We start from the raw sequence: 56,482 nt of genomic DNA on the forward strand, positions 1-56,482 counted from the left end.
GCGCTGAGGGGCCTTACGCCCGTGCAGCTCCTGCGCTGAGGTGCCTCAGGCCGTGCAGTTCCTGCGCGCTGAGGGGCCTTACGCCCGTGCAGCTCCTGCGCTGAGGTGCCTCAGGCCGTGCAGTTCCTGCGCGCTGAGGGGCCTTACGCCCGTGCAGCTCCCGCTCTCAGGGGTCTCACGCCGTGGAGCTCCCGCACTGAGGGGGCTCCTCAGGTTCGTGGGATCACGCGCCGAGCGCCGCCGCCTCGGCCGCCAGCCGGGCCACCCGGTCCCAGTCCTTCGCCGCCACCGCGTCGCCCGGCACCATCCAGCTGCCGCCCACGCAGCCGACGTTGGGCAGCGCGAGGTACGACGGCGCGGAGGCGAGCGAGATGCCGCCGGTCGGGCAGAACCGGGCCTGGGGGAGCGGCGCGGACAGAGCCTTGAGGTAGGCCGTGCCGCCCGCCGCCTCGGCCGGGAAGAACTTCATCTCCCGCACCCCGCGCTCCAGCAGGGCCACCACCTCGGAGGTGGTCGAGACGCCCGGCAGGAACGGCACCCCGGACGCCTTCATCGCCTCCAGCAGCGCGTCCGTCCACCCCGGGCTGACCAGGAACCGGGCCCCGGCGTCGACGGTGTCCCGTACGTGCTCCGGCGAGATCACCGTGCCCGCCCCGACCACCGCGCCCGGGACCTCGGCGGCCATGGCCCGGATCGACTCCAGCGCGGCGGGTGTCCGCAGCGTCACCTCGATCGCCGGGAGCCCACCCGCCACCAGAGCCCGCGCCAACGGCACCGCGTCAGCCGCGTCGTGCAGGACGACGACGGGGACGACGGGCGCGAGATCCAGTACGGAGGCGTCGGACGGGGCGGCGGGCGTGGCAGAGGAGGTCATGGGGTCATCCTGCCGCGCCCAAGGCAATATCTGCAACGAGCGTTGCGCAGGGCGCAACAACAGTCCATCGAGGAGTGCCGCTGAGCCGCCCGCGAGGGCACGAGGGCATCCCCTCGGTGCCGGTCAGTGGATGTCCGTCACCACCACGTCCAGCGACCACGGCCGCCCGGCCCGCGCGGGGGCCTCGGCCTCCACCACGTACCCGAGGTCCCGCAACACGTCCACCAACTGCGCCGGGCCCTTCGGCCGCGCACCCGCCACCAGCAGATCGCGCACCAGTCGGCCCTTGGTCGCCTTGTTGAAGTGGCTCACCACGGACCGCTTCTCCACCCCGCCCACCAGCTGGGAGTGCAGCACCCGCACGCTCGCCGTACGCGACGCCACCTCACCCGCCGGCTTCCACGCCGCCGCGTACGCCGAGGAGCGCAGGTCCAGGACGAGCCCGTTCCCGGCGGCCTCGGGCAGCACGGTCTCCATCGGGGTACGCCAGTACGCGCCGAGCGCGCCGAGACCGGGCAGCTTCACCCCCATCGAGCAGCGGTACGGCGGAATCCGGTCGCCGATCCGGACCGCGCCCCACAGCCCGGAGAAGACCAGCAGCGACTTCGCCGCCCGCCGCCGTGCGTCCGCCTCCAGCGAGGCCAGATCGAGGGCGTCGTACAGCACGCCGGTGTACAGCTCCCCGGCCGGACGGGTCCCGGCGGTGCGCAGCCCGGTGTTCTTGCCGACCTCGCCCCGCAGCCCCACGCTCAGCCCCAGCACCTCACGGGCCTTCTCCTCGTCCGCCTGGCACAGCTCGACCAGCTCGTCCAGCACCGCGGCACGGGCCGGGGCGAGCCCCGGCAGCGACAGCGACTCCGGCTTCAGCGAAGCCCCGCGCCCCGAGGCGGCCTTTCCTTCGGAGGGCGGCAACAGCACGAGCACGGCGGTTCTCCTTCGTACGTACGGCGCAAGCGCGGACCCGGTCGACGTGCGGGCTCTCCGGGTCCTCGGCAAGGGTACGGGGACGGGGCGCCGCCTCCCGTACGGCGACGGCCGCGCCCTCCCGTACGGCGACGGCCGCGCCGCCTGTGCGCGCGGGGCCGGCGAGCGCCCCGGATGCCGCCTGCCCCCGCCCGGCCTACGCTCGGGCCATGCCCCGCCGCCACCTGCGTATGACCGGTGCAGCCGACTGCTCGCTCGGGGCCGCCCTGCGGGCGCTGCGCACCGAGCTCGACCTGCCCGGAGCCTTCCCGCCCGAGGTGCTCGCGAAGGCGGCCGAGGCGGCGCGGGCCCCGGACCTGTCGGCCCACGAGGACGCCACGGACCTGCCGTTCCTCACCATCGACCCGCCCGCCTCCACCGACCTCGACCAGGCGATGCACCTGGAGCGCCGCCCCCACGGCTTCCGGGTGCACTACGCCATCGCGGACGTCGCCGCGTTTCTCCGGCCGGGCGGCGCGCTCGACGCCGAGGCCCACCGCCGGGTCACCACCCTCTACTTCCCCGACGGCCGGATCCCCCTCCACCCACCGGTCCTCTCCGAGGGCGCCGCCAGCCTCCTCCCCGGCGAGACCCGCCCGGCCGCGCTGTGGCGGATCGACCTGGACGGCGACGGGCGGGCCGTCCACGCCGACGTGACCCGCGCCCTGGTCCGCAGCCGCGCGAAGCTCGACTACGCGGGCGTCCAACGCCAGATCGACGCGGGCACGGCCGAGGAGCCCCTCGCCCTGCTGCGGGACATCGGGCGGCTGCGCGAGGAACAGGAACGGGCCCGGGGCGGCATCTCGCTGAACGTCCCCGAACAGGAGATCGTCCAACGGGACGGCTCCTACGGCCTGGCCTACCGCGCCACGCTCCCCGCCGAGGGCTGGAACGCCCAGATCTCCCTGCTCACCGGCGCGGCCGCCGCCCGCCTCATGGCCGACACGGGCGCCGGCATCCTGCGCACCCTGCCGATCGCCCCGGACGGAGCTGTCGCCCGGCTGCGGCGCTCCGCCCACGCCCTGGGCGTCGACTGGCCGCACCACGTCCCCTACGCCGAGGTCGTCCGCTCCCTCGACCCGACGAGGAGCGACCACGCGGCGTTCCTCCAGGAGTGCACCACCCTGCTGCGCGGCGCGGGCTACACGGCGTTCGACGGCGGGGAACTCCCCGACCCCGCCGTGCACGCGGCGGTCGCCGACCTCTACACGCACTGCACCGCGCCGCTGCGCCGCCTCGTCGACCGGTACGCGTCCGAACTCTGCCTCGCCGCGACCGCCGGGACGGAACCCCCCGAGTGGGTACGGGAGGCACTCCCCGCCCTCCCGAAGGAGATGGTCGAGGGGACGCGGCGCGCGGGCGCCGTGGAGCGGGCCTGCGTCGACCTGGTCGAGGCGGCGCTGCTGGAGGGGCGCGTGGGCGAGCTCTTCGACGCGTACGTCGTCGACGTCCAGGACCGCGACCCCGCCGCCGGCACGGTCCACCTCCGGGACCCGGCGATCGTCGGCCGGATCGAGGGCGGCACGGCCCCGCTCCCGCTGGGGGAGCGGCTGCGGGTCCGGCTCACCCAGGCGGGTCCGGCGTCGAGGACAGTGCTGTTCGCTCCGGCGTGAGGGCAGCCTGTGCTGTTCGCTCCGGCGTGAGCGGGCAGGACACTGCCCGGCCCTTCGCGTCCTTCACGCCCTTCACGCCCTTCGCGCCCGTGAGCGCCGCGACCGCCGCCCGTGGGTCGTCGGCGTGGAAGCGGAGCGTCCGGGCGCTCCCGCGCCGGCCGAACGGCCGCACGAACTCCACCGGCTCCGTCAGCTCCACCGTCACCGTCGTCTGGCTCCCCACCGCCAGATCGAGCGTCCCGTCCGCGTCCACCCGGACCAGACCCCCGTCCGGGAAGCGCCGGTCCACCCGGGCGGCGGCGATCACGGCGGCGGGCGCCCGCAGGTCGAACAGGGCGCCGTAGCGCAGCCGCAGCGAACCGTCGGCCTCCACGAGATGCGGCCGGGTCACACAGGCCGCCTGAAGAGCGACGATGATGACGATCCCGTACACGTCCACCACGAGCAGGATCGCGTGGACGAGCGGCCAGGGGATCACCAGGGCCAGCACCACGGTCTCCACGACGGAGACGAAGACAAACGTCCACATGATCCCGGTCTGCGGTTCGGTGTACGAGAACGGCCGGGCCCCCGCCGGAATCCGGTGGCGGCGGCGCAGGACCCACAGCCCGAGACTGTGCAACGCCCGGAGTTCGTGCACCACCAGCCGCCGCACGGCCACCGGCACCACGGCCCGCATCGCGGACAGCCCGGCCTCCCGGCGCCTGTCCCCGGCCCGCCGCCGCGCCGTGTACAGCGGCCACATCACGTACGCCTCCAGCGCGAGGACGCCCACCACCAGCGCCTCGGCCACCAGCAGAACGGCACCGGGTATCCGGACCCCGGCCACCAGACAGACCGCCAGCGCGACCTCCCCGGGCAGCACCGCCCACATTCCGACCCGCGCCACCCGCAGGCCCACCGCCCTCCCGGTACTCATGCGTTCCTCCCCCGCACCCGCTCGGCCAGCGCCTCCATCACCCGGCGCACCACCGCGCGCTGCGCGGGCGGGTAGTCGTCGAGCAGCACCCGCCCCATCCCCGTCGTCGACGGCTCGCCGTCGGGGATCACCGCCAGGACCTCGTCCGGTACGGCGGCGACCAGCTCGGCCGCAAGCGGCGCGATGCGCGGGTCGTCCACCCCGGCCCCGGCCAGCTCGTCGAGCCGCTCGTACAGCGCGAGAACGCCCGGATCCTCGGCCAGCGGACGCAGCGCGGCGAACACCTCGGCCCCCGCGCCATCGCCCGCCGCGTCCAGCAACGACAGATGCTCGCGGTCCTTCGCCGCGGCCGGGGACGTGGTGGCGGGCGCGTGCTCCAACAGCGCGGCGAGGGCGGGGGAGAGCGGCCCGTCCGAGGTGAGCGGCGCCTCCAGGAGCGCGGCCAGCACCTGCCGCCGCTCGTGGATCTCCCGCTCCTGCCGCGCCAGATCGGCGTCCAGCTCCCCGAGCACCTCGGCCAGCTCCCGCCCCGCGTCGTCGGCGAGCACGTCCCGTACCTCGTCCAGGGAGAGCCCGATCTCCGTCAGCCGCCTGATCCTGGCCAGCAGCACGGCATCGCGGACGGTGTACGACCGATAGCCGTTGGCCTGCCGGGCGGGCTCGGGCAGGAGGCCGATGTGGTGGTAGTGCCGGACGGCCCGGGAAGTGACTCCCACGAGCGCGGCGATCTCTCCGATACGCATGCGGCCAGTAGAAACGTTGACGCCGCGACAAGGTCAAGCACCGCTCTCCTTGCCCCGCTTCCGTCCACGCCGTGTCGGCCTGTGCCACGATCGGGGGAAGAACTCCGATCTCATGGACGGCTGGTCCCCCCGATGCCCCAGTCTGGCGAGCGACCGAGGAAGGAGCGTGACATGACTGCCATGGCGCACGAGCCGCTCACGCAGGCAGAAGTCCTTCTGGAGGGCTTCCTGGCCCTGGACACGCCGGAAGGCTTCCGGGCGGAACTGATCGAGGGGGAGATTGTCGTGACGCCGCCGCCGGACGGGGACCACGAGGACTACATCGGCCTGATCGTCGACCAAGTGGCAAGGCGCGCCCGAACGCGCATGCAGTTCTCCGGAAACAAGGGGCTGAGACTTCGCAGCGGTGGTGGCTGTCCCAAGAACCACGCCATCCCCGACGGCACCTTCGCCCCTCTGGAACTCCGCCTTTTCCGCGGCGCCGAATCCTGGATGGCCCCCGAAGGCGTAGCCCTGGTGGTCGAGGTGACCTCCACCAAGCCGCAGGCCGACCGCGAGGCCAAGCGCCGCTGCTATGCCCGTGGCGGCATCCCGCTCTACCTGCTCATCGACCGGGACGACAGTTCGGTGACGCTGTTCAGCGATCCGGAGAACGACGACTACCGCCAGCTCCTCACCATCCCGTACGGGAAACCGTTGCCGCTGCCCGAGCCCTTCGCCTTCGATCTGGAGACCGGCGACTTCGGCTGAGGGAGACCGACAGGGCCCCCGGCCCGCAGGGCCCGGTAGGATGGCGATCACGGCAGACGAGCCGGGCGGACGGCCGCGTGAGGATCCTTCGGGGTTCTCCCGAGGAACGTCCGGGCTCCACAGGGCAGGGTGGTGGCTAACGGCCACCCGGGGTGACCCGCGGGACAGTGCCACAGAAAACAGACCGCCCGGGACCTCGGTCCCGGGTAAGGGTGAAACGGTGGTGTAAGAGACCACCAGCGCCTGAGGTGACTCAGGCGGCTAGGTAAACCCCACCCGGAGCAAGGTCAAGAGGGGGCGCCCCAGGAACGGGACGGCTCTGCGTGAACGTTCGAGGGCTGCTCGCCCGAGTTCACGGGTAGACCGCACGAGGCCGGCAGCAATGCCGGCCCTAGATGGATGGCCGTCTCCCCGGCCGCCGCGAGGCGACCGGGAGACAGAACCCGGCGTACAGCCCGACTCGTCTGCCGTCTCACCCGTCCCGGGCCGGCGCGCGCCCCAGCACGCTCACGGCGCGGCGCGGCGCGTTGTTCCGTCGCGCGTTTATTCCACCTGCGCGGAAGGCTCCCGGCGTGTTCTGATCACCGCTGATCGAGGGTCGGCCGAAACCGGCGGGCGCCGAGTCGACGGAAACGGGGAACAGGGCGATGAGCGTTGCGGAAAGCACCGGAGCCGCGCGGCCGGACCAGCAGGGCGTACGGCTGCGCCCGGCCACGCCGGAGGACGCCGAGGCCGTCACCCGGGTCTTCCTGGCCTCCCGGGCCGCCGCCATGCCGTATCTGCCCCGGGTCCACAGCGACGAGGACACCCTCGCGTGGATCACCCATGTCGTGCTGCCCACCAGCACCGCGGTGTGGGTGGCCGAGGGGGCGGGGGAGGGCGGGGAGCTGCTCGGGTTCGCCGTGCTCGCCGGGGGCGACGAGCTCGATCATCTCTATCTGCGGCCCGACGCGCTGCGGCGGGGGATCGGGAGCCGGCTGCTGGCGGAGGTGCGCGGCGCGGCGGAGGGGGCCCTGAAGCTGTACGTGTTCCAGCGCAACGCCGCCGCCCGCGCCTTCTACGAGCGGCACGGGTTCACCGCCGTCGCGTTCGACGACGGTGCCCGCAACGAGGAGAACGAGCCGGACGTGCTCTACCGCTGGGCCGCCGGGGATCGCTGAGCCGCCGGGGGCCGCTGAGCCCCGGGGATCGCTGAGCCCCGGGGGCCGCTGGGCCCGCGGGCGGCGGGTCAGATGACCGGAGGCCGGCCCAGCCGGGTCATCTGCCACACCGTGGACCAGCGCATCGGGCGCCGCTCGCCGCACGGGGTGCGGACGCCCTCGGCGAAGCCGCCCGCCCAGGCGCGCAGGCCCTTCGGGTCGCGGGTGCGGGCGAGGGTGAGCAGGGTCCAGGTGCCGAGGTAGGCGGGGACCAGGGGGAGGGGCAGGTTGCGGCGGGCCAGCCAGACGCGGTTGCGGGCCGTCATCCGGTAGTAGACCGCGTGCCGGGCCGGGGACGTCTTGGGGTGCTGGAGCAGCAGTTCGGGCTCGTACAGCACCTTCCAGCCCGCGTCGAGCGCGCGCCAGGCGAGGTCGGTCTCCTCGTGGGTGAAGAAGAACTCGGCGGGCCACGGCCCGGTCTGCTCCAGCATCTTCATGGAGAACGCGTGGCCGCCGCCGAGGAAGGCCGTGACCGGGCCGCCGCGCATCGGGTCGCCCGCCCGGAGCCGGGGCACGTGGCGCCGCTGGGTCTCGCCGTGCTCGTCGGCGATCCGGAAGCCGACGATGCCGAGCCGGTCGTCGGCCGCGAAGAGGTCCCGCACCCGGCGGAAGACGTCCTTCTCGACCAGCAGCCCGTCGTCGTCCAGCTCGATCACCACGTCCACGTCGCCGATCTCGGCGAGCCTGCGCAGACCGGCGTTCCGGCCGCCCGGGCAGCCGAGGTTCTCCGGCAGCTCGATCGTGGTCACCCCGCCGTCGAGGTTCTCCAGGCCGGGGAAGGCGGTGAAGTCCGGGAGCGCCGTCCCGTTGCCGATGATCACGAGCCGGGTGGGCCGGACGTCCTGCATGGCGACCGACGCCAGCAGCGCCTCGACCGCCTGCGGGCGGTCCCCCATGGTCACGATGGATACGCCGATGCGTGGTGCGGACAAGTTCGGTACTCCTGGGCTCGGCTGCCGTGCGGCTGCTGGTCGGCTGCGGTGCCCGCGATCGTAACGCCTCGGTGTTCAGTGTGCGGTTACCGCCCGGCCATCCACGGGCCCGTCGGTGTTCAGCAGGGCGTACACGGTCATGTCCCGCCGCCGGTCGCCCACCTGCTGCCAGCCGCGCAGCAGCCCCTCCCGCCGGAAACCGACGTCCTCGGCGATCCGGGCGGAGGCAGTGTTCCACGGCTCGATGAAGAGCTGGAGGCGCTGGACGCCGAGGTCGCGCACGGCCCACCCTGTCACCGTACGCAGGGCGGCGCGGGCGACGCCCTGGCCGCGGGCCGGTGCGGTGAGCCAGTAGCCGAGCGATCCACGGCCCTCGGGCAGGTCGCGGAGCCAGAGCCCGATCGCGCCGACCGGGCGCCGGTCCCGGGAGCGGACGATGGCGAACGGGTATCCGGCGCCGGTGGCCGCGCGCTCCCACTGCCTGCGGACGAACGCCTCGGCGGCCGCGTCCGAGTAGCGGGACGGGACCGTGGTGATGAGCGGGATGTACGGGTCGAGCGAGGCCTCCCGGACCAGCGGGAGGTCGCTCATCTCCCAGGGGCGCAGGACGAAGTCCGGTCCGGCGGACAGGCTCGGAACGGTCAGCGGCTCGGGCTCGGGCATGTCCGTATCCTCCCGCTGTCGACACTGTTCCGCCCCCGGGGGCCGGTGTCGGCTCCCGGGGGCGGGCAGGTGCGGTCCCTGGGCGCGGTCCCGCTCCGCTCACCCCGCCGCCGCTGCTGTCCGGTTCCTTTCGGTCAGGAAGTACCCGGCGAGCAGGGCGCCGGCCAGGACCAGTGCGGAGTTGACGAGGATGGCGATGGAGACGCCGGACAGTACGGCCTCCGACCCCGTCGCGGCCCCCGTCCGGGCGGTGACGATCGCGCTCATCACCGGGATGCCGAGGGTGATGCCGACCTGCTGGGTCATCGTCGCCAGCCCGGTGGCCCGGCCCTGCTCCTCGTCGGGCAGTCCGGAGGTGGCCGTGACCATGAACCCGACGATCATCAGCATGTTGCCCACACCGCCGACGAAGGTGGCCGCCAGCAGGAGCCAGATCCAGGAGCCGGACGTGCCGAGCGCGACGAGCGAGAGCGTGGCGACGGCCTGGACGGCCCCGCCCAGCACGATGGCGCGCCGGTTGCCGAACCGGCCCACCGCCCGTCCACCGAGCATCCCGCCGACGACCGTGCCGACGCCCAGCACGCCGAACGCCAGGCCGGTGGCCAGCGCGGAGTAACCGAGGACCTCCTGGAGGTACAGGGTGAGCAGGAACACCAGCGAGGTCTCGGTGACGAAGGCGATCAGCCCGGCGGCGTTGCCCCAGACGACGCTGCGCCGCTTCAGGATGTGCATCGGGACGAGCGGTGCGGCGGCCCGCCGCTCGATGCGGACGAACGCGATCAGGAGGGCGACGCCGGCGGCCAGGGAGGCCAGCGTGGTCGGGGTGGTCCAGCCGGTCTCACCGGCCTGGGTGAGCCCGAGGACGAGCAGCAGCAGCCCGCCGGTGACGGTGACCGCGCCGGGCACGTCCAGCCGGGGCCGTCGCTCCGGCCGGGAGTCGGTGATCACGGAGGGCGCCAGGATCACGACCAGGGCCGCGACCGGTACGTTGATGAAGAAGGCCCAGCGCCAGGAGAGCAGGTCGGTCAGGAGGCCGCCGAGGATCGCTCCGGCGGTGAACCCGGCAGACATCAGGGCGCCGTTGAGCCCCAGCGCCCGTTCGCGCAGCGGCCCCTCCTTGAACGCGGTGGTCAGCAGCGCGAGTCCGGCGGGCGTGACGGCCGCGGTGGCCAGGCCCTGGAGCACGCGGGCGGCGAGGAGGACCTCGGGCGAGGTGGCGAGGCCACCGAGCGCGGAGGAGAGCCCGAGAACGACCATGCCGCCGATGAACAGGTTCTTGCGGCCGACGAGGTCGGCGACGCGTCCGAAGAGCAGGGTGAAGCCGGCGGCGGCGAGCGCGAAGGACGTGGCGATCCACTGGAGGTGGGCGAGGGAGAAGCCGAGCCCCTCCCCGACGACGGGCAGCGCCACGTTCAGGATCGAGAAGTCCACCGCGATCATGAACTGGGAGCCGAGCAGCAGAGCCAGTACGAGCCTCTGGCGTCTCGTCATGCGTGGGCCGGCGGCGCGGGGGGCGATCGTCGGTCCGGTGGGTGTGGGAGAGGGTGCGGGTGCGGTACGGGACATGGCAGGGCGCCTTCCTGGGCGGCGAATAGCTTAACGGTCCTGTGGTTCCGTTAAGGTGGGTGTCACCGTAGCAGGAGGGGCGTTGCTAATGGAACTGGAGACCCGTTATGAATTCTGAAAGCGCTGAAGACTCTGAAAGCGCTGAGCACTCTGGAGGCGCTGAAAGCTCCGGAGGCGTCGACGTCGACGGAGGGGAGCCCGGCACCGTGCGTCCCGGCGGCCGCACCGCCCGGGTGCGGGACGCGGTGCTGCGTGCCGCCGGGGACGCGCTGGTCGAGCACGGCTTCGACGGGCTCGACCTGGCCGATGTCGCCCGGCGGGCGGGGGTCGGCAAGACGACCGTCTACCGGCGCTGGTCCGTGCCCGCCGGGCTGGTGGCCGATCTGCTCTCGGACATGGCGGAGCAGTCGCTGCCGCGCGCGGACACCGGGTCGCTGGCCGAGGACCTCCGGGCCAACGCCCGGCTCGTGGTCCGGGCGCTGACCGATTCCCGGCAGGGCGCCCTCTTCGCGGCCGTCATCGCCGCCGCCACCTGTGATCCGCGGACCGCCGAGGCCCTGCACCGCTTCTACGCGGTGCGGATCGGGGAGTGGTCCGGCTGTGTCGAGGCGGCGGTCGACCGCGGCGAACTGCCCGCCGGTACGGACCCGGGCGAGGTGATCGCCGCGGTGTCGGCGCCCCTGTACTACCGGCTGCTGGCCAGCGGCGCCCCGCTGGACGAGGCGGCCGCCGACCGGGCCGCCGCCGCCGCGGTCGCCGCCGCGCGGGAAGGGGTCTACGTGCGGTGAGGGGCCCGGGCGGCGACCGGCTTCGTGGTGCCCGACGGCACGTCGTTAAAGTGCTGGAATGATATTCGGTAAAGCCGGGTTCGGGGGAGCCGTCGCCGACTTCGAGGCGGCGGTGACCGGCCAGGACACCAAGCGCTCCGGCAAGGCGTTCGTCCGGTTGCAGGAGACCTTCGGGCAGGCCAGGGAGGCGGAGCTGCTGGACAGCGGGCCGCGGCTCGCCGCCGTGCTGGAGCAGGTGCCGCCCGGCCCCCGTGCCGTCGTCGCCGTGCTCGTCGGGGCCTGTGTAGAGCGCGGCGCGGACGCCGAGCGCTGCGCGCCGGGAGTCCTGGCCGGGCTGCGACGGGCGCTGGAGCAGGCTCTGGTGTTCTGCGAAGCGTGGGCCGGGACCGGGGGCGGCGCGTTCCCCGTTCCGGGCGGAGGCGAGCCGGGCCCCGCCGTGGTGGAGCGGGCCGGCGCCGACGCGGCCGCCGGCTGGTGGACCCTTCCCCAGTGGGAGATGGCCGCCGTCGCGCTGCTGAACCACCCCGGGGTGCGGCGGGCGGCCGGCTTCCGGGGCGAGGCGCTGCGGCTGCTCGGTGCGGTGGAGCGGGCCTCCGGCACGGAGTTGAAGTCCCTCGCCTACGCGCTCCTCGTGCTGGACGACGAACCGCTCGTCGCCCTCCACCGGTCGAGCGGCACCGGTTACCTCCTGCGGCTCTCCGGCATCGGGGACAACTTCCAGCTGCACACCCTGCTCGCCGACGCGCTCATAGGCGGCGGCCATGTGGAGGGCCACGCGCCGTCGGCGCAGGAGGCGGCCGTCTGCCGGGAGACGCCCGGCCAGGTGGACACCGTGGGCTCCTTCGACCTGGTGGCCCCGGACGGCGAACTCATCTGGAACGAGGGCGCCCCCGCCGACATCCCCGTCGTCGACGGCGTCCGGCTGCTGGTCCTGGACGAGCCGTCCTACCGGCGGACCTGGCCCGCGGGCCGCTTCTTCCCCGGCATGCGCGGCGACGCCCTGCTGGAGCGCGCGCTGGACCCGGAGGAGACGGAGCGCTGGTACGCCCACGTCTCCCCGGCCAAGGAGACCACCGGCTGAACCGCCGCCCCGGAAGGCGGTTCAGCCGATCCGGGCGCCCGTTCCGCTGACCCGGACCCTGGCGTCCCCCGCGCGCAGTTCGACGGTGAGGGTGCCGGGCCGGCCCATGTCGGCCCCCTGGTGCAGCGTCAGCACGGCCGCGTCCGGTACGAGCCCCAGCTCCCGTGCGTACGCGCCGAAGGCCGCAGCCGCCGCGCCCGTCGCCGGATCCTCGACGACCCCGCCCACCGGGAACGGGTCCCGGACGTGGAAGACCTCTGGCCCCTCGCGCCACACCAGTTGCAGCGTGGTCAGGTCGAGCCGGTGCATCAGCGCTTCGAGGCGCGCGAAGTCGTACTCCAGGTCGGCCAGCCGCTCCCGGGTGGCGGCGGCCAGCACCAGGTGCCGGGCCCCCGCGTAGGCGATCCGGGGCGGCAGGGCCGGGTCGAGGTCGTCGGCCGCCCAGTCCAGGGCGGTCAGTGCCTCCGCCAGGTCGGCCGGCGCGGTCTCCTCGACGCGGGGGGCCACGCTGGTGAGGGTGGCGCGGAGTTCGCCGCCCTCCCGTACCACGGTCACCGGCACCGGACCCGCGGCCGTGGCGAACTCCAGCTCGCCCGGCCCGTCCCGTTCGGCCAGGGCGAGCGCCGTGGCGACCGTGGCGTGACCGCAGAAGGGCACCTCGGCCTTCGGGCTGAAGTAGCGGATCGTGTACGCGCCTTCGCCGGTCCGCTCCGTCAGGAACGCCGACTCGCTGTAGCCCAGCTCCGCCGCGACGGCGAGCATCGCCTCCTCGTCCATTCCGGAGGCGTCCAGGACGACCCCGGCGGGATTCCCGCCCGCGGGGTCGGCGGAGAAGGCGGTGTAGCGCAGGACTTCGGGCGCACGATCAGGTGTCATGCAGGGGTCCAACCGCGCCGCCGCTCCCGGCATTCCCCGCCCGGTGCGGCGGTACGGCGTCCGGGAGGGCCGGTCGCGGCCCCCCGTTCCGCGACCGGCCCTCCCGGGGCGGGTCAGTGGCAGTTCTTGACGCCCTTGTTCGCCTTGGTGGACTTCTTCCAGGAGCAGGAGTCCTGGAGCTTCCCGTTCGGCTTGATCAGCCGCGCCTTGTCACCGGTGTTGTTCCAGACGTACGAGCCCCGGTTCCAGTGCACGGTGCCCGAGACGTTCTTGCCCTTGCCGGTGCGGAGCTTGACCGTCTTGCCCGCACCGATCGTGTAGCTGCCGAAGGTGTAGGTGTAGCCGGTGTTGTCCTTCACCTTGAAGCCCTTGAGCTGGACCTTCTTCTTGCCGTTGTTGTGGATGTTCACCCACTCGGCGTTCAGCGACTTCGTGGTCCGGTTGTCCTTGCCGGGGCCGTCGTACTGCACGGTCCCGAAGTGCAGCCCGCCCTGGTGGGGGGCGGCCGCGGCCGGTGCCGCCGTGGCGAGGAGCGAGCCGGCCAGTGCGGTGGCGGCGGCCAGGGCGATCGGCGCAGCGGTGCGTATGCGCATGCGGTGTTCCTTCTGTGTCGTTCTGGTGAAGGCGTAACAGCATGCGATCATACGGTCAGTACGCGCTTGCTCGGTCGGGCGCGGAGAAATCCGCAAATTCGGCCATTTAATGGCTAGTTCGAGCGAACCTGATCACATTCGGGCGCAACTTCAATCTCAACCTCGCCCGACGTACGGCATGTTCGTCGCCAGGACCGTGGCGAACTGGACGTTCGCCTCCAGCGGCAGCTCCGCCATGTGCGCCACCGTCCGCGCCACGTCGGACGCCGCCATCACCGGCTCCGCCGCCAGCGCCCCGTTGGCCTGGAGGATCCCGGTCGACATCCGCTCGGTCATCTCCGTCGCCGCGTTGCCGATGTCGATCTGCCCGCAGGCGATCCGGTAGGCCCGGCCGTCCAGCGACAGCGACTTCGTCAGTCCCGTCATCGCGTGCTTGGTCGCGGTGTACGCGATCGAGTGCGGGCGCGGCGCGTGGGCGGAGATCGAACCGTTGTTGATGATCCGACCGCCCTGCGGGTCCTGCTCCTTCATCAGCCGGTACGCCGCCTGCGCGCACAGGAACGCGCCCGTCAGGTTCACGTCGACGACCGCCCGCCAGTCCTCGACGGCCAGGTCCTCCAGCGGTACGCCGCCGGGGCCGAACGTGCCCGCGTTGTTGAACAGGAGGTCCAGCCGGCCGAACCGCTCCCGTACGGCGGTGAAGAGTGCGCCGACCTCGTCGGCGTCGGTCACGTCCGTGGTGACGCACAGTGCCTCGGTGTCCCCGGCGGCGGCGGCCGTCCCCGCCAGCGGCTCGGCCCGCCGGCCGGCGAGCGCGAGCGACCAGCCCGCGCTCGCGAGGGCGAGCGCGACGGCCCGCCCGATCCCTGATCCCGCACCCGTGACGACGGCGATTTTCCGGCCGGTCTGCTCAGTGTTCATGGCCCGGCAGCGTACGGGACGGGTCGGTGCACGGGGCACGCGGTGCTCATCGACCCGCCATGCGGATGTTGTGCACGCGACAACGGTGCGTCGTCGCGTGCGGCTGGCATGAACCCCGACAGCATCCGGGCTGAGGAGGGGCATATGACAGCCGCACAGACCATCATGACGCCCGATCAGGACACACGGGCGATCGAGCTCCGCACCGCCGCACGTCTGCTCGAACCGGGCGTGGGACGCAGACGCTTCCTTACCGTCACCGGAGCCGCCGCCGCGCTCGCCTTCGCCGTGAACCTGCCCGCCGCCGGCACGGCCAGCGCCGCCGAAGTCGACGCCCGCCGGATCACCGAGGACCCGTTCACCCTCGGCGTCGCCTCCGGCGACCCGCACCCCGCGTCCGTCCTCATCTGGACCCGGCTCGCGCCCCGCCCCTACGAGCCGGGCGGCGGACTCCCGCGCGGCCGGGTCGAGGTGCGCTGGGAGGTGGCCCGCGACGAGGGCTTCCGCCGTGTCGAGCGGCGCGGCTCGGCCACCGCCCACCCCGAGTTCGCCCACAGCGTCCGCGCCGAGGTCCAGGGCCTCGACTCCGGCCGGGTCTACTACTACCGCTTCCGCACCGGCAGTTGGACCAGCCCGGTCGGCCGCACCCGCACCGCCCCGGCCCCCGGGGCCCGCAACAGCTCCCTGGCCCTGGCCGCCGTCTCCTGCCAGGCGTACCACGACGGCTACTTCACCGCCTACCGCCACCTCGCCGCCGAGGACGTCGACGTCGTCTTCCACCTCGGCGACTACCTCTACGAGTACGCCGTCACCGCCACCGGCGGAGCCCGCGACTACACCGACCGCAGACTCCCCGCGCACTACAACCGCGAGACGGTCACCCTGGAGGACTACCGGCTGCGCTACGCCCTCTACAAGTCCGACCCGGACCTGCGCGCCGCCCACGCCGCCCACCCCTTCGTCGTCACCTGGGACGACCACGAGACCGAGAACAACTACGCGGGCGGCACCCCCGAGAACGACGTGCCTCCCGAGGAGTTCCTGCTGCGCCGGGCCGCCGCGTACCGCGCGTACTGGGAGAACCAGCCGCTGCGCACCCCGCAGCGCCCCACCGGGCCCGACATGCGGCTCTACCGCCGCCTGAAGTTCGGGCGGCTCGCCCAGTTCGACATCCTCGACACCCGCCAGTACCGCAGCGACCAGGCGTACGGCGACGGCTGGCGCACCCCGGGACCCGAGTCGGAGGACCCCGCGCGCACCATGACCGGGGCCGCCCAGGAGCGCTGGCTGACCGACGGCTGGCGGGCCTCGAACGCCACCTGGAACGTCGTCCCGCAGCAGGTCACCTTCGCGCAGCGGCGCGATGTGCCCACCGACGCCTTCAAGCTCTCCATGGACTCCTGGGACGGCTACCCGGCCTCCCGGCAGCGGGTGCTGGCCGGGGCCGAGGCCGCCGGGGTGGACAACCTCATGGTCCTCACCGGCGACGTCCACGTCTCCTACGCCTTCGACCTGAAGAAGGACTTCGACGACCCCGCCTCGCGGACCGTCGGCACGGAGATCGTCACCACGTCCATCAGCAGCGGCAAGAACGGCGCGGACCGGCCCGCCAACTGGGAGAACCAGACCCGCGCCAACCCGCACCTCAAGCACTACAACGGGCGGCGCGGCTACGCGCTCGTCACCCTCGGAACGAAGGAGGCCCGCGCCGACTTCCGTACGGTGGCGGCCGTCACGACCCCCGGCGCGCCCCTCACCACAGCGGCCTCCTTCGTCACCGAGGCCGGGAACCCGGGGCTCACCCCCGCGTAGGGCGTGTCCGGCGGATCTTGACCGGGTCCGCGACGCCTGGCACGGCACCTCGCGGCGTTGCCGAAACGTCCGAATCGCTCCGCGATGAGGACGTTCCAGCGCCTTGCGATGCACCGCACCAGACGCCGCGGCCTATCCGGCCCTGATCCGCCGGACACGCCCTAACGCCACACGCCCGCACCGGAAGCCTCACGCACGCTCCGGGCTCAGCGGTCCGCCGGGTAGCGGACGCCGATACGGTCCCGTACCGCGTCGAGCGTCCGCATCACCGCCAGCGAACCCTCCAGCGGGACGAGCGGGGACTCCAGCTCGCCCGCCCGCACCGCCCGCGCCACCTCGACGGCCTCGTACTGCATGCCCGAGAGCCCCTCGGGTCCCGGACCCGAGGTGATCGTCTGCGGCTCCGCGCCCGCCCGTCGCAGGACGAAGTGGTCCGGGTGGAAGAAGTCGCGCGGCAGATCGATCCGCCCGGCCGTGCCGATGACGGTGGCCGCCGTCGGATGGTGGCCGACGATCGAGCAGGACAGCAGCGCGGTCGCACCGGAGTCCCAGCCGAGCAGCATCCCCGTGTTCAGGTCGACGCCCTCCGGGGACAGCAGCGCGTCGGCCCGGACCCGGTCCGGCTCGCCCAGCAGCAGGTGGGCGAAGGAGACCGGGTAGACGCCGAGGTCCAGCAGTGCCCCGCCGCCCAGGTCCGGATCGCGCAGCCGGTGCCCGGGAGCGAAGTCGCCCGCGAAGCCGAAATCCGCCTGTACGGTACGGATCTCGCCGATCGCCCCGTCCCGGACCAGCTCGGTGAGGCGGCGGACCACCGGGTTGAGATAGGTCCACATGGCCTCCATCAGGAAGAGGCCGCGCTCCCGGGCCAGCGCCACCAGCTCCTCCGCCTCCCGGCTGTTGAGCGTGAACGCCTTCTCACACAGCACATGCTTTCCGGCCCGCAGCGCGAGCGAGGCCGCCGCGTGGTGCGCCGAGTGCGGGGTGGCCACGTACACCACGTCCACCTCGTCGTCGGCGACCAGCTCCGCCCAGCTGCCGTAGGCCCGCCCGATCCCGTGCCGCTCGGCGAACTCCCGCGCCGAGCCCTCCGTGCGCGAGGCCACCGCCACCACCTCGGCGTCGGGGAGCCCCTGTACGTCCGCCGTGAACCTCGCGGCTATGCCGCCCGTCGCCAGCACACCCCAACGCACCGTCCCGCCCATGCCCGCCACCCCAGCCCGCCCGAAAAAGGTATCGACCACTCCGGCCGAGCTGAGAGCATAGATGCGTATTCAACGATGTGGAGAAGAGAATGCCGGACAGCGGCGGCAGCCGGGCCCAGCGAGCACACATACCCACCACCGGGACCGGGACCCGGGCGGACGACCGGCAGATACCGCACGGCGACGCGGGGGCCCTCTCCGTCGACCCCGCCGCCCCGCAGGTCACCGCCCCGGCCGGCCTTCCCGGCCCGGCGGCGAAGACCGCCCGGCGCACCGGCCTCCTGGTCACCATGGTCCTCGGCGGACTCACCGCGCTGCCGCCGCTGTCGATGGACATGTACCTCCCCGCGCTCCCCGCCGTCACCGACTCCCTGAGCGCTCCCGCAGCCACCATCCAGCTCACGCTGACCGCGTGCCTGGCCGGAATGGCGCTCGGCCAGCTCGTCGTCGGCCCCATGAGCGACCGCTGGGGCCGCCGGAAGCCGCTGCTCCTCGGCATGGTCGTCTACGTCCTCGCCACCGCCATCTGCGCCCTGGCCCCCACCGCCGAACTCCTCATCGGCTTCCGCCTCCTCCAGGGGCTCGCGGGCGCGGCCGGCATCGTCATCGCCCGGGCCGTGGTGCGCGACCTCTACGACGGCGTGGAGATGGCCCGGTTCTTCTCCACCCTGATGCTGATCTCCGGCGTCGCCCCGGTCATCGCCCCGGTGATCGGCGGGCAGGTCCTGCGGATCACCGACTGGCGAGGCATCTTCGTCGTGCTGACCGTCGTCGGCATCGTGCTCACCCTGGTCGTCTGGAAGTGGCTGCACGAGACGCTGCCGCCCGCCGACCGCCACACCGGTGGGGTCGCCGAAGCCCTGCGCACCATGCGCGGGCTCCTCGCCGACCGGGTCTTCACCGGCTACATGGTCGCGGGCGGGCTCGCCTTCGCCGTCCTGTTCGCGTACATCGCCGCCTCCCCGTTCGTCGTGCAGGAGATCTACGGGGCCTCGCCCCAGACCTTCAGCCTGCTCTTCGGGATCAACTCGATCGGCCTGATCACCGTCGGGCAGATCAACGGCAAACTGCTCGTGGGCCGGGTCAGCCTCGACAAGGTGCTCGGCTTCGGCCTCGCGGTGATCGTGCTGGCCGCCGTCGCGCTGCTCCTCATGACGGCCGGCGTCTTCGGCGAGGTCGGCCTCGTGCCGGTCGCGGCAGGGCTCTTCGTGCTGATGTCGGCGATGGGCCTCGCGATGCCGAACACCAACGCCCAGGCCCTGATGCGCACCAAGCACGCGGCGGGCTCCGCCTCGGCGCTGCTCGGCACGTCCTCGTTCCTCATCGGCGCCGTCGCCTCCCCGCTGGTCGGCATCGCCGGCGAGGACACGGCCGTCCCGATGGCCGTGGTCCAGGTCGTGTGCGCGGTGGCGGCGGTGGCCTGCTTCCTGCTCCTGTGCCGCCCCTGGCAGCGAGCGGGCCGCGAGGCCGGCGGCCTCTGAGCCACCGCGGCCCGCCGCGGTCTCCGAGCCGCCACCGCCCGCCGCGGGACCGGTGTAGGTCGCGGAGGGCTCAGCCGGTCCGCGGGTAGCCGATCAGATGCGTACGTTCCTGCCGGTCGGTCCAGCGGAACACCCCGACCCCGGTCGTCTCCGTCCCCGGCAGCCGCGCGTTGCGCGACAGCCGCTCGGTGCTCCAGGTGGCGAAGTCCATCGCGACCGGGAGCCCGCCGCCCGACAGCGCCTCCGAGGCGTCGCGCGCGTTCTCGGCCCCGTACGCGATGCCGTCGTCCGTCACCGTGGCCAGGGTCAGATGGGCGGCGCCGCCCTCGTCCTCGAAGCAGCGGCCCTGCTTCGCCTCCAGATCGAAGGCCAGGTTCCCGGCGATCAGGTAATCGCCCGAGGGGGAGAGGACCGCCTGCGGGAAACGCCCCGGCTTTATGGCGGGCTTGTGGCACTCCACCGAGGTGAGGACCTCACCGGTCGCCGCGTCGTGCACCGCCCACAGCTCGTGGGTCGCCGCCCGCTTGGTCTTCTTCGCGGGCGCCCACTTCGCCAGCACCTGGTCCGGGGTCGTCGACGTCACCACACCGCTGCCCCTGTCGGCGCCCTTGGGCGCGACGTTCCGGCTGAACCAGCCGCCGCGCACCCAGAACTCCCGTGCTCCGCCCAGCAGCAGGCCCTCGGCGGTCTGCCCGTGCACCTCGGTGAGCTGCTTGCAGGCCGGGCAGCCCTTGGGGTACTTCAACTTGTCCGCGCCCAGCTCGGACACCTCGCCCGTGACCGGGTCCACCAGGGTGCTGTTCGCCTTCGCGTCGCTGATCACGATGGACGGCCCGGTCGTGTCGACGTCCGGGGCGCCGGACCACGGCACCTCGACGCGCTGCCGGTTCCCGTTCGTCACGTCGTACAGATCGAGCGCGATGAAGGTGTTCGACGGCGACAGCCCGTCGCCGACCTTCCCGTAGGACCAGGTCACGAAGAACTGCCGGTCGCCCTTGGCCACCGTGGCGAGCCTCGGATAGTGGAGCGGGTCCGGCTGCCGCCAGGCCTTGCCGCGCCAGCCCAGCTCGCCGGTGGCCGTGTCGACCGTACGCAGCCGGTAGCGGTTGTCCTTCGACCGCTCCAGATAGGCCAGCAGGCCCGTCGCGTGGGAGACGGCCACGTCGGGGGAGGAGCCGATGATCTCCCAGCCCCGGTCCGTCGTGTACTGCGGCGGAACGGTCAGCCGGGTCACCGGCCCGGCTGCCGGCACCACCGGTTTCGCCGTCCCGGTGGCCGCGCCGCTCTTCCGGTCGTCCTCGTCGGGGCTGCCGCCGCAGGTGGCCAGCAGCAGGAGCAGGGCGAGAAAGACCACCCCGCCGACGAGCGTCAACCGCACGATCTTCTGCCTCATGGCTCCCCTGCTGGACCATCTTGACCCGGTGCCGTCCACGCGCGGGCCAGCGTAGCAACAGGCCCACGGCGGTGTGGAGTTCGCCGGATACCCGTTCCGTACCGGTTACGTGAAGTCCTGGTGCGGACCCGTCGCGGTCCCATGCCGCCCGCGCACACATCCCTCCGTACCCCTCCGGGCCCCGGCGAAGCGGAATGCGTCCACCGGGTCGCCTCCGCCTACAATTCGGCGGTGAACGTCACCCTCCCCACCGCACAGTCCCTGCGCGCGGCGCTGGCCGGACTGCTCGACGGACTGCCGCCCAAGCAGGCCGCGCAGGCCGTCGACCGGCTGATCGCCAGCTACCGGGGGGAGACCCCGACGGACGCCCCGATCCTGCGGGACCGCTCCGACGTCGCCGCGTACGCCGCGTACCGGATGCCCGCCACCTACGAAGCCGTACGGTCCGCCCTCGACGCCCTGGCCGGGGCCGCCCCCGACTGGACGCCCGCCACCCACACCGACGTCGGGGGCGGCACGGGCGCGGCGAGCTGGGCGGTGGCCGGGGTCTGGGCGGGCCCGGCCACGACCGTCCTGGACTGGGCCGAACCGGCCCTCGCACTCGGCCGCGAACTCGCCGAGGCGTCCGGGGTCCCGGGGCTCCGCGACGCGCGCTGGGAGAAGGCGCGGATCGGAGCGGCGCTGGAGCTGGCCCCGGTGGACCTGGTGACCGTCAGCTATGTGCTCAAGGAGTTGACCGCCGGGGCCAGGACCGAACTGGTCGACGCGGCGGCGGCGGCCGGACAGGCGGTGGTGATCGTGGAGCCCGGCACCCCCGACGGCTACGCCCGGATCATCGAGGCCCGCGACCGGCTGATCGCCGCCGGGATGGGCGTCGCGGCCCCCTGCCCGCACAGCGACGCCTGCCCGATCACCCCCGGGGCCGACTGGTGCCACTTCTCGGCCCGGGTCAGCCGCTCCTCGCTGCACCGGCAGGTCAAGGGCGGCTCGCTGAGCCACGAGGACGAGAAGTTCAGTTACGTGGTCGCCACCCGCTTCCCCACCGACCCGGCGCCCGCCCGGGTCACCCGCAGGCCGCAGATCCGCAAGGGCCAGGTACTGCTGGAGCTGTGCACCCGCGACGACGGGCTGGCCCGCTCCACGGTCACCAAGCGCCACGGCGAGCTGTACCGGGCGGCCAGGGACGTCGCCTGGGGCGATCCCTGGCCGCCGGAGAGCACGGAGTGACGGTCAGCGGCTGATCAGGCCCGCAGCTCCTGCGTGCAGCACTTCACGCTGCCGCCGCCCTTGAGCAGCTCGCCCAGGTCCATCGGGACCGGCTCGAACCCCCGGTCCCGCAGCGGGTCCAGGAGCCCTGTCGCCCCCTGCGGCAGCAGGACGTGGCGCCCGTCGCTGACCGAGTTGAGGCCGAACGCCGCCGCGTCCGCCTCCCGCGCGAGCAGCGCGTCCGGGAACAGCCGGCGCAGCACCGCCCGGCTGCCGGGGGAGAACGCGTCCGGGTAGTACATGATCTCGTCGGCCGCCGCGTCCAGCACGCACAGCGCGGTGTCCAGGTGGTAGTAGCGGGGATCCACCAGATCGAGCCCGATGACCGGCAGCCCGAAGAACTCCTGGGCCTCCATGTGCGAGAGCGGACTGGACCGGAAGCCGCGCCCGGCCAGCAGGTAGGACGCGGTGACGGCGAAGTCCCCCTCGCCCTCGTTGACGTGCTCCGGCTCATGGACCTCGGTGAAGCCGTGCTCCCGGAACCAGTCCCGGTGGGCTCCGGCCTCCGCGTACCGCTCCCGGTACGCGAACAGCGCGCCGAGCACCCGGCCGCCGATCACCGTGGCGCCGTTGGCGGCGAAGACCATGTCGGGCAGGTCGGGACGGGGGGCGATCAGCTCGACGGTGTGGCCGAGGGCGCGGTAGCGGTCGCGCAGGTCCTCCCACTGGGTCCGGGCCAGCGGCAGGTCGACGGGTTTGGACGGGTCCATCCACGGGTTGATGGAGTAGGTGACCCGGAAGTGCGCCGGGGCGCACATCAGGTAGCGACGAGGGGTGGCGTCACGGTTCAACTCTGGCTCCTCGCGAACGGCGGCCGGGGCCGCGGAACGGTGGGATGCGCACGGTCTGTGCGTGAGCCCATGGTGCGCCGTGCGCGCCGGATCCGCAGTCGATCGATCGGGTGGTTCACCGGACCCCCCGATCGCGGCCACCGCCGGGATGCCCCGCGCTGCCCGGTTGCCTCGCGCCGCCCGGATCTCCGGCGTCGCCCCGCTGCCCATCACACGCACGCCCCGTGGCCCCCGCAAGACGATACGTATCGGTTCGGCCGGCGTTAGATTGGGCGCATGACACCCACCAAGGCACCCGACTCCAGCCGCCGCAGCGACCGCTCCCGCCGCGCGATCCACGACGCCGCCCTCGCCCTCGTCGGAGAGGTGGGGTACCAGCGCACGACGATCGAGGGTATCGCCGCCCGTGCCGGGGTCGGCAAGCAGACCATCTACCGCTGGTGGCCCTCCAAGGCCGCCGTGCTGATGGAAGCCTTCCTCGACCTGGCGGGCCGGGCCGCCGAGGAGGCCGGACCGCAGTCCGGCGACGCCGCGCAGGGCATCCCCGACACCGGCGATCTGACCGCCGACCTCAAGCTCGTCCTGCGGGCCACCGTCGACGAGCTGAACGACCCGGCGCTGGCGGTCCCCACCCGCGCGCTGACCGCCGAGGGCATCGTCGACGCGAAACTGGGCGCCGAATTCGTCACGAAGTTGCTCGAACCGCAGCTCGCGCTGTACGTCACGCGCCTGCGGGCCGCCCAGGAGGCCGGGGACCTGCGCGCCGACGCCGACCCCCGGATCGCCCTGGAGCTGCTCATCGGCCCGCTGATGCACCGCTGGCTGCTGCGGACCCTGCCGCTCACGCACACGTACGCCGACGCGATCGTCGACTACGCCCTCGGCGGGCTCACCCCGCGCCCTTGACACCCCGAGGACCCGGCGGGGGCCCCAGGATCCACCGGCAAGGGTGCGAGACGTCCGGTATGGGGTGACATCGGGCGTGATGGTGCTCACTCGGTGCGGTGGTACCCGGCCCCGCTGATGAACTCTGGCCACCCGAACCGCAGGATGGTGCGACGATGGAGAGGCAACGCTGAGGTGAACTGCTGAGGTGAGGGGATAGATGGGCGCCGATTCCGGCCGTTTCCGCGGCACAGAGAGCAGGTTCTCCCAGTGGCTGCGGCGACGTCCCAAATCACCGGGGGCCGAGGCCGACGAGTCGGCCAGGGTCGCGCTGCTCCTGGCGGTCGCCGACGCGGGTATGCCCATCGCCCCCGCCGCCCACCCCCTCGGATACCGGTGTTCGTGCGAACGCATCGGCTGTCCCACCCCCGCCCGGCATCCCATCTCCTTCGCCTGGCAGACCCAGTCGACCACCGACCGCGCCCAGATCGAGCGCTGGGCCGGCAGCCAGCCGCTGGCCAACTTCATCACCGCGACCGGCATGATCCACGACGTGCTGGACGTGCCGCTCACCGCGGGTCGCGGCGCCCTGGAGCGCCTTCTCGACGCCGGCATCGACGTCGGCCCGGTCGCCCAGTCCGGCGAGGACCGGATGCTCTTTTTCACCGCCACCCGCGGTACCCCCGAGGACGAGGACGAGTGGTGGCCCTGCGAGCTGGACTGTCACCCCGAGACCATGGACGCCCACCCGGGCCTGCGCTGGCACTGCCGGGGCAGCTACGTCCTGCTGCCGCCCGCCCGGCTCCCCGGTGAGCTCGACGTCCACTGGGTGCGGGGCCCCGAGCACGAGCTGCCCGATCCGCTGACCCTGCTGGAGACGCTCACCGATGCCTGCGCGCGGTACGCGGGCAGTGCCGAGCAGAGCGAGCTGGACCACGACTCGATCGCCTGGCCCTTGAGCCGCTGAGCCGCCGGCCCACCGGCCCGGTGGGCGACCGCCCGGCCGCAGGGCCGGGCGTTGTCGTCGGATGCCGCCGGGCCGCCCGGCGGCCCGAGCCGCTGCCCTGCCTACTCGCCCTTCGCCGCGACCAGACCCGGCAGCCGGTTCAGCATCCGCACCTTGCCGTCGGATCCGGATCCGGACTCGGAGCCGGCCGCCCCCTCGCGCGGCGGGACGTGCACCAGCTGGCTGGAGACCCGCTCCTTGGTGAGACTGCTGCTCACCTCGCCGGTGAGCAGCGCCTTCACATCCGCGTTGACCTCGGGGCGCAGCCCCTTCGCCGCGGTCTGCCGCTCGAAGTGCTTGCTGCTGAAGAAGACCAGCGCCCCGCCGTCCTCGGTGCGCAGCCCGAGCGGCGCGAAGGCCGCACGCGTCAGCGGCTGGTCGACGTACTGGTACGAGAACCCCGCCCGCCGTGTGGTGCGGCGCGTCTCGCGCCAGCCCGAGGTCGCCGTGGAGGGCGCGAACACATCCGGGGCGCCGCTCTGCAGATACCCGGTGTACGAGGCGCTCAGCTCCGCGGGCGCCACGGCCAGGCCGTCGTCGTCGGGCTCCACCGGAGTGGCGAACCCGTCCTCGTCCAGGGCGAACTCCGGCACCTGGGACGACGGGACCACCGCGAGATACGACGCCTTCCACAGCGCGTCGGGGCCCGACCGTACGAACACCACCAGCCAGCGGGTGTCCAGCTTCCCGCCGTCCCGGTCCCGGTTGGAGTCGGTGTCCGCGAGGAACCAGCGCGGCCACCCCGCCTTCTTGGGGACGACGTACGTCGCGTCCTCCAGCACCAGCGGCTTGTGCGCCTTGTTGCCCTCGGGGTTGTACGTCTGCCGCGCCTTCAGCCCGGCCTGGTTGATCGCGCCCAGCGAACCTGTCACCCGGTCCGCGTCCAGCGCCGGATCGAACGCCTTGTCCGCCGCGTTGTAGGCGTCGGTGAAGTCCTTCAGCGCCTGCACGGCCTCCGGCTTCTTCGCCCCGGGCAGCACTTCCAGCTCCCCGTGCACCGTCACACAGCCGCTCGCCGTCACGCACAGCACCGTCGCCGTCGCGAGCCCCGCCGTCAGCCGGCCCAGCCCAGGGTGTCTCGTCATCCGCTGCTTCCGCGCCTTCTGATCCGTCGCCCGCACTGACCGTCGAAACCCTACCGGGGCGGCGGACGGCGTGCGGCCGGGGACCGGATACAGCGCCCGCACCGTGACCCAGGGCCTCGCGGCACAGGCCGCCTCAGACCCCGCGCACCGGTACGATCAGCGGCCTGCCCGTACGGGGGTGGGGGAAGACCTCCACCGGCTGCCGGTAGACCTCGCCGAGCAGCTCACCGCTGAACACCTCGTCCGGCGGGCCCAGTTCCGCGATCCGCCCCTCGTGCAGGACGGCCGCCCGGTCCGCGTACGCCGCGGCGAGGCCGAGGTCGTGCAGCACGACCACCACCGCGTCCCCGGCGGCGGCCCGGTCCCGGCAGATCCGCAGCACCAGCTCCTGGTGGCGCAGGTCCAGGGCGGCGGTCGGCTCGTCGAGCAGCATCAGCGGGGCCCGCTGCGCCAGCACCCGGGCCAGCGCCACCCGGGCCTTCTCGCCGCCCGAAAGCGCCGAGAACGGGCGGCCCGCGAACCGGGTCACCTCGGTGGCCGCCATCGCCGCGGCCACCGCCGCGTCGTCCTCGTCCTCCCGCTCCGTACCGGCCCAGGGCGCCCGCCCCATCCGTACGACGTCCTCCACCGGGAACGGGAAGGACAGCGCGGCGGACTGCGGCAGCACCGAGCGGCGCAGCGCCAGTTCGGGCGCGGACCAGGCGGTGGCCGGACGCCCGTCGATCCGCACCTCGCCGCTCGCGGCGGGCAGATCGGCGGCCAGCGCCGCCAGCAGCGTCGACTTGCCCGCGCCGTTCGGCCCGACCAGGGCGACCACCTCGCCGGCGTGCGCGGTCAGACCGACGGAGTCCAGCACCTGCCGCTGCCCGAGGCGGACCGTAAGACCGACCGCCTCGACGGCGGGGGAGCCGGGGGCCACGGGCGAGGGAAGCTCCCGGGGGCGTACCGCGAACAGGTCTCTCAGCGTCCTCATGCCCAACCACCTTGCTTACGACGGGTCCTGCGCAGCAGCCAGAAGAAGAACGGGCTGCCGAAGAGCGCGGTCAGCACCCCGAGCGGCAGCTCGGCGGGGGCCGCCACCGTACGGGCCGCGAGGTCGCCCGCCACCAGGACCAGGGCGCCGCCGAGCGCGCTGCCCGGGACGAGGAAACGGTGACCGGGGCCGTTGGCCATCCGCAGCAGATGCGGGACGAGCAGCCCGACGAAGGAGATGATCCCGGCGACGGCGACCGCGGCGGCCGTCAGCAGCGCCACCACCAGCACCAGCACGATCCGCAGCCGCTCCACGTCCACGCCCAGGTGCCGGGCGGGCCGCTCCCCGAGCGCCAGCAGGTCCAGCTTGCGGGCGTAGAAGGGGGCGATGAGGAGCCCGGCCAGCGCGCACGGCAGCACGGCGAGCACCTTGGGCCAGGTGGCCTGGGAGAGCGAACCGAGCTGCCAGAAGGTGATCTGGGTGATCTGCGCGTTGTCCGCGAAGAAGATGAACAGGCCGATCAGCGCGCCCGCGAACGCGTTGACGGCGATACCGGTGAGGATCAGCGTCACCACTTCGGTCCGGCCGCCGGACCGCGAGAGCGTGTAGACGAGCAGCACCGTGACCAGGCCGGCGATGAACGCGCAGACGGTGATGGTCCAGTTGCCGAAGAAGGTCAGGCCGAGCGCGATCGAGGCGACCGCACCCACGGCCGCGCCCGCCGAGATGCCGATCACGCCGGGCTCGGCGAGCGGGTTGCCGAACACACCCTGCATCAGCGCGCCCGCACAGCCGAGGGACGCGCCGACGAGCAGGGCGAGGACGACCCGGGGGAGCCGTACGTTCCACAGGACGCTCTCGCCGACCCGGTCCAACTCCTGGCCGCCGAGCCCGATCCGGTGCTGCACGGAGGACAGCACGTCGCCGAGCGGGATGGAGTACGCGCCGATCGCCGCGGAGAGCAGACAGCCGACGAGCAGGGCGAGGGAGAGCACGACGGTGAGCAGATACGCCCTGCTCCGGGGGGACTTGGGGGCGGCGACGCCGTCCGCTCCCTCGCCCGGGGCCTTCGGATCGGCCCCGGTGCGTTCCTCGTACGCGGTGGTCACCGGCCCGTGCCGCCCTTCGCGTACAGCTGCTCGACGATCTCGGCGAGCACCCGGTCGGTGCGCGGCCCGTAGTTGAGCAGCACCCCGTCGTCGACGGTGACGATCCGGCGGTCCATCCCGGCCGGGGTCTCCGCGATACCGGGGATCTTCACCAGACCGTCCATGCCGCCGACCGACTCGAACCCCTTGGTCATCAGGAGGATCGCGTCCGGCGCGGCCTTGGCGAGCGCCTCGCTGGTGATGGCGGTGAAGTCCTTGTCCAGGCCCGACTCCTTGCCGGCGTCGACCGCGCCCGCCGCCTCCAGCAGCGAACCTGCCCCGGACTCCGCGCCGCCCAGCAGATAGACGGAGGCCGAGCCGCGCAGGTAGAGGAAGGCGACCCGGGGCTTCTCGCCGTCCGCGCGGTCCGGGATGGACTTCTGGACGGCGGCGATCCGGGACTCGGTCCGCTCCTTGAGCTCCGTGCCGGCGGACGGTACGCCGAGGGCCTCGGCGACGGTGTCGATGCGGCGGCCGACGTCGGCGAGCTCCTTGGCCGGTTCGACGACGAGCAGCGGGATACCGGCGTCGCGGATCTGGTCGATCGCCTCGGCCGGTCCGGTGGTGGTGTCGGCGAGGACGATCGTCGGCTTCAGCGAGAGCACGCTCTCCGCCGACACGTCGTGGGCGCGGGTCACCACCGGGAGTTTCTCGGCCTGTTCGAAGGTGGCGGTGATGTCCCGGGCTACCACCTGCTTCCCGAAACCGAGGGTGAAGACGATCTCGCTCAGCGACCCGGTCAGCGGCACGATCCGGTCGGTGGAACCGATCGTGACCTTCGTGCCGTCCGCCGAGCCGACCGTCACCGGCAGTTTCGGCGCGGGCGGGGTGGCCAGCGGCTCGACCCGGTCGGCGTCGGCGGTGCTCCCGGCGGACTTCGGCGCGGAGTTGCCGCTTCCGCTTCCGCTTCCGCCGCAGCCGGTCAGGACCAGGGCGAGGGTGACAGCGGCGGTGAGGGCGGCGGCCGCCCTGCCCCGGGCCGGGCGACGGGGAAAGGCCCGTCCGGCGTCCGGGCCCTCGGAGCCCCGGGGGCTCCTCGTGGCGAAGGCCTGCGAGATGTGCACGGGGCACCGTCCTGTCGTTCTGCGGCGTGCGGTCGGCCGTTCGCCGGTAACGGCGTGACCGGAGGGGGTTCCGGCCCGGGCTGGGAATACCTTAGGTTAGCCTTACCTGAGTATCCAGTCCTCGGAGGGGCCCCATGCCGTCGTCCAGATCCACCCGCGCGCTCGCCGTCGCGCTCCTCGCGGTACTGCTGGGGGCTCTGCTCCCCGCTGCCACCGCGCAAGCGGCCGGCCGTACGGTGCAGGGCGGCCGGCTGGACTGGGGCATCAAGTCCTCCTTCCAGAGCTATGTCACCGGCCCCATCGCGAGCGGCAGTTGGAGCCTGACCGGCGGAGCGGCCACGGTCGGCGGCAGTCAGTTCCGCTTCCACTCGGCGACCGGCTCCTACGACCCGGACACCGGAGCGCTCGACTCCGGCTTCTCCGGCGGCGTGCACTTCACCGGCCACAAGAAGCCCGACGGCACCAACGAGCTGGACCTCACGATCAGCCGCCCCACCGTCCGGATCAGCGGCGGCAGCGGCATGCTCCACGCGGACATGGTGAGCAAGGAACGGGGGACCGGCAAGGTCTCCAACCGCTCCCAGGTGCCGCTGGCCAGGCTCGGCCTCGGCGGGATCGACATGAAGGGCGGTTCCACCCCCATCGCCCTCACCGACGTCCCCACCACGCTGACGGCCGAGGGAGCCTCCGCCTTCGCCGGTTACTACACCGCGGGCACCCCGCTCGACCCGATCAGCCTCTCCGTCGACACCAAGGGCGCGGCCGCCCAGCCGAAGCCGTCCGCCCCGGCGAAGGAGAAGGACGAGAAGGAGAAGGAGAAGGCGGAGAAGAAGGACGAGGCGAAGGCGGGCCGCGTCGAGGACGCCGCCGTCGACTGGGGCGTACGCCGCACCTTCCGCGAGTACGTCACCGGCTCCATCGGCCAGGGCAAGTGGACGCTCGCCGACGGTGCCCAGGACGGCGGGGCCCTGTTCCGCTTCCCGCAGGGCAAGGGGACGTACGACGCGAAGAAGCAGACGCTGGACGCGGACTTCGGCGGCAGCATCCGCTTCACCGGCGCCCACGACCTCGACCTGAAGTTCGCCGGCGTCACCGTCGCCGTCGCCCAGGGCGAGGGCACCCTGTCGGCCGACGTCACCAGCGCGGGCACGACCACCGAGGACGTCCCGCTCATCACCTTCGCCGCCGAGGACTTCGCGCCGAAGGACGGCCTCGCCGCCCTCACCGAGGCTCCCGCCACCCTCACCGCCGACGGCGCCAAGGCGTTCGGCTCCCTGTACAGCGCGGGCACCGCGATGGACCCGGTCTCGCTCGCCGTGGCCGTCGACGAGAAGGCCGAACTGCCCGCACTGCCGGACCTCGGCAGTGAGCCGACAGCGGCCGCCGAGCCCACGGAGAAGGCCGCCGAGGAGCCCTCCGCCGCACCGGCGGCCGCCTCCTCCGACTCCGGCCCGGGGGCCGGCACCTGGGCGGGAATCGGCGGCGGTGCGCTGCTGCTCGTCGCGGCCGGGGCGTTCTTCGCCCTGCGGCGCCGCAGTTCCGCTCAGGGACCCGACGCCGACGCCACCACGGGCCATGACGCCCCCAAGACCTCCTGACCCGGTACCCATGAGCGCCTTATGGGTCGTCACCCCCTCCCCCCACGCCTCTCTTCCCCCTCCCCCTGTTCCGCAAGGAGACCCACCGACATGGCAGCAACCCGCCGCCCCATAACTCTTGCCGCGGCCGTCGCCACGGCCGCCGTCCTGGGCGCGACCTTCGCCCTTCCCGCCCTCGCCGCCGACGGCTCCTCCGAGGCCGCGCCCGCCGCCCCGAAGCTGGAACTGGTCGACGGCACGCTGGACTGGGGCATCAAGGAGTCCTTCCGCAAGTACATCGCGGGCCCCATCGCGGGAGGAAAGATCACCCCCGCGGGGGGCGCCAAGCAGGCTGCGGGCAACGGGGTGTTCACCTTCACCGACGGCAAGGGCTCGTACGACGTCTCGACGCACGTCTCCGACACCGCGTTCAAGGGCAGCGTCCGGTTCGAGGGCCACCACGGGCTGCTCGACGTCCAGCTCAGCGACGTCAAGGTCGCCTCAGGCCGCGAGACGGGCATCATCACCGCCGACTTCACCAGCAAGAAGATGGACGGCACCGTCGTCACCAAGAACGACGCCCCGATCGCCGATCTGGATATGACCAAGGCCAAGCGGGGCGGCGGAGCGGGCGGCGCGATGGTCTTCTCCGGCATCCCCGCCACGCTGACCGCCGACGGCTCCGAGGCCTTCGCGGGCTTCTACGAGAAGGGCTCCGAGCTCGACCCGGCGACGCTCTCCGTCAAGCAGGCGACGAAGCCTCCGACCACGCCCCCCGCGACCCCTCCGGCCACCCCTCCGGCCACGCCCCCGGCGACCCCTCCGGCGACGCCCCCGGCCACTCCTCCGGCGACGCCCCCGGTCACCGGCAAGCCCACCGGCGAGCCGAGCACCGCCCCGACGCCCACCGCCTCCGCGCTCGCTGCGCCCGTCAGCGGCCCGGTCATCGACGGCACCCTGAACTGGGGCGTCAAGGAGAAGTTCCGCTCCTACGTCGTCGGCCCGATCGCGCGCGGCAAGGTCGAGACGAGCGGCGGCGCGACCGCCGTCACCGACGGCTACCGCTTCAGCAAGGCCACCGGTCACCTCGACGCCGACAAGAACACACTGAACGCCGCGTTCCAGGGCAAGGTGCGCTTCCTCGGCCACGAGACCAAGGGCGAGTACGTCCTCGACCTGTCCCTCGGCAACCTGAAGGTCGACATCGAGGGCACCTCCGGCACGCTCCTCGCCGACGTCTCCTCCAAGGACCAGAAGACCGGCAAGGTCAGCAAGTTCACCGGCCTGTCCCTGGCCGACCTGAAGGTGCCCGCCGGGGCGCTCGCCGCCAAGGGCGGCGTCGTGAACCTCGAGAAGATTCCGGCGACGCTCACCACGGACGGCGCCAAGGCCTTCGGCGGCTTCTACGAGAAGGGCGAGGCGCTCGACGCCCTGAACGTCGCGGTCTCCCTGGACAAGGACGCCCAGCTCCCGGGCGGCTCCACCGGCGGCTCCGGCTCCACGGGCGGTTCGGGCTCGACCGGCGGTTCCACGACCGGCGGTTCCACCACCGGCGGCGGAGGCACGGTCGGCGGCGGCTCCACCGGCTCCACCGTCGGCGGCTCCGGCGCCCTGGCCGCCACCGGCTCCGACGTCCCGACCGGCGCCCTGATCGCGGCCTCGGGCGTTGTCGTGGCGGCCGGCGCGGGCGTCGTGATCGCGGCGCGCCGTCGTCGCGACGGAACCGCCTGACCCTTCCCGCACCATCCGAAAGGCCCGGGGCCGTACGGGCGGCAGCAGTTGCTCGCCGGTACGGCCCCGCCGCCGTACCCCGCCGGTTCCCGCCCCGTCGCCCGGCAGTGCTTGAATGCCCCCGTGAGCGACTACGACGTACCCCGGGGCATCGACGTCCTGCGCGTGTTCTGCGGACCTGACGGCCGGTACGGCAACGCCCTCGGCGTCGTACGCGACGGACGCGACCACCCCGACGAGGCCTCCCGGCAACTCCTCACCCGGCGGCTGGGCTTCAGCGAGACCGTGTTCGTCGACGACCCGGAGCGCGGGCGGGTGGACATCCACACCCCGGGGCTCCGGCTGCCGTTCGCCGGGCACCCGCTGGTGGGCACCGCGTGGCTGCTGGACCTGGAGGTCCTGGAGCTGTCGGTCGGGGACGTGTTCGCCCGCCAGGACGGGGAGTTCACCTGGATCACCGCCCGCCCGGAGTGGGTCCCGCCGCGCACGCTCCAGCAGTACGGGAGCGCCGCCGAGATCGAGGCGCTGCCGGGCCCGCCGCCCGGCGAGGGCTGGCTCTACGCCTGGGCGTGGGAGGACGAGGCGGCCGGGCGGGTGCGCGCACGGGCCTTCCCGAGGCGCGGGGAGGCGATCGTCGAGGACGAGGCGACGGGCGCGGCGGCCCTGCTGCTCAGCGCGCGACTCGGCCGGGCCCTGAACATCACACAAGGACGCGGCTCCCAGATCCTCACCGCACCCGCGCCGGACGGCACGGTGGAGGTCGGGGGCCGCGTCCTGATGGCCGTCCGGGGCTGAACCCGGGACGGTCCGTCCCGCTGCCGGGGCGTCCTCGCCCCGATCACGCGGGCGGCTCCACCGGAAGCCGGTGGAGCCGCCCGCTCACCGGCGCACGCGCCGGCGCCCGGTCACGCGCCGATCGGGAAGACCTCGCCCAGTTCGCGGAAGACCGCGGTGTTCAGCGCGAAGGCCCGCTTGCACTCCTCGACGATGCGCCGCTTCTCCAGGTCGTCCGCGTTCACCGCGTCCAGCAGCTCGCGGTAACCCCGCTTGAACGCGGCCGGGTTGGTGATCTCCTCGAAGACGTAGAAGCGCACGCCGTCGCCCTTGCGCTCGAAGCCCCAGGTCTTCTCCGCCTTGTCGCGGATGATCTGACCGCCCGAGAGGTCGCCGAGGTAGCGGGTGTAGTGGTGGGCGATGTAACCGGCGGGCCAGGTGCGCGCGCACTCCGCGACCCGGGCCGCGTACGCGGCGGTGGCGGGCAGCGGCTCGACACTCTCGCGCCAGCCGGCCCCGCGCAGATGCGCCAGGTCGCGCTCCAGTTCGGTGGAGCGCATCAGCTCCGGCTGTATGAAGGGGCCGGCCACCGGGTCCTCGCGCAGGGCCTCCGCCCCTTCCTCCAGTGCCCGGTACACGAACCACAGCTGCTCGGTGTAGCGGGCGTAGGCGTCCACTCCCAGCCGCCCGCCGAGCAGGTCACTCATGAAGGTCGAGGTCTCGGCCTCGGTGTGCTGCTCGTGCGACGCGGTGCGGATGAGCGTCGAGAAGGGAGTGACGGTGGCGGTTGCGTCCAAGGCGGGCCTCCGGGGACCGAGGGGGACGGGAAGTCCAGAGAGAGACGGGGATACCGGCAGCGGCCGCCGCGACGGTGCGGCGGCGCGTGCCGATACGCCCGATCCTCCTACTTAGGTTTACCTAAGTCAACTGGTTCCCGACTGCCTGTCGGTAAAAGGCTACGCGCAGAGGGAGGGGAGAGTCCTGTCCTGCGAATTTCGGGGTGATCCGGTGATCTACGGGAGGGTGAGGATCTCCGCTCCGGTCTCCGTGACCACCAGCGTGTGCTCGAACTGGGCCGTCCGCTTCCGGTCCTTCGTCACCACGGTCCAGCCGTCCTCCCACAGGTCGTACTCGTGGGTGCCCAGGGTCAGCATCGGCTCGATGGTGAACGTCATCCCCGGCTGCATCACCGTGGTGGCGTGCGGGCTGTCGTAGTGCGGGATGATCAGGCCGGAGTGGAACGAGGAGTTGATCCCGTGCCCGGTGAAGTCGCGGACGACCCCGTAACCGAACCGCTTCGCGTACGACTCGATGACCCGGCCGATCACGTTGATCTGGCGCCCGGGCCTGACCGCCTTGACGGCACGGTTCAGCGACTCCCGGGTGCGCTCGACCAGCAGCCGCGACTCCTCGTCGACGTCGCCGCAGAGGTAGGTGGCGTTGTTGTCGCCGTGCACGCCGTTGATGTACGCGGTGACGTCCAGGTTCACGATGTCGCCGTCGCGCAGCACGGTGGAGTCGGGGATGCCGTGGCAGATGACCTCGTTGAGCGAGGTGCACAGCGATTTGGGGAAGCCGCGGTAGCCGAGCGTCGAGGGGTACGCGCCGTGATCGACCATGAAGTCGTGGGCGACCCGGTCGAGCTCGTCCGTGGTGACCCCCGGGGCGATGTGCTTGGCGGCCTCCTCCATCGCCCGCGCGGCGATACGGCCCGCGACGCGCATCCGCTCCACGGTGTCGGAGTCCTGGACCTCCGGGCCGGTGTACGGCGTCGGGGCCGGCTTCCCCACGTACTCGGGACGCCGGATGTTTCCGGGGACGGAACGGACGGGAGTGATCTCCCCTGGTACGAGAAGCGACTGGCCAGACATGCCAACGAGTCTAACCAGCGGCCCCGGGGCACCATGGCGATAAGGAAAGGAGCCGTCGATGGCCCTGTTCAAGAAGCGCACGGTAGGCAAACCGGGCGAATGGTACTACTGCCTGGAGCACAAGAAGGTCGAGGAGGGCCCGGAGTGCCCGGCGCAGAACCGGTTCGGCCCCTACACCTCCCGCGAGGCGGCCCAACACGCGATGGACACGGCCCGCGACCGGAACCTGGAGTGGGACACCGACCCCAAATGGCACGACGAGAACAAGGGCAAACCAAGCCCGCCCGGGGGCAACTCAAGCCCGTCCGGCGATTGAGGACGGTCTTTCCCACGGGCCCGGACCGGGGGTGACCCACTTTCCGGGAGGGCCCCGTCCGGGGGCAGTCCAAGCCCGTCCGGCGATTGAGGACGGTCTTTCCCGCAGGGCCCCGACCGGGGGCATCTGAAGCCCGTCCGGCGATTGAGGACGTCTTTTCCAGCCCCTCCGGCGCTTGAGGAGCGGGGTACGGGGCGGAGCCCCGGAAGCCCGGCCACCCGGCCGGGCCCGGGTCACGCCTCCCCCCGGGCCCCCCTCCTCCGCACCGCGTCCTCATCCGTCTCCGAGTCGTACCGCACCAGCTTCGGCAGCGCAGCGGTCAGCAGCACCACCGACGCCACGCACGCCACGCCGCCCGTCCAGATCGCCGATCGGGTCCCGGTCCAGCCCGCCATCGCCCCGGCCCGCACCTGGCCCAACTGCGGGCCGACGCTGTACGAGAGCACCTCGATGCCCGCCAGCCGGCCCCGCAGCTCCTCCGGGATCGTCTGGTTCCAGATGGTCGACCGCCCCAGCCCGCTCAGCATGTCGCCCGCCCCCGCGACGGCCAGGCAGAGCAGCACCACCCACACGCTGGAGAACCAGCCCGCCGCGGCGATGGCCAGCCCCCACGCCGTCGCACCGAACACCACGAACAGCCCGTGCCTGCGCACCCGGCTCGTCCAGCCGCTGGTCAGCCCCAGCGCCAGCGAGCCGACCGAGCCCGCCGCGTACATCAGGCCCAGCGACCACTCCGCGTCCAGATCGTCCGCGAGGAACGGGAAGATCGTGTTCGGGAAGGCGAAGAACATCGCCGCCATGTCGATCGCGTACGTCCCCAGCAGCACCGGCCGGCTCCAGGCGTACCGCGCCCCCTCGACGATCCCACGCAGCGACGGCTTCTGCGCGTCCCGCGCCGGCGGGGCCGGGGAGAGCCGCAGACAGAGCACGACGGAGGCGGCGAACGTGCACACCGTCACCCCGTACGCGGTGCCGTGACCGGCGTACGCCACCACCAGACCGGCCAGCGCCGGGCCCGCGATGGCCCCGATCTGCCAGCGCAGCGAGTTCAGCGCGGCCGCCGCCGTCTGCTGTGCGTGCGGCACGATCCGGGCCATCAGGGAGTCCAGCGCGGGCCGCTGGAGCCCGGCGAGCGCGGACACCCCGCCGGCCACCACGTACAGCGGCCACAGCAGCGGCTCCGGGAGCAGGGCGTTCACCAGCAGGATCGCGGCGAGCACCCCGAGCCCCGCCTCGGTGAGCATGATGACCCGGCGGCGGTCCACCGAGTCCGCGAGCGCCCCGCCGTACAGCCCGAAGACCACCAGCGGCACCAGCTCCACCGCGCCCATCGCCCCGACCGCGAGCGGGGAACCCGTGAGGTCCTTGATCTGGAGCGGCAGCGCGATGAGCGCCATGAAGCTGCCGAAGTACGTGATCAGGCCCTGGATCCACAGCAGCCGGAAGTCCGCCGAGGAGCGCCACGGCGAGAGGTCCGGCAGCAGGGCGCGGAGCCGGGCCGACGGCTGCGAGGGCGAGGGGGAGGGCGAGGGAGGTGCTGAGGTCACGAAGGGCCATGATCCGCACTCCCGGGCGTTTCGGGCAAGCCGGTATTCCGTCACGTGCGCCGGACCGGGGGCCCGCAGCGAACGGCCTCCCGGCGGCTACCTGGCAGTAGGGTCGGGCCCATGACTACACAGGACAGCGGCAGCGCGCCCAAGCCCCCTGCCAAGGACCCCTGGGACCTCCCCGATGTCTCCGGCCTGAGCGTGGGCGTGCTCGGCGGCACCGGCCCGCAGGGGCGCGGCCTCGCCTACCGGCTCGCCCGCGCCGGACAGAAGGTCACCCTCGGCTCCCGGGACGCCGCCCGCGCCGAGCAGGCCGCGGCCGAGCTGGGCTTCGGCGTCGAGGGCGCGGACAACGCTGATTGCGCCCGGCGCAGCGACATCGTGATCGTCGCGGTGCCGTGGGACGGCCACGCGAAGACGCTTCAGTCCCTGCGCGAGGAACTCGCCGGCAAGCTCGTCATCGACTGCGTCAACCCGCTCGGCTTCGACAAGAAGGGCGCCTACGCCCTCAAGCCGGAGGAGGGCAGCGCCGCCGAACAGGCCGCGGCCCTGCTGCCGGACTCCCGGGTCACCGCCGCCTTCCACCACCTCTCGGCCGTGCTGCTCCAGGACGAGTCCATCGAGGAGATCGACACCGACGTGCTGGTCCTGGGCGAGGCCCGGGCCGACACGGACCTCGTGCAGGCGCTGGCCGGCCGGATCCCCGGCATGCGGGGCATCTTCGCGGGCCGGCTGCGCAACGCCCACCAGGTGGAGTCGCTGGTCGCCAACCTGATCTCGGTCAACCGCCGCTACAAGGCCCACGCCGGACTGCGCACCACCGACGTCTGACCGGCCCCGCCGGGCCCGTTCGGGGCACAACGGGGCATGGGGGACACTGGACGGGACCGCGACCCGTTCCCGACAGGAGTCGACCCCATGCCCCGCATCGCTCTCTACGCCCTCGTCGTCTGCGTCCTCGCCGTCGTGGCGGCCGCGGTCTCCTTCGCGCAGGGCAGCCTGCTCGGGATCGTCTGGGTTCTCGTCGCGGGGCTCTCGTCGAACATGACCTGGTTCTACATCCGCAGGCACCGGCTGGCCGTCGCCGCCGACGCGGGCTGAACGAGACGGCTGACCGAGACGGCCCCAACGAGACGGCCTCAACGAGACGGCCTCAACGAATCGGGCTGACCGAGCAGGCCCGAACGAGGCGCCACGCGGTCAGCCCACCGCGCAGCCCGGGTCCTGCTCGCCGAAGAGGCCCCGCCAGAAGCGGTACAGGTCGTAACCGCAGTACCGCTGGAACTCCTCGACACCCAGTCCGCGCAGCAGGGCGTGGATCGCGTCGAAGAACACGATGTTCACCTCGGGGATCCACAGGATCGCGAACACCGCGATCAGCCCGAACGGCGCGATCGGCTCCACCTGGCGGCGGATCCGGTACGAGAGCCAGGGCTCGATCACCCCGTACCCGTCGAGACCGGGGATCGGCAGGGAGTTCAGGATCGCCGCCGTCACCTGGAGCATCGCCAGGAACGCCAGCGCGTAGCGGAAGGCGAGCGGCACCCCGTCGAGCGCGTCCAGCCAGAACGGGGCCGTGCACACCACCGCGAACGCCACGTTCGTCAGCGGGCCCGCCGCCGAGATCAGGCTGTGCTTCCACCGTCCGTGGATCCGGCCGCGCTCGATGTACACCGCGCCGCCGGGCAGCCCGATCCCGCCCATGATCACGAAGAGCACCGGCAGCACGATGCTGAGCAGCGCGTGCGTGTACTTCAGCGGGTTGAGCGTCAGATAGCCCTTGGACGCGACCGAGAGGTCCCCGCTGTGCAGTGCGGTCCGGGCGTGCGCGTACTCGTGCAGACAGAGCGAGACGATCCAGGCCCCGGTGACGAACAGGAACACCGCGAAGCCGGTGGCGTCCGCGAAACCCGTCCACACCGCCCAGCCCGCGACCGCGGTGACGGCGGCGATACCGAGGAAGACCGGGCTGATTCTCCGGTCGCCGCGGGTGGCTGCGGTGGTCATCGGCGATCGGCTCCTGGGGTGAGGGGACGGAGGAGGGTCTGTACGGCGTGGGGCCCGGCCGCGGGACGCGGGAAGGGGGATCGTACGGTCCGACAGGGCTGGAACGCCGGAGACCGCTTGTGGAGTTCCACCCGGTCAACGCCGAGCCCCCCTCCGTCACGGACAATGGGCCCGTGCGCTACTGCATCCTCGGCACCACCCGGGCAATCCGCGACGACGGCACGGCCGTCCCCCTCGGCGGGGCGCGGCTGCGCGCCCTGCTCACCGTGCTCGCGCTGCGCCCCGGGCGGACCGTCCCCGCCGGAGTGCTCGTCGACGAGGTGTGGGACGGCGACCCGCCCGCCGACGCGGCCGGCGCCCTCCAGGCCCTGGTCGGGAGGGCGCGGCGGGCCCTGGGCCGGAGCACCGTCGAGTCCGTGGCGGGCGGCTACCGGCTCGCCGCCCCGCCGGACGCCGTGGACCTGCACCGCTTCGAACGCCTGGCGGGGGAGGGAAGCCGGGCCCTGGAGGAGGGCGACGCTTCGCACGCCCTCGCCCTCCTGGGGCAGGCCCTCGCCCTGTGGCACGGGCCCGCCCTCGCCGATCTGCCCGACCGCGCGGCGGAGGCGTCCCGCTGGGAGGCCCGCAGGCTCGACGCGCGACGCGCCGGGTTCGGGGCTCTCCTCGCCCTGGGGAGAGCGGGGGAGGCACTGCCGGAGCTGGCCGTGCTCTGCGACGCCCACCCGCTCGACGAACCGCTCCAGGTCCTGCGCATCACGGCCCTGCGGGACGCCGGGCGCCCCGCCGAGGCGCTGGCCGCGTACGAGGAGGTCCGCACCCTGCTCGACGACCGCCTCGGCACCGCCCCGGGGCCGGGGCTGCGGGCCCTGCACACCGAACTGCTCCACCAGGAACCGGCCGCGCCGCCCGCGCCGGGGCCCGCACCCCGCGCCGCCCCGCCCGCCATGGGCGCGGCCCTCTCGGCGACCCCACCCCCCGTCCCGGCCCCGCCCGGGAACCTCCGGGCCCGGCTCACCAGCTTCGTCGGCCGCGACAGCGACATCGCCGCGCTCCGCGACGACCTCGCCCGGAGCCGGCTCGTCACCCTGCTCGGCCCCGGCGGCGCGGGCAAGACCCGGCTGTCCCAGGAGACCGCGGAGGCCGCCGCCGCGAGCTGGCCCGACGGCGTCTGGCTCGCCGAGCTGGCCCCGGTCGACGACCCGGACAGCGTGCCGGAAGCCGTCCTGTCCGCCCTCGGCGCCCGTGAGACCGTGCTGCGCGGGGCGGGGGCCGAGGAGCTGCGGGCCACCGACCGCACCGGCGCCGACCCCCTCGTACGCCTCACCGAGCACTGCGCCCCGCGCCGGATGCTGCTCCTCCTCGACAACTGCGAGCACGTCGTCGAGGCGGCGGCCGCCCTCGCCGACCGGCTGCTGACCCACTGCCCGCAACTGACCGTCCTCGCCACCAGCCGCGAACCCCTCGGCGTGCCGGGCGAGTTCGTCCGCCCCGTCGACCCGCTGCCGGACCCGATGGCGCTGCGCCTGCTCGCCGAGCGCGGGGCGGCGGCCCGCCCCGGCTTCCGCACCGACGCGGACGGCGCGACCGCGGCCGCCTGCGCCGAGATCTGCCGCCGCCTGGACGGGCTGCCGCTCGCCATCGAGCTGGCCGCCGCCCGGCTGCGGATGCTCACCCCGCGCCAGATCGCCGACCGGCTCGACGACCGCTTCCGCCTCCTCACCAACGGCAGCCGGACCGTCCTGCCCCGCCAGCAGACCCTGCGCGCCGTCGTCGACTGGTCCTGGGACCTGCTGGACGTCGCCGAACGCGCCGTGCTGCGCCGGCTCTCCGTCTTCGCCGGAGGCTGCTCCCTCGCCGCCGCGGAGGAGGTCTGCGCCCTGCCCGCATCGGCCGACGGCGTCGCCGTCGACTCCCTGGACGTCGCCGCCCTGCTCGGGTCGCTGGTCGACAAGTCCCTCGTCGTCGCCGTGCCCGGCGACGACGAGGAGATGCGGTACCGGCTGCTGGAGACGGTCGGCGAATACGCCGCGGAGCGCCTGGAGGAGGCCGCCGAACGGGACTCCGTCGAGCGGCGTCACCTGGTCCACTACCGGGAGCTGGCCCGCACCACCGGGCCGAAGCTGCGCGGCGCCGGGCAGCGGGATGCCATAGCGCTCTTCCAGCGCGAGTACGAGAACCTGCGCACGGCGCTTCGCCACGCCGTCGCCGCCCGGGACGAGCAGGAGGGGCTCTGCCTGGTGCTGTCGATGGCCTGGTACTGGATGATGCGCGATCTCAACACCGACGCCCGCCAGTGGGGCGGGGCGGTGGCCGCACTGGGCCCCGACCCCTTCGCCCCGCCCGGCGTCCAGGCTCCATCGCTGCTGGAGCGGGCCACCGACCGGCCTCCGCCCTGGGAGCCGGAGCAGGTGGCGGAGGCACGGCGGGGTGTGGGGCTGATCCAGCTGGTCAGCATGGACCACGCGATGGAGGAGTGGCTGACCCCGCAAGGCCGGGAACGGATGGACATCATCAGCCGCACCTACCGGGCCGGGCAGCCGCAGACCTGTCGTGCTCCCGGTTCGCTCTGGATGTTCGCGATCCTGCTCACCGGAGAGGTCGACGAGCTGCGCGAGTTGATGGACGAGACGGTCCGGGCCTCCCGGGAGTTCGCTTACGAGTGGGAGCTGGGCGCCGCGCTGGAGATGCGGGCCAAGATCCTGGCCAACCGCCCCGACTGGGCGGGCGAGGCACTGGCCGACGCCGACGAGAGCCTGGAGATCTTCGCGCGGCTCGGTGACGACTGGGGCGCCGCCGAGTCGCTCTCCTCCCGGGGCGAGGCGAACGAGCGAGCAGGTCGTTTCACCGCCGCCACCGAGGACTACCTGGCCGCGATCGGCTATGCGCAGACGCTCGGCGCCCGGTCCCAGGTGGCGGTGTTGCGGGCGCGGTACGCCGGGGTCCTCACCGAACTCGACCGGTTCGAGGAGGCCGAAGCCATCCTGCGCGAGATCGTCGACGGCGGCCGGTTCTCGGGACACGAGGCGATGCCGACCGCCCGCCTGCACCTGGGCTTCCTGCTCGGACGTCAGGGGCGTCTGGCCGAGGCTCGCGAGCAACTGGCGCTGCTGCGAAAGGAGTTCAGCTCCCGCACCGTCGGTGTCTTCGACGGATTCGTGCTCGGGGTGCTGGCCTGGCTGGACAACCTCGAAGGCGCGTACGCTTCCGCGCTCGACGTCGCGCTGGCCGCCCTGGGCCGTTCCCAGGACCGGATCTCGGCCATGATGGCCCCGTTCATGGCGTCCATGCAGCTGACGACCATCGCCCGTGCGCTGGCGGGGCTGGACGGAGCGGGGGCCCCGGAGGCCGCCGCCCGGCTCCTCGGCCTCCAGGCGGCGCTCCTGCCCGCCGGGCACCTGCCGACCACGCTGGAGCGCCAGGCCCTCGACGACGCAAAGCAGGCCGTACGCGCCCGGATCGGCGACGAGACGTACACGGCGGCCTACCGGGACGGCGCCGACCTCACACTGGAGGAGGCCGCCGCCCTGGCGGAGACGTACCGGAGCGGCCCCCCGGCGTAACGCTCCCGCGATCAGGCCCGCTTGTGCGGGCCCTTTCGCTCAGGCCTTCTTGCGGAACTTGGACACCGCCAGCGGAGCCATCACCAGGGTGATGCCCGCCGCCCAGGCGAGCGTCACCCAGACGGAGTTCGCGACCGGGCCGCCCATCATCAGGCCCCGCACCGCGTCGGCCAGATTGGACAGCGGGTTGTAGTCGGTGAACGTCTGGAGCCAGCCCGGCATGGTCGTGGGCGGCGCGAAGATGGAGGATCCGAACTGCAGGGGCATCAGCACCAGCATTCCCATCCCCTGGACCGCCTGGGCCGTCTTCATGGCCAGCCCGAGCACGATGAAGATCCACATGATGGCGGCGCCGAACACCGCCGACAGCGCGACCGCCGCCAGGAGCCCGAGCACGGACGTGCCGAGGCTCATGCCGAGGGCGAAGCCCATCGCGAGCAGGATGGCGATGGCGACCATCATCCGGCCCAGCTCGACCACGATCTTGGCGATCAGCACCGAGGACCGGGCTATCGGCATCGTCCGGAACCGGTCCATGACCCCCTTGCGGAAGTCGTCGTTGACCCCGGTGCCGACGGCCATGGCGATGTTCATGCCCATCATCGCCATCAGCCCGGGAACCAGATAGTTCAGGTAGTCCTGCCGGTCCCCGCCGAGGCTGCCGCCGACCGAGCCGCCGAAGACGTACACGAACAGCAGCGTGAAGATGATCGGCATCAGAAGGACGTCGAACATCGACTCCGGGTCCTTCTTGATCTGGAGCAGATTGCGTCGCGCCAGCGCCCCGATGTGCCGCAGATTGGCCCGCAGACCGATCCGGCCCTCGTCGGCCACCGGCCGCTTCGACGGCGCGGCGCCCGCGGTCCCGGCGGGAGCGGGGGTCAGTGTCGTGGTGCTCATGCGGCGACCTCCTGGGGAGCCTGGTCGGAGAGGGGCGTGGCCATGTCGCCGGTGATCGCGAGGAACACCTCGTCGAGGCTGGGCAGGGCGGTCGCGACATGGGCGAGGGAGAAGCCCCGGACGCCCAGCAGCCCGATGACGGCGGTCAGTTGCTCGTCGCTGAGGATCGGCACGTACAGCAGGCCCTCGTCCGGCACCGCCTGCGCACCGGCGACGCCGTCGAGGCCCGCCTCCCGGATCGCCTGCGCCATCGCGGCCAGCTCCGCAGGGTCCGACGGCCGGATCTGGAGGGTGCGTCCGCCGACCTTCGCCTTCAGCTCGTCGACCCCGCCCCGGGCGATGATCTTCCCCCGGTCGATCACGGTCAGCTCCTTGGCGAGCTGCTCCGCCTCCTCCATGTACTGGGTGGTGAGCAGTACGGTCGCGCCCTCGGCGACCATCCGCTGCACCTCGTCCCAGACCTCGTTACGGGTCCGGGGGTCGAGCCCCGTCGTCGGCTCGTCCAGGTAGAGCACGGACGGGCTGCCGATCATGGAGGCGGCCAGGTCGAGCCGGCGGCGCATCCCGCCGGAGTACTCCATGCAGGCCCGTTTGGCCGCCTCGGTGAGCGAGAACCGCTCCAGCAGCTCGTCGGCGCGGGCCCGTGCCTTCTTGCGGGGCAGATCGAGCAGCCGCCCGATCATGTAGAGGTTCTCCCAGCCGGAGAGCTTCTCGTCGACCGAGGCGTACTGCCCGGTGAGGCCGATGGTGCGGCGGAGCTGCCGGGGCTGCCTCACCACGTCGAAGCCCGCGACGACCGCGTGGCCGGAGTCGGGGGTGATCAGGGTGGACAGGCAGCGTACGAGGGTGGTCTTGCCCGCGCCGTTGGGGCCGAGCACACCGAGGACGGTGCCTTCGCGGACGTCGAGGTCCACGCCGTCCAGTGCTTTGGTCTCGCCGTAGTGCTTGACCAGCCCCCGCACCTCGACGGCGTTCCGGCCGCTGCTGGGGTTCTTGTCGATTCGTTCCATGTCCACCAGCAGACCAGCGCCCACCGACAGCTCGCCGACAGGCCGCCGACACGGCCCGGAACCGGACACCGGATGGGCGACAGCCCGCCGATGGGGGATGTCGGCGGGCTGTCGGTGGTGCGGGAAATGGCTGGTGGGCGCGGGACGAAAGAGCGTCGGAAGGCCCGCGGGTCAGTGCGCGGGCATCAGTGGAAGGTGTGCTCCGGTGCCGGGAACGTGGAGCCGACGACCTCGTCCGCGAACTCCTTCGCGGCGTCGCCGAGCACCTGGCGCAGGTTCGCGTACTGCTTGGTGAAGCGCGGCACCTTGCCGCCGGTCAGCCCGACCATGTCCGTGTAGACGAGGACCTGGGCGTCGGTCGCGGAACCGGCGCCGATGCCGACGGTCGGGATGTGGAGCGTACGGGTGACCTCGGCGGCCAGCTCGGCGGGGACCAGCTCCAGCACGACGGCGAAGGCACCCGCGTCCTGCACGGCCTTGGCGTCGCGCAGCAGCTGCTGGGCGGCCTCCTCGCCGCGCCCCTGGACCCGGTAGCCCATCGCGTTGACGGACTGCGGGGTCAGGCCGATGTGGCCCATGACCGGGATGCCCGCCTCGACCAGCAGCCGGATCTGCTCGTGGGACCGCTCGCCGCCCTCCAGCTTGACCGCGCCGACGCCCGACTCCTTGACCAGCCGGGTGGCGTTGCGCAGCGCCTGGACGGGCCCCTCCTGGTAGGAGCCGAAGGGCAGGTCTCCGACGACGAGGGCGCGCTTGGTGCCCCGGACGACGGCGGCGGACAGCATGGCGATCTCGTCCATCGTGACGGGCACGGTGGTCTCGTAGCCGAGGTGGCAGTTGCCCATGGAGTCCCCGACGAGCATGACCGGGATGCCGGCCTCGTCGAAGACGGACGCGGTCATCGCGTCGTAGGCGGTGAGCATCGGCCACTTCTCGCCGCGCTCCGTGGCGGCGGCGATGTCGTGGACGGTGATGCGGCGGGTGGACTTCCCTCCGTACAGCGCCTTGCTGCTGTCGGCGGACGCACCCGCGGGGGAGGAGGTGCCCGTGGGGGAAGACGGATTCTGTGCAGCCTGAAGCGACATGGCCGGTGGCTCCTTCGTCATCTCGAGGCGCCCTGACGGCGTCCCCGGATCCCTTCCATGGTGGCATCCCGCCCCGCCACTCGGGAAGTGGGCCCGCACGTGTGTCCGAACGACGGCCGACGGGGAACCGACGGGGAACCGGCGGGGAAACCTTTAACGATACGAGACGGTATCGTATCGAAATTGGGTTAGGGTCGTCCGCATGTCCCTACCGTCCGGCGCTCCCGCCGCCGCGCCCCGTGTTCCCGAGGCGATCCACCGCCGCCGCTGGTGGATCCTCGCCGTCCTCATGTTCAGCCTGCTCATCGTGGTGCTGGACAACTCGATCCTGAACGTCGCGGTCAAGACGATCGCGAGCCCCGCCCCCACCGGCATCGGCGCCACCCAGAGCGAGCTGGAGTGGGCGATCAACTCCTACACGCTCGTCTTCGCCGGGCTGCTGTTCACCGCGGGTCTGCTCGGCGACCGGATCGGCCGCAAGAAGGTCCTCCTCGGCGGCATCCTGGTCTTCGGCGTCGGCTCCGCACTGGCCGCCTTCTCCGCCTCGCCCGGTGAGCTCATCACCTGGCGTGCGCTGATGGGCTTCGGCGCGGCCTTCGTGATGCCCGCCACCCTCGCCGTCCTGATGAACGTCTTCGAGCGCGACGAGCAGCCCAAGGCCATAGGCATCTGGGCGGGCAGCGTCGGGCTCGGCATCGCCATCGGCCCGATCACCGGCGGGCTGCTCCTGGAGCACTTCTGGTGGGGCTCGATCTTCCTGGTGAACGTCCCGGTGGTCGTGATCGCCCTCGTCGCCATGGCGGTCCTGGTCCCCGACTCCCGCGACCCGAAGCCCGGCAGGGTCGACCCCGTGGGTGTCGCACTGTCCATCGTGGGCCTGGTCCTGCTGGTGTACGGGATCATCCGGGGCGGCGAACTGGCCGACTTCACCGACACCACCGTCCTTCTCGCCATCGTCGGCGGACTGCTGGTGCTGGCCGGATTCGTCTGGCACGAGAAGCGCAGCAGCCACCCGGCCATCGACGTCACGTACTTCCGCGAGCCCGCGTTCTCCGCCGCCGTCGCCGCCATCGCGCTGGTCTTCTTCGCGCTCATGGGCGTGACCTTCTTCTCCGCCTTCTACCTCCAGAGCGTGCGCGGTTACACCGCCCTGGAGTCGGGCCTGCTGATCGTTCCGCTCGCCGCCGCCCAGATGATCTTCGCGCCCCGGGCCCGGCTGGTCGTCGACCGCTTCGGCGCCCGCGCGGTCTGCACGGTCGGCATGCTGCTCGTCGCCGCCGGACTCGCGTCGTTCGCCCTGTTCGACACGGGTACGCCGGTGTGGGTGATGTGCCTCGTCTTCTTCGTCCAGGGCACCGGGATGGCGCACATCATGCCGCCCGTCACCGTCGCCGTGATGCAGGCCCTGCCCCGCGAGAAGGCCGGTTCCGGATCCGCCGTCAACAACACCTTCCGCCAGGTCGGCGGGGCGCTCGGGATCGCGGTGCTCGGCTCGGTGCTCTCCACCGTCTACCGGGGCGATATCGAGGGTCACCTCGGCGCCGTCCCGGCCGGGGTCAGGGAGGTGGCGGGCGAGTCCATCGAGGCCACCCTCGGCGTCGCCGGGAAGCTCGGCCCGGTGGCCGGAAAGCCGCTGGTCGCCGCCGCCAACGACGCGTTCATCAGCGCCATGCACGTGACCGCGCTCGGCTCGGCGGCCGTCGCCCTGATCGGCGCCGTCGTCGTCGGCCTGTTCCTGCCCGGCCGGACCCCGGCGGCGACCGGGGCCTCCGGGGCCGCGGAAGTCCCGCCCGCGAAGGAGAGGCTGCGCCGCTGACGCCCGGTGCGCCAGGGGCGGGCCCGGTGAGAACCGGGCCAGGCGGGCCCCGTGAGCCGCGGTCGGCCCCTGGCGCCGTCGCTCCGGCCCTCCCGGGTCGGCGAGAATCGAAGCGGTGTGCGTACCGGGGCGACAGCCTCGGACGTACGCGGGACGACAGCGCGGCGAGAGGCGGCTTCAGGTGCAAGGCCAGGACGGCGAGCGGGACCGGTGCGGGGCACGGGACGGGGGCGAGCCGCCGGCCGGGGCGGCGGATCCGGAGCCCCGCCGCGGACGGCCCCGCTCCGCCGCGGCGGAGCGGGCGATCCTGGACGCCGTCATCGCCCTCCTGGAGGCGGGCGAGCCACTGGCGGGCCTCTCCATCGAGCGCATCGCGCGCACCGCGGGCGTCGGCAAGGCCACCATCTACCGGCGCTGGAGCGGAAAGGAGGAGCTCTTCGTCGACGTCGTACGCGACATGGAGCCCACCGACCCGCCCGTCTCCGGCACCGCCGGACTCGCCGACGTGCGCGTGATGCTGGAATCGATGCGCACCCGGGGCCTCGCCCAGCGTTCGTCGGTGCTCCTGGTCAACATCTTCGCCCAGATGAAGAGCCATCCGAAGCTGTGGGAGGAGTACTTCGGCACGGTGATCGCTCCCCGGCGGGTCGCGATGCTGGAGGCGGTGCGGCGCGCCGTCGCCGCCGGGGAACTGCGCGAGGACCTCGACGTGGAACTGATCGACGACCTGTTCGTCGGCCCCCTGCTCGTCCGCACGGTGCACCGCCCCGACGCGCCGCTCCCCGAGGACCTCGTGGACCGCGTCATCGCCGCCCTGCTGGGAGGGCTCGCCCCCGTACGAGTGTGACCGTTCTGTCACAGCAGCCCGCCGGCCGGCCCCGTACCGGAACCCGTCGTCCCGCCTCCGTCGTCCTGCTTTCCGTACGGGCACTCCGTACGGTCGTGGGGACGCCGGGCGGGTCCGTGGGCCGACGGCCGGAAAGACGCCGCTCATCGCCTAGGGTCGAGGGCGCGGCGATGTGCAGGGCAAGGCAGTGAGGACAGCGCGATGGTGCAGGCGTACGGAGCGGACACGGACCACGGCAGCGCGGGGCAGCCGGAGGCCGGCGGGTCCCGCTTCCGGGGCCTGTGGGACAGACTGAGGTCCGACCGGGGCGTCTGGCGGCGCGGGATCGTGCTGGCCCTCTGCTCGGTGCTGCTGACCCTGCTGATGATCGTCCACGCGCAGATCCCCAACCGGCTCGGCAACCTCGGCAGCCTCGTCGAGACGTTCCTGCCGTGGGTCGCGCTCTTCATCCCGGTACTGCTGGTTCTCGGCCTGCTGCGGCGCTCGGCGACCGCCGTGATCGCGCTGCTGCTGCCCGCCGTGGTCTGGCTCAACGTCTTCGGGGGCCTGCTCACCGACAAGTCCGGCGGCGGCGGCGACCTCACCGTCGCCACCCACAACGTCAACGCCGGCAACCCCGACCCCGACGGCACCGCCCAGCAGGTCGCCGGTTCCGGGGCGGACGTCGTGGCCCTCCAGGAACTCCCGGGCAGGCAGGTCTCCACGTACGAGAAGTCGCTGGCCGACCGCTACCCGTACCACTCCGTCCAGGGCACCGTGGGCCTGTGGAGCAAGTACCCGCTGGCCGACACCAAGCCCGTCGACATCAAGATGGGCTGGACCCGGGCGATGCGCTCGACGGTCAGGACCCCGCAGGGCGAGGTCGCGGTGTACGTCGCCCACCTGCCGTCCGTCCGCGTCAAACTGCACGCCGGCTTCACCGCCAACCAGCGCGACGCCAGCGCCGACGCGCTCGGTGAGGCCATCGCCGACGAACGGGTGGAACGCGTCGTCCTGCTCGGCGACCTGAACGGCACGATGAACGACCGCTCGCTGAACGCCGTCACCGCCCAGATGCGCTCCACCCAGGGCGCGGCGGGCGACGGCTTCGGATTCAGCTGGCCGGCCTCGTTCCCGATGGCCCGGATCGACCAGATCATGGTCAAGGGCGTCGAGCCGTTGGCCTCCTGGACCCTCGCGGCGACCGACAGCGACCACCTCCCGATCGCGGCCCGCGTGGAGCTGTGACGCATCCGGCGGGCCGGGTGGGCCCACGGTGGGTCCGGTGGGCCGGGTAGGTCCGGTGGGGCGGCCGCAACGAGCCGTTCACCTGCCGGTAGGCGCCCCGGCATAACCATCTGCGAGAATTTGTTCCGGTAACTTACATATGGCGTGAGCCGTTGTCCGGCACCCCGCGTGCCCCGGCAACGGCTTCCTGCTGTTCCCGGCTGCGACGCCCCGCGCCGCCACGCTTCCCCAGCCTCCCGTTCCGATGAAAGGTCCCCTCCCCATGCCCCTGGCTCTCCTCGCCCTGGCCGTGAGCGCCTTCGGCATAGGCACGACGGAGTTCGTCATGATGGGGCTGCTCCCCAATGTGGCGGACGACCTCGGCACCTCCGTGCCCACCGCCGGACACCTCGTGTCGGCGTACGCGATCGGCGTCGTCCTCGGTGCGCCCCTGCTCACCGGCCTCGGCTCACGGGTCCCGCGCAAGCGGATGCTCCTGCTCCTGATGGCGCTGTTCACCGTCGGCAACCTGGCCTCCGCGCTCGCCCCGGACTTCGGCTGGCTGATCGCGGGCCGCTTCCTCGCCGGCCTCCCGCACGGCGCGTTCTTCGGCGTCGGCGCGGTCGTCGCCGCCCGGCTGGTCTCCGAGGGCCGCCAGGCGCGAGCCGTCGCGACGATGTTCCTCGGCCTGACGGTGGCGAACATCGTCGGCGTACCGGCCGCCACCCTGCTCGGCCAGCACCTCGGCTGGCGGGCCACCTTCCTCGTGGTCGCGGCGATCGGCCTCGCCGCGATGGCGGCCCTCACGCGCCTGGTCCCCCACATCCCCGTCGAGGCGCACCAGGACGTCCGCCGCGAACTGCGCGCCCTCGGCAACCGTCAGGTGATCCTCGGCCTGCTCACCGCCGTCTTCGGCTTCGCCGGGGTCTTCGCGGTGTACTCGTACCTCTCGGCCATGACCACGAAGGCGATGGGCTTCGGCGAATCCTCGGTCACCCTGGTCCTGGCCCTCTTCGGCATCGGGATGACCCTGGGCGCCCTGGCCGCGGGCCCCCTCACCGACCGTGCGCTGCGCCCGACCCTGTACGGATCGCTCGGCGCGCTCGCGGTGATCCTGGTGGTGTTCCCGTTCACGGTGCACGTCCCGTGGGCGGCGCTGGTGATGGTGGTGCTGCTGGGCGGATTCGGCTTCATGACGACGACCCCGCTCCAGATGCTGGTGATGAACAAGGCGAAGGACGCCCCGACGCTGGCCTCCGCCTCCAACCACTCCGCGTTCAACCTGGCCAACGCGGGCGGCGCCTGGCTGGGCGGCGTGGCCATCGCGGCGGGCTGGGGCTGGACGTCCCCGGCCCTCGTGGGCGCGGTGCTGGCAGTGATCGGCCTGGCAGTGGCGGCGACAGCGGGCTACCTGGACCGGGACGCGTCCCCGAAATCCCGCGTGGTGGCGGCCCAGCAAGCCCGTCCGGCGCTTGAGGACAGAACCGGCACCCGTTCCAGCCCGTCCGGCGTTTGAGGACGGAACCGCTTCGCCGGGCGGACCGGCATCCACGCCGGGGCCGCATCTCCAGCCCGTCCGGCGCTTGAGGACAGAACGAAGCGCCGGACGGCCCCGGCAGCCACGCGTGGCCGCCGCACAACCCAGCCCGTCCGGCGCTTGAGGACGAAGGCGGCCACCGGACGCCCCCGGCAACCGCCCGCCACCCGCTACGACGATTCGCGCCAGCGACTCGTGATCGGCAGCCGCCGGTCCTTCCCGAACCCCTTGGGCGAGATCTTCGTCCCCGGCGGATACTGCCGCCGCTTGTACTCGGCCGCGTCCACCATCCGCAGCGTCTTCGCCACCAGCTCCGCGTCGAACCCGGCCGCCACGATGGCGTCAAGACCCTGGTCCCGGTCGACGTACATCTCCAGGATCGCGTCCAGGACGTCGTAATCCGGCAGCGAGTCCGTGTCGACCTGCCCCGGCCGCAGCTCCGCGCTCGGCGGCTTGGTGATCGAGGCCTCCGGGATCGGCGGGGTCTGCCCCCGCTCCTCGGCGGCCCGGTTGCGCCACTTCGCCAGCCGGAAGACCGACGACTTGTAGACGTCCTTGATCGGCCCGTACGCGCCGACCGCGTCCCCGTACAGCGTGGAGTAGCCCACCGCCAGCTCGGACTTGTTGCCCGGCGCCAGCACGATCTGCCCCTCCTGGTTGGACAGGGCCATCAGCATCGTGCCGCGCAGCCGCGCCTGGAGGTTCTCCTCGGCGAGCCCGGTGAGCTGGAGCGACCCCATGTACGCGTCGAACATCGGCTCGATCGGCACCGTACGGAAGTTCAGCCCGGTCCGCCGCGCCAGCTCGGCCGCGTCGCCCTTGGAGTGGTCCGAGGAGTACTTCGACGGCATCGAGACCCCGTACACGTGCTGGGCGCCGAGCGCGTCGCAGGCGATGGCCGCGCAGATCGCGGAGTCGATGCCGCCGGAGAGGCCGATCAGCACACTGCTGAAACCGTTCTTCGCGGCGTACGCACGCAGCCCGACGACCAGCGCGGAGTAGATCTCCTCCTCGTCGCCCAGCCGCTCCGCGTACCCGCCCGCCAGCTCCGGCTCGTACGCGTCCACGGGCCGGTCGGACAGCACCACGTGGTCGATACGCAGCCCGTCGTCCACCACACCGGAGGGCGCCACGGCCTCGGCGGCGGGCAGTTCCAGATCGAGGATGACGCTGCCCTCGGAGAACTGCGGGGCGCGGGCGATGACCTCGCCCTCCTTGTCGACGACGATCGAGTCGCCGTCGAAGACCAGCTCGTCCTGGCCGCCGATCATCGCCAGATAGGCCGTCGTGCAGCCGGCCTCCTGGGCCCGCTTGCGGACCAGCTCCAGCCGGGTGTCGTCCTTGTCCCGCTCGTACGGCGAGGCGTTGATCGACAGCAGCAGCCCGGCCCCGGCGGACCGGGCGGCCGGGACGCGCCCGCCGTCCTGCCACAGGTCCTCGCAGATCGCGAGGGCCACGTCGATGCCGTGGATCCGGACGACGGGCATCGAGTCGCCCGGCACGAAGTACCGGAACTCGTCGAACACCCCGTAGTTCGGCAGGTGGTGCTTGGCGAAGTTGAGCGCGATCCCGCCGCGGTGCAGCACGGCGGCGGCGTTGCGCGGGGAGCCGGCGGGCTGCCCGTAGCGCGCCGCGGCGTGCTCGGAGCGGTCCAGGTAGCCGACGACGACCGGCAGTTCGCCGAAGCCCTCCGCGTCGAGCCGGGCGGCCAGCGCGCGCAGCGCCTGACGCGAGGCCTCGACGAAGGACGACCGCAGGGCCAGGTCCTCGACGGGGTATCCGGTCAGCACCATCTCGGGGAACGCCACCAGGTGGGCGCCCTGCTCGGCGGCGTGCCGGGTCCAGTGGACGATCGCCTCAGCGTTGCCGGCGAGGTCACCGACGGTGGAGTCGATCTGATTCAGTGCGAGGCGTAGTTGAGGCACGGAGCCCAGTGTAATCGTCTTTCTGACGCGATGTCCCGGCGGGCCGGGCAAAATCTGCTCCGGCCCGCCGAAACCGCAGGTCGAAGCGGCTATCAGCTCCGACCCACCGAGGATCGCGGGGTCAGCCGCGATACCCGATGACCGTCATCATCCCCGCCTCGGCGTGGTAGACGTTGTGGCAGTGGACCATCCACAGCCCCGGGTTGTCCGCGTCGAACTCCACGGTCAGCGACCGGTGCGGCAGCACGATCGCGGTGTCCTTACGGGCCCCGGCGGCGTTCCCGCCGAGCGCGAAGGTGTGCCCGTGCAGATGGAGGGGGTGCCACATGGCCGTCCCGTTGTCGAAGACGACCCGCACCCGCTCGCCCGCCTCCACGGGCCGCCGCTGCTTCGCGCTGTACGGCTGACCGTCGAAGGCCCAGTCGTACTTCGCCATCCCGCCGGTGAGCCGGATCCGGATCGTCCGGTCCGGCGCGCGGGAGGCCAGCGCGACCGAGGGGTCCGGCACCAGCCGCCCCGCCTCCACCAGCTTCCCGTCCAGCTCCTTGGGCCGCACGGAGGCGGCGGGCGCGGCACCGCTCCCGGTCCGCAGCACGGCCAGCGCCGACGCCTCCTTCTTCCCGGCCTTCTTCCCCTCGGCCAGCGCGGTCAGCGGGAAGACCCCGTCGCCGGCGGTGACGAGGACGTCGTACCGCTCGCCCATCCCCAGCAGCAGCGCGTCACCCGTGGTGTGCCGGACCGGGAACCCGTCGGTGTGCGTCACGGTCATCCGGTGCCCGCCGAGCGCGACCCGGAAGGCGGTGTCGCCACCGGCGTTGATGATCCGCAGCCGGATGCGGTCGCCGGGCCGCGCGGAGAAGGAGGACGGGTCCTGCGGCACCCGCCCGTTGACCAGGTAGTGCGGGTAGGCCACATCACCGGCGTCCCCGCCGAGCAGTTCGCTGGTGGCCCCCATCATCATCCGCGAGGGCCCGTCACCGCTCCCGTCCGCCGTGTCCTTCCCGTCCTCCGTGCCCTTCCCGTCCGCCGTGTCCTTCCCGTCCTCCGTGCCCTTCCCGTCCGCCGTGCCCTTCTCGTCCCCCTCGCCAGACATGGTGTGCGCGCCGTGGTCCATCCCGCCGCCCATGCCCCCGGACAACTCCTTGAGGACGGCGTCCGGAGTGGAACCGTCCACCCCGTCGACCCAGTCGTCGAGGACGACGACCCACTCCTTGTCGTACGCCAACGGCTCCTTCGGGTCCTCGACGATCAGCGGCGCGTACAGCCCCCGGTCCTGCTGGACGCCGGAGTGGGGGTGGAACCAGTACGTCCCCGGGTGCGGCACGGCGAACCGGTAGGCGAAGTCGGCCCCCGGCGCGATGTCCCGCTGGGTCAGCCCGGGGACCCCGTCCATGTCGTTGCGCAGGGCGAGGCCGTGCCAGTGCAGGGACGTGGGCTCCGGCAGATGGTTGGCGAGGGTGAGGGCGAGCGTGTCGCCGGCCGTCACCCGCACCTCGCGCCCGGGAAGCCGGTCCCCGTACGCCCAGGAGGCGACGGTCCGCCCGCCGCCGAGGTCGAGCCGGGCCCGGGTGGCGGTGAGGGAGACCTTGCGCACGGGGCCGGAACCGCGCGCCGCCTCCGCCGCCTCGACTTCCTTGCCGCCGGGCGAGACGTACGTACCGGAGTCCTGCGCTCCGCCGGGGGAGTGGCCTCCGGTGTGATCGCCGCCGCCCCCGTCGGAACAGGCGACGAGGGCTCCCGTGCCGGCGACGGCGAGAGCGGCGCCGAGCACGGCGCGTCGAGTGGGTTGCGTGGGCATGCCGAATACACCTCTGAAGAACGGAAGAACTTGAAGAACTGAAGGGCTGTTACTGCTGGAAGAGAGGGCGGAGGTGAGACGCCCACTCCTAAATACGCAGCACCGAGACGCTGTCGAGCACCGATATCCGGGGCGGCGGAATCGGCCGCAGGGCCCGCAGCAGCCCCGCACCCACCGGCGTACCGAGGGGCCGTCCGTCGGCGCGGAGGCCGAGCAGCCAGGAACCGAGGAGAGCGAGGCCCCAGGCGCCGAGGACGGCGAGGCAGACGGAGAGCGGATCCATGCCGCTCATGGGCGCGCCGGAGCCGGGGGAGTCGTGCGGTGACTGCTGAGCCTCTTGGGCCTGCTGGGGCTGTTGGGCATCGGCGACGCCGGGAGCCGGGGCGAGACCTGCGGCCTGATCCTGGCCAGGGGCCTGGGTCAGGTGCTCGGCCATGGCGGCAGGAGGGGGCGACGAACCGCCGTGCTCCGCCGGATGCCCGACCGTGTGCATGGTGACGATGCCGAACAGCAGAGCGGCGAACAGCATCAGCTGCCCGTACGTCACGCTCCTGCTCCGCGTCCTGCCCGCCATGCGGGCCACCCTACCCCTGGCGGGTATACGGCCCCGGGGTGGGGGCGACCCGGCACCTTCTGATCACCTTGCCATCACTCCGCCTGAGCGGGTGGAGCGGGGAGGGCACCGGGCCGTCGTCGTACGGGCGCTCAGCTGCGGGAGTAGACCCTCTCCGCCCACCCCGCGATCTGCTCCTCGGTGAGGTGCTGCGCGAGGTCGGCCTCGCTGATCATGCCGATGAGCTTCTTGTTCTCGACGACGGGCAGTCGGCGGATGCGATGGGTCTGCATCTCCTCCAGGACCGCGTTCACATCGGCCTCCGCCTCGATCCAGCGGGGCGTGCCCTGCGCGAGATCGCCCGCCGTGACCTTCGCCGGGTCGTGGCCCTTGGCCACACAGCCGACGACGATGTCGCGGTCGGTGATGATGCCGACCATCCGGTCGGAGTCACCGTTGGCGGACACCGGGAGCGCGCCCACGTCGTGCTCGCGCATCAGCTGCGCCGCACGGTCGAGCGTCTCGTGGGCCGGGATCCAGCGGGCCCCGCTGTGCATGATGTCTTTGGCGGTCGTCATGGGGGATTTCCTCCTGCGTGCCGATGGCACTGCCGTACGGCCCCGAGCGCAACCCATCGTCACCAGCCCGCCGGGGCCGCGCGACCGCAATCACCCGTTCGGGTGCGCCAGCGCGAGGACGCAAGCTGACGCACCCGTCGTACGGGCCCCGAGCCCAGGGCCCGGGCCCGGCTCAGGGGCGAGGCTCGGCACCCCGCTCGGCCAGCATGTCCCGCATCAGCCCCAGCTCGGACTGCTGGCCCTCGACCATGCCCCGGGCGAGCCGCTGCTCGGCCGGGACCTCGCACAGGGACGCACAGGCCTCGGCCATGTCGACGCCGCCCTTGTGGTGGTCCGTCATCAGCTGGAGGAAGAACACCTCGGCCTCCTCGCCGTCGAGACGGCCGAGCCGCGCCAGCTCGGAGCGGCTCGCCATGCCGGGCATGAGCACCCCGTCCGCACCGGCACCGGAACCCGCCTCGGTGCCGCCCGAGCCGTGCCCGCCGTGCTCGTGCCCGCTCGTACCGGCCATCCACGCCATGGGCTGCTCCCCGCCCGGGGCGACCTTCGGCAACTCCCACAGGTCGAGCCAGCCCATCAGCATGCCGCGCTGGTTGGCCTGGGTGTTGGCGATGTCGTAGGCGAGACGGCGTACGTCCTCGTCGTCGGTGCGGTCGCGGACGATGAACGACATCTCGACGGCCTGCTGATGGTGGACGGCCATGTCCCGGGCGAACCCGGCGTCGGCGGACGAGGCCCCCGGAACGCGAACAGACGCGTCCCCCGCTCCCGAGCCGCCCCCGTCCCCGTCGCCCCGCGCGGAGGCGACGGTGGCCGCCCCCACGAAGAGCAGAGCGAGGGCCACTGCGGCACCGGCCGCCCGGCGGACACGCCGGGTCTTCCGCCGCTCCACGAGGGCGTGCGAAGCCTCGACGGCGTCGTCCTCGGCCGCCCGCTCCCCGGCCGTCACTGCGGCACCGTGGCCAGCCCGCCGGTGCAGGGCGCGCCGGGCTCGGGGGTCTGCGCGCCCTGGACGTACTGGGCGAGGAACTGGTCCACTCGCTTGTCGTCGGCGGAGTCGACGGCGACCTGCTTGCCCCAGGCGCTGAGCATGATCGCGCCCTCCTGACCGGCGTACGGGCTCATCAGCGTGAACGGGGTCTTCTTGACGCGCTCGGCCAGCGCGGCGACATCGGCGTCGGCGGCCTTGCCGTTGTAGGTGACCCAGACCGCGCCGTGCTCCAGGGAGTGCACGGCGTTGACGTCCGGGAGGGCCTT

50 protein-coding genes, 1 other RNA gene and 1 pseudogene (1 of these 52 only partly in view) are annotated in these 56,482 nt (G+C 72.8%); 22 read left to right on the forward strand and 30 right to left on the reverse strand.

The genetic code is table 11. The features are described from left to right. Positions 1-223 precede the first annotated feature (223 nt). Together eda and yaaA are read right to left on the reverse strand one after the other, a co-directional pair. A complete protein-coding gene (gene eda / locus AB0F29_RS03380) occupies positions 224-874 on the reverse strand; it encodes a bifunctional 4-hydroxy-2-oxoglutarate aldolase/2-dehydro-3-deoxy-phosphogluconate aldolase (protein ID WP_361867117.1) in 651 nt (216 codons plus the stop codon). Positions 875-997: 123 nt separating this feature from the next. Further along, complete coding sequence (gene yaaA / locus AB0F29_RS03385) at positions 998-1,798, reverse strand: peroxide stress protein YaaA (protein WP_361867119.1); 801 nt, start codon at positions 1,796-1,798, stop codon at positions 998-1,000. A gap of 209 nt (positions 1,799-2,007) precedes the next feature. Between yaaA and AB0F29_RS03390 the strand changes: the two genes are divergently transcribed. Then, positions 2,008-3,450: an RNB domain-containing ribonuclease gene (locus AB0F29_RS03390; protein WP_361867121.1), complete on the forward strand. Its 1,443-nt coding sequence runs from the start codon at positions 2,008-2,010 to the stop codon at positions 3,448-3,450. Here the strand turns inward: AB0F29_RS03390 and AB0F29_RS03395 are convergent. Both AB0F29_RS03395 and AB0F29_RS03400 read right to left on the reverse strand, forming a co-directional pair. Next, complete coding sequence (locus AB0F29_RS03395) at positions 3,401-4,369, reverse strand: hypothetical protein (protein WP_361867123.1); 969 nt, start codon at positions 4,367-4,369, stop codon at positions 3,401-3,403. The genes AB0F29_RS03390 and AB0F29_RS03395 overlap by 50 nt on opposite strands. Next, positions 4,366-5,112 (reverse strand): MerR family transcriptional regulator, encoded by a 747-nt coding sequence (locus AB0F29_RS03400; protein WP_361867124.1) that lies wholly within the window; start codon positions 5,110-5,112, stop codon positions 4,366-4,368. The genes AB0F29_RS03395 and AB0F29_RS03400 overlap by 4 nt, the downstream gene beginning before the upstream one ends. Before the next feature lie 180 nt (positions 5,113-5,292). Here AB0F29_RS03400 and AB0F29_RS03405 point away from each other — a divergent pair, with 180 nt between their 5' ends. From AB0F29_RS03405 to AB0F29_RS03415, 3 genes are all read left to right on the forward strand, one after another. Continuing rightward, on the forward strand, positions 5,293-5,862 hold the full coding sequence (locus AB0F29_RS03405) for a Uma2 family endonuclease (protein ID WP_361867760.1): 570 nt from the start codon (positions 5,293-5,295) through the stop codon (positions 5,860-5,862). Between the two features lie 57 nt (positions 5,863-5,919). Further along, an RNA gene (rnpB, locus tag AB0F29_RS03410) (RNase P RNA component class A) lies at positions 5,920-6,329 on the forward strand. Between the two features lie 180 nt (positions 6,330-6,509). Next, positions 6,510-7,022, forward strand: coding sequence for a GNAT family N-acetyltransferase (locus AB0F29_RS03415; protein ID WP_361867126.1), 513 nt, complete (start codon positions 6,510-6,512; stop codon positions 7,020-7,022). 68 nt (positions 7,023-7,090) lie between these two features. Here AB0F29_RS03415 and AB0F29_RS03420 read toward each other — a convergent pair whose 3' ends face one another. The 3 genes from AB0F29_RS03420 to AB0F29_RS03430 all read right to left on the reverse strand — a co-directional run bounded on the left by AB0F29_RS03420 (position 7,091) and on the right by AB0F29_RS03430 (position 10,147). After that, positions 7,091-7,993, reverse strand: coding sequence for a glycosyltransferase (locus tag AB0F29_RS03420; protein ID WP_361867128.1), 903 nt, complete (start codon positions 7,991-7,993; stop codon positions 7,091-7,093). 75 nt (positions 7,994-8,068) lie between these two features. Then, complete coding sequence (locus tag AB0F29_RS03425) at positions 8,069-8,656, reverse strand: GNAT family N-acetyltransferase (protein ID WP_361867130.1); 588 nt, start codon at positions 8,654-8,656, stop codon at positions 8,069-8,071. Between the two features lie 99 nt (positions 8,657-8,755). Continuing rightward, on the reverse strand, positions 8,756-10,147 hold the full coding sequence (locus AB0F29_RS03430; RefSeq protein WP_361867132.1) for an MFS transporter: 1,392 nt from the start codon (positions 10,145-10,147) through the stop codon (positions 8,756-8,758). Positions 10,148-10,428: 281 nt separating this feature from the next. On the opposite strand from AB0F29_RS03430, the gene AB0F29_RS03435 reads away from it, so the two are divergent. Then, entirely contained in the window at positions 10,429-11,010 is a 582-nt protein-coding gene (locus AB0F29_RS03435) for a TetR/AcrR family transcriptional regulator (protein ID WP_361867133.1), read from the forward strand. A 58-nt stretch (positions 11,011-11,068) separates the two neighbouring features. Continuing rightward, the gene (locus AB0F29_RS03440) at positions 11,069-12,091 is read left to right on the forward strand and encodes a hypothetical protein (RefSeq protein WP_361867135.1); all 1,023 of its coding nucleotides are present in this window, start codon (positions 11,069-11,071) and stop codon (positions 12,089-12,091) included. 21 nt (positions 12,092-12,112) lie between these two features. Here AB0F29_RS03440 and AB0F29_RS03445 read toward each other — a convergent pair whose 3' ends face one another. The 3 genes from AB0F29_RS03445 to AB0F29_RS03455 form a co-directional block, all read right to left on the reverse strand. Then, positions 12,113-12,967, reverse strand: a complete 855-nt coding sequence (locus tag AB0F29_RS03445; protein WP_361867137.1) for a PhzF family phenazine biosynthesis isomerase — start codon at positions 12,965-12,967, stop codon at positions 12,113-12,115. 113 nt (positions 12,968-13,080) lie between these two features. Continuing rightward, the gene (locus AB0F29_RS03450) at positions 13,081-13,560 is read right to left on the reverse strand and encodes a lamin tail domain-containing protein (RefSeq protein WP_018958201.1); all 480 of its coding nucleotides are present in this window, start codon (positions 13,558-13,560) and stop codon (positions 13,081-13,083) included. 156 nt (positions 13,561-13,716) lie between these two features. Then, on the reverse strand, positions 13,717-14,481 hold the full coding sequence (locus tag AB0F29_RS03455; protein ID WP_361867139.1) for an SDR family oxidoreductase: 765 nt from the start codon (positions 14,479-14,481) through the stop codon (positions 13,717-13,719). A gap of 144 nt (positions 14,482-14,625) precedes the next feature. Here AB0F29_RS03455 and AB0F29_RS03460 point away from each other — a divergent pair, with 144 nt between their 5' ends. Then, positions 14,626-16,293 (forward strand): alkaline phosphatase D family protein, encoded by a 1,668-nt coding sequence (locus AB0F29_RS03460; protein ID WP_361867141.1) that lies wholly within the window; start codon positions 14,626-14,628, stop codon positions 16,291-16,293. 206 nt (positions 16,294-16,499) lie between these two features. On the opposite strand, the gene AB0F29_RS03465 is transcribed toward AB0F29_RS03460, so the two are convergent. Continuing rightward, positions 16,500-17,495: a Gfo/Idh/MocA family oxidoreductase gene (locus tag AB0F29_RS03465; RefSeq protein WP_361867143.1), complete on the reverse strand. Its 996-nt coding sequence runs from the start codon at positions 17,493-17,495 to the stop codon at positions 16,500-16,502. Between the two features lie 89 nt (positions 17,496-17,584). Between AB0F29_RS03465 and AB0F29_RS03470 the strand changes: the two genes are divergently transcribed. Continuing rightward, positions 17,585-18,976, forward strand: coding sequence for a multidrug effflux MFS transporter (locus AB0F29_RS03470; RefSeq protein ID WP_361867145.1), 1,392 nt, complete (start codon positions 17,585-17,587; stop codon positions 18,974-18,976). A 70-nt stretch (positions 18,977-19,046) separates the two neighbouring features. Here AB0F29_RS03470 and AB0F29_RS03475 read toward each other — a convergent pair whose 3' ends face one another. Continuing rightward, entirely contained in the window at positions 19,047-20,369 is a 1,323-nt protein-coding gene (locus AB0F29_RS03475; RefSeq protein WP_361867146.1) for a hypothetical protein, read from the reverse strand. A gap of 231 nt (positions 20,370-20,600) precedes the next feature. Here AB0F29_RS03475 and AB0F29_RS03480 point away from each other — a divergent pair, with 231 nt between their 5' ends. Next, positions 20,601-21,596 carry a small ribosomal subunit Rsm22 family protein gene (locus AB0F29_RS03480; protein ID WP_361867147.1) on the forward strand — a complete coding sequence of 332 codons (996 nt, stop codon included), beginning with the start codon at positions 20,601-20,603 and terminating at the stop codon, positions 21,594-21,596. A gap of 14 nt (positions 21,597-21,610) precedes the next feature. On the opposite strand, the pseudogene ddaH reads toward AB0F29_RS03480, so the two are convergent. Further along, positions 21,611-22,438, reverse strand: a pseudogene (gene ddaH / locus AB0F29_RS03485) (dimethylargininase); the annotation flags it as partial. Positions 22,439-22,702: 264 nt separating this feature from the next. Here ddaH and AB0F29_RS03490 point away from each other — a divergent pair. Continuing rightward, entirely contained in the window at positions 22,703-23,332 is a 630-nt protein-coding gene (locus tag AB0F29_RS03490) for a TetR/AcrR family transcriptional regulator (protein ID WP_361867148.1), read from the forward strand. A gap of 199 nt (positions 23,333-23,531) precedes the next feature. Continuing rightward, the gene (locus tag AB0F29_RS03495; protein WP_361867150.1) at positions 23,532-24,278 is read left to right on the forward strand and encodes a bifunctional DNA primase/polymerase; all 747 of its coding nucleotides are present in this window, start codon (positions 23,532-23,534) and stop codon (positions 24,276-24,278) included. Positions 24,279-24,379: 101 nt separating this feature from the next. On the opposite strand, the gene AB0F29_RS03500 is transcribed toward AB0F29_RS03495, so the two are convergent. The 4 genes from AB0F29_RS03500 to AB0F29_RS03515 form a co-directional block, all read right to left on the reverse strand. Then, positions 24,380-25,402: a hypothetical protein gene (locus tag AB0F29_RS03500; RefSeq protein WP_361867151.1), complete on the reverse strand. Its 1,023-nt coding sequence runs from the start codon at positions 25,400-25,402 to the stop codon at positions 24,380-24,382. A gap of 133 nt (positions 25,403-25,535) precedes the next feature. Beyond that, positions 25,536-26,375 carry a heme ABC transporter ATP-binding protein gene (locus AB0F29_RS03505; RefSeq protein WP_361867153.1) on the reverse strand — a complete coding sequence of 280 codons (840 nt, stop codon included), beginning with the start codon at positions 26,373-26,375 and terminating at the stop codon, positions 25,536-25,538. Further along, a complete protein-coding gene (locus AB0F29_RS03510) occupies positions 26,372-27,484 on the reverse strand; it encodes an iron ABC transporter permease (protein WP_361867154.1) in 1,113 nt (370 codons plus the stop codon). The genes AB0F29_RS03505 and AB0F29_RS03510 overlap by 4 nt, the downstream gene beginning before the upstream one ends. After that, positions 27,481-28,587 (reverse strand): ABC transporter substrate-binding protein, encoded by a 1,107-nt coding sequence (locus tag AB0F29_RS03515; RefSeq protein ID WP_361867156.1) that lies wholly within the window; start codon positions 28,585-28,587, stop codon positions 27,481-27,483. Before AB0F29_RS03515 ends, AB0F29_RS03510 begins: the two co-directional genes overlap by 4 nt. A 134-nt stretch (positions 28,588-28,721) precedes the next feature. On the opposite strand from AB0F29_RS03515, the gene AB0F29_RS03520 reads away from it, so the two are divergent. The 3 genes from AB0F29_RS03520 to AB0F29_RS03530 all read left to right on the forward strand — a co-directional run bounded on the left by AB0F29_RS03520 (position 28,722) and on the right by AB0F29_RS03530 (position 32,690). Further along, on the forward strand, positions 28,722-30,185 hold the full coding sequence (locus tag AB0F29_RS03520; RefSeq protein WP_361867157.1) for an HtaA domain-containing protein: 1,464 nt from the start codon (positions 28,722-28,724) through the stop codon (positions 30,183-30,185). A gap of 90 nt (positions 30,186-30,275) precedes the next feature. Continuing rightward, a complete protein-coding gene (locus AB0F29_RS03525) occupies positions 30,276-31,895 on the forward strand; it encodes an HtaA domain-containing protein (protein WP_361867158.1) in 1,620 nt (539 codons plus the stop codon). A 123-nt stretch (positions 31,896-32,018) separates the two neighbouring features. Next, entirely contained in the window at positions 32,019-32,690 is a 672-nt protein-coding gene (locus tag AB0F29_RS03530) for a PhzF family phenazine biosynthesis protein (protein WP_018958184.1), read from the forward strand. 110 nt (positions 32,691-32,800) lie between these two features. Here AB0F29_RS03530 and AB0F29_RS03535 read toward each other — a convergent pair whose 3' ends face one another. Then, entirely contained in the window at positions 32,801-33,466 is a 666-nt protein-coding gene (locus AB0F29_RS03535) for a biliverdin-producing heme oxygenase (RefSeq protein ID WP_361867160.1), read from the reverse strand. 216 nt (positions 33,467-33,682) lie between these two features. Then, the gene (gene map, locus AB0F29_RS03540) at positions 33,683-34,540 is read right to left on the reverse strand and encodes a type I methionyl aminopeptidase (RefSeq protein ID WP_361867162.1); all 858 of its coding nucleotides are present in this window, start codon (positions 34,538-34,540) and stop codon (positions 33,683-33,685) included. A gap of 58 nt (positions 34,541-34,598) precedes the next feature. Between map and AB0F29_RS03545 the strand changes: the two genes are divergently transcribed. Continuing rightward, a complete protein-coding gene (locus AB0F29_RS03545) occupies positions 34,599-34,856 on the forward strand; it encodes a hypothetical protein (protein WP_361867163.1) in 258 nt (85 codons plus the stop codon). Between the two features lie 233 nt (positions 34,857-35,089). Here the strand turns inward: AB0F29_RS03545 and AB0F29_RS03550 are convergent, their stop codons facing one another. Beyond that, a complete protein-coding gene (locus AB0F29_RS03550; RefSeq protein WP_018958180.1) occupies positions 35,090-36,403 on the reverse strand; it encodes an MFS transporter in 1,314 nt (437 codons plus the stop codon). Between the two features lie 120 nt (positions 36,404-36,523). Between AB0F29_RS03550 and npdG the strand changes: the two genes are divergently transcribed. Beyond that, positions 36,524-37,234, forward strand: a complete 711-nt coding sequence (npdG, locus tag AB0F29_RS03555; protein ID WP_361867165.1) for an NADPH-dependent F420 reductase — start codon at positions 36,524-36,526, stop codon at positions 37,232-37,234. A gap of 87 nt (positions 37,235-37,321) precedes the next feature. After that, positions 37,322-37,504, forward strand: coding sequence for a hypothetical protein (locus AB0F29_RS03560; protein WP_361867166.1), 183 nt, complete (start codon positions 37,322-37,324; stop codon positions 37,502-37,504). Between the two features lie 99 nt (positions 37,505-37,603). Here the strand turns inward: AB0F29_RS03560 and AB0F29_RS03565 are convergent, their stop codons facing one another. Then, positions 37,604-38,410: a site-2 protease family protein gene (locus AB0F29_RS03565; protein ID WP_361867168.1), complete on the reverse strand. Its 807-nt coding sequence runs from the start codon at positions 38,408-38,410 to the stop codon at positions 37,604-37,606. A 173-nt stretch (positions 38,411-38,583) separates the two neighbouring features. Between AB0F29_RS03565 and AB0F29_RS03570 the strand changes: the two genes are divergently transcribed. Continuing rightward, the gene (locus tag AB0F29_RS03570; RefSeq protein WP_361867170.1) at positions 38,584-41,970 is read left to right on the forward strand and encodes a BTAD domain-containing putative transcriptional regulator; all 3,387 of its coding nucleotides are present in this window, start codon (positions 38,584-38,586) and stop codon (positions 41,968-41,970) included. Between the two features lie 39 nt (positions 41,971-42,009). On the opposite strand, the gene AB0F29_RS03575 is transcribed toward AB0F29_RS03570, so the two are convergent. From AB0F29_RS03575 to panB, 3 genes are all read right to left on the reverse strand, one after another. Next, complete coding sequence (locus AB0F29_RS03575; protein WP_361867171.1) at positions 42,010-42,870, reverse strand: ABC transporter permease; 861 nt, start codon at positions 42,868-42,870, stop codon at positions 42,010-42,012. Further along, complete coding sequence (locus AB0F29_RS03580) at positions 42,867-43,880, reverse strand: ATP-binding cassette domain-containing protein (protein WP_361867172.1); 1,014 nt, start codon at positions 43,878-43,880, stop codon at positions 42,867-42,869. The genes AB0F29_RS03575 and AB0F29_RS03580 overlap by 4 nt, the downstream gene beginning before the upstream one ends. 185 nt (positions 43,881-44,065) lie before the next feature. Continuing rightward, positions 44,066-44,965 carry a 3-methyl-2-oxobutanoate hydroxymethyltransferase gene (panB, locus tag AB0F29_RS03585; RefSeq protein ID WP_361867174.1) on the reverse strand — a complete coding sequence of 300 codons (900 nt, stop codon included), beginning with the start codon at positions 44,963-44,965 and terminating at the stop codon, positions 44,066-44,068. Between the two features lie 202 nt (positions 44,966-45,167). Here panB and AB0F29_RS03590 point away from each other — a divergent pair, with 202 nt between their 5' ends. The 4 genes from AB0F29_RS03590 to AB0F29_RS03605 all read left to right on the forward strand — a co-directional run bounded on the left by AB0F29_RS03590 (position 45,168) and on the right by AB0F29_RS03605 (position 50,350). Then, the gene (locus tag AB0F29_RS03590) at positions 45,168-46,781 is read left to right on the forward strand and encodes a DHA2 family efflux MFS transporter permease subunit (RefSeq protein ID WP_361867175.1); all 1,614 of its coding nucleotides are present in this window, start codon (positions 45,168-45,170) and stop codon (positions 46,779-46,781) included. Between the two features lie 181 nt (positions 46,782-46,962). Then, on the forward strand, positions 46,963-47,628 hold the full coding sequence (locus tag AB0F29_RS03595; RefSeq protein ID WP_361867177.1) for a TetR/AcrR family transcriptional regulator: 666 nt from the start codon (positions 46,963-46,965) through the stop codon (positions 47,626-47,628). Between the two features lie 201 nt (positions 47,629-47,829). Further along, the gene (locus tag AB0F29_RS03600; RefSeq protein ID WP_361867179.1) at positions 47,830-48,855 is read left to right on the forward strand and encodes an endonuclease/exonuclease/phosphatase family protein; all 1,026 of its coding nucleotides are present in this window, start codon (positions 47,830-47,832) and stop codon (positions 48,853-48,855) included. A gap of 262 nt (positions 48,856-49,117) precedes the next feature. Further along, a complete protein-coding gene (locus AB0F29_RS03605; RefSeq protein ID WP_361867180.1) occupies positions 49,118-50,350 on the forward strand; it encodes an MFS transporter in 1,233 nt (410 codons plus the stop codon). A 191-nt stretch (positions 50,351-50,541) separates the two neighbouring features. Here the strand turns inward: AB0F29_RS03605 and AB0F29_RS03610 are convergent, their stop codons facing one another. The 6 genes from AB0F29_RS03610 to AB0F29_RS03635 form a co-directional block, all read right to left on the reverse strand. Then, positions 50,542-52,296 carry an NAD+ synthase gene (locus tag AB0F29_RS03610; protein ID WP_361867181.1) on the reverse strand — a complete coding sequence of 585 codons (1,755 nt, stop codon included), beginning with the start codon at positions 52,294-52,296 and terminating at the stop codon, positions 50,542-50,544. 121 nt (positions 52,297-52,417) lie between these two features. Further along, positions 52,418-54,094 (reverse strand): multicopper oxidase family protein, encoded by a 1,677-nt coding sequence (locus tag AB0F29_RS03615; protein ID WP_361867182.1) that lies wholly within the window; start codon positions 54,092-54,094, stop codon positions 52,418-52,420. An 88-nt stretch (positions 54,095-54,182) separates the two neighbouring features. After that, complete coding sequence (locus AB0F29_RS03620; RefSeq protein WP_361867184.1) at positions 54,183-54,668, reverse strand: hypothetical protein; 486 nt, start codon at positions 54,666-54,668, stop codon at positions 54,183-54,185. A 131-nt stretch (positions 54,669-54,799) separates the two neighbouring features. Further along, on the reverse strand, positions 54,800-55,225 hold the full coding sequence (locus AB0F29_RS03625; RefSeq protein WP_361867186.1) for a CBS domain-containing protein: 426 nt from the start codon (positions 55,223-55,225) through the stop codon (positions 54,800-54,802). A 172-nt stretch (positions 55,226-55,397) separates the two neighbouring features. Continuing rightward, positions 55,398-56,117, reverse strand: coding sequence for a DUF305 domain-containing protein (locus tag AB0F29_RS03630; protein WP_361867762.1), 720 nt, complete (start codon positions 56,115-56,117; stop codon positions 55,398-55,400). 53 nt (positions 56,118-56,170) lie between these two features. Beyond that, a protein-coding gene (locus AB0F29_RS03635) for a DUF3105 domain-containing protein (protein WP_361867187.1) crosses the window boundary here: on the reverse strand, positions 56,171-56,482 show its end. 381 nt of this gene lie beyond the right edge of the window; only the last 312 of its 693 coding nucleotides appear in the window; its start codon lies beyond the right edge, outside the window; it ends in the stop codon at positions 56,171-56,173.

The sequence above is a fragment of the Streptomyces sp. NPDC026589 genome, assembly GCF_040638385.1.
Classification (GTDB): Bacteria; Actinomycetota; Actinomycetes; order Streptomycetales; family Streptomycetaceae; genus Streptomyces.

Coding starts and splice junctions, on each gene's coding strand:
- AB0F29_RS03400 (WP_361867124.1), bottom strand. CDS start 5,112: ATGCGTATCGGAGAGATCGCCGCGCTCGTGGGAGTCACTTCCCGGGCC.
- AB0F29_RS03600 (WP_361867179.1), top strand. CDS start 47,830: ATGGTGCAGGCGTACGGAGCGGACACGGACCACGGCAGCGCGGGGCAG.
- AB0F29_RS03605 (WP_361867180.1), top strand. CDS start 49,118: ATGCCCCTGGCTCTCCTCGCCCTGGCCGTGAGCGCCTTCGGCATAGGC.
- AB0F29_RS03505 (WP_361867153.1), bottom strand. CDS start 26,375: ATGAGGACGCTGAGAGACCTGTTCGCGGTACGCCCCCGGGAGCTTCCC.
- AB0F29_RS03430 (WP_361867132.1), bottom strand. CDS start 10,147: ATGACGAGACGCCAGAGGCTCGTACTGGCTCTGCTGCTCGGCTCCCAG.
- AB0F29_RS03405 (WP_361867760.1), top strand. CDS start 5,293: ATGGCGCACGAGCCGCTCACGCAGGCAGAAGTCCTTCTGGAGGGCTTC.
- AB0F29_RS03460 (WP_361867141.1), top strand. CDS start 14,626: ATGACAGCCGCACAGACCATCATGACGCCCGATCAGGACACACGGGCG.
- AB0F29_RS03475 (WP_361867146.1), bottom strand. CDS start 20,369: ATGAGGCAGAAGATCGTGCGGTTGACGCTCGTCGGCGGGGTGGTCTTT.
- AB0F29_RS03455 (WP_361867139.1), bottom strand. CDS start 14,481: ATGAACACTGAGCAGACCGGCCGGAAAATCGCCGTCGTCACGGGTGCG.
- AB0F29_RS03490 (WP_361867148.1), top strand. CDS start 22,703: ATGACACCCACCAAGGCACCCGACTCCAGCCGCCGCAGCGACCGCTCC.
- AB0F29_RS03545 (WP_361867163.1), top strand. CDS start 34,599: ATGGCCCTGTTCAAGAAGCGCACGGTAGGCAAACCGGGCGAATGGTAC.
- AB0F29_RS03495 (WP_361867150.1), top strand. CDS start 23,532: ATGGGCGCCGATTCCGGCCGTTTCCGCGGCACAGAGAGCAGGTTCTCC.
- AB0F29_RS03395 (WP_361867123.1), bottom strand. CDS start 4,369: ATGAGTACCGGGAGGGCGGTGGGCCTGCGGGTGGCGCGGGTCGGAATG.
- AB0F29_RS03580 (WP_361867172.1), bottom strand. CDS start 43,880: ATGGAACGAATCGACAAGAACCCCAGCAGCGGCCGGAACGCCGTCGAG.
- AB0F29_RS03415 (WP_361867126.1), top strand. CDS start 6,510: ATGAGCGTTGCGGAAAGCACCGGAGCCGCGCGGCCGGACCAGCAGGGC.
- AB0F29_RS03525 (WP_361867158.1), top strand. CDS start 30,276: ATGGCAGCAACCCGCCGCCCCATAACTCTTGCCGCGGCCGTCGCCACG.
- AB0F29_RS03520 (WP_361867157.1), top strand. CDS start 28,722: ATGCCGTCGTCCAGATCCACCCGCGCGCTCGCCGTCGCGCTCCTCGCG.
- AB0F29_RS03445 (WP_361867137.1), bottom strand. CDS start 12,967: ATGACACCTGATCGTGCGCCCGAAGTCCTGCGCTACACCGCCTTCTCC.
- AB0F29_RS03465 (WP_361867143.1), bottom strand. CDS start 17,495: ATGGGCGGGACGGTGCGTTGGGGTGTGCTGGCGACGGGCGGCATAGCC.
- AB0F29_RS03440 (WP_361867135.1), top strand. CDS start 11,069: ATGATATTCGGTAAAGCCGGGTTCGGGGGAGCCGTCGCCGACTTCGAG.
- AB0F29_RS03615 (WP_361867182.1), bottom strand. CDS start 54,094: ATGCCCACGCAACCCACTCGACGCGCCGTGCTCGGCGCCGCTCTCGCC.
- AB0F29_RS03470 (WP_361867145.1), top strand. CDS start 17,585: ATGCCGGACAGCGGCGGCAGCCGGGCCCAGCGAGCACACATACCCACC.
- npdG (WP_361867165.1), top strand. CDS start 36,524: ATGACTACACAGGACAGCGGCAGCGCGCCCAAGCCCCCTGCCAAGGAC.
- AB0F29_RS03565 (WP_361867168.1), bottom strand. CDS start 38,410: ATGACCACCGCAGCCACCCGCGGCGACCGGAGAATCAGCCCGGTCTTC.
- AB0F29_RS03450 (WP_018958201.1), bottom strand. CDS start 13,560: ATGCGCATACGCACCGCTGCGCCGATCGCCCTGGCCGCCGCCACCGCA.
- eda (WP_361867117.1), bottom strand. CDS start 874: ATGACCTCCTCTGCCACGCCCGCCGCCCCGTCCGACGCCTCCGTACTG.
- AB0F29_RS03590 (WP_361867175.1), top strand. CDS start 45,168: ATGTCCCTACCGTCCGGCGCTCCCGCCGCCGCGCCCCGTGTTCCCGAG.
- panB (WP_361867174.1), bottom strand. CDS start 44,965: ATGTCGCTTCAGGCTGCACAGAATCCGTCTTCCCCCACGGGCACCTCC.
- AB0F29_RS03500 (WP_361867151.1), bottom strand. CDS start 25,402: ATGACGAGACACCCTGGGCTGGGCCGGCTGACGGCGGGGCTCGCGACG.
- AB0F29_RS03560 (WP_361867166.1), top strand. CDS start 37,322: ATGCCCCGCATCGCTCTCTACGCCCTCGTCGTCTGCGTCCTCGCCGTC.
- AB0F29_RS03625 (WP_361867186.1), bottom strand. CDS start 55,225: ATGACGACCGCCAAAGACATCATGCACAGCGGGGCCCGCTGGATCCCG.
- map (WP_361867162.1), bottom strand. CDS start 34,540: ATGTCTGGCCAGTCGCTTCTCGTACCAGGGGAGATCACTCCCGTCCGT.
- AB0F29_RS03620 (WP_361867184.1), bottom strand. CDS start 54,668: ATGGCGGGCAGGACGCGGAGCAGGAGCGTGACGTACGGGCAGCTGATG.
- AB0F29_RS03425 (WP_361867130.1), bottom strand. CDS start 8,656: ATGCCCGAGCCCGAGCCGCTGACCGTTCCGAGCCTGTCCGCCGGACCG.
- AB0F29_RS03575 (WP_361867171.1), bottom strand. CDS start 42,870: ATGAGCACCACGACACTGACCCCCGCTCCCGCCGGGACCGCGGGCGCC.
- AB0F29_RS03390 (WP_361867121.1), top strand. CDS start 2,008: ATGCCCCGCCGCCACCTGCGTATGACCGGTGCAGCCGACTGCTCGCTC.